Source organism: uncultured Butyricimonas sp. (assembly GCF_959596855.1).
Taxonomy (GTDB): Bacteria; Bacteroidota; Bacteroidia; order Bacteroidales; family Marinifilaceae; genus Butyricimonas; species Butyricimonas muris.
In genome coordinates, this window is the sequence record NZ_CAUFYA010000026.1 from 1 (window position 1) to 57,671 (window position 57,671).

The following is a 57,671-nucleotide window of genomic DNA, read 5'->3' on the forward strand; positions in this document are numbered from 1 at the left end:
TAATTCTGACATTGGTTTACTATGGTTTACAGTAAACTTTTTTCAGGGTAATACACAGTTCTTTCTAAAATAGAGCCAAATAAACAGGGAGAGATTTTTGAAGTTTTGTGTTTTTTCTCGAATGATACGATAAGCTTTACTGACGTGTGTTTTTACCGTGTTCAATGAAATCTCCAATTCCTCTGCAATTTGCTTGTAGCTTTTTTTATCCATGAAACTCATTAAAAAAACGCTTTTGCATTGTGAAGGTAATTCGTCTATGGCCTGTTCAATTTTTTGCAATTTGGCAAGTTCGTCTTCAGAAAATTCGGATTTTTCCAAGTATTCTATAAACTCGGTCAAGCGAGGCATATGGCGTTGTTCTAGGACTTGTGTTCGTATGATTTTTAAAGCCCCGTTTCGCACGGATTGGTACAAGTAAGATTTTAATGATGTCGTGATATTGATTCTTTGCCGATTTTCCCACAGGTAGACAAAAGCATCTTGTACAACATCTTCCGCTTTTTCGGCATCTCCCAAAATGCCCATGCTATAATTGCACAATTCTTGATAATACTTGCGAAATAGTATCTCGAAAGAGTTTGAATCTCCTTCTACGATAGCTTTTAATATAGTATAATCAAGGTCTGTATTTCCGTGCATGAATCTTTTGAGGATTTTGTTATCAATCTATTTACAATGCAAATATATATAATGTCTTGAAATTTATAAATTGCATTTATAAATATAGGCGATAAAAATCCTTGTTGTTATTGAAAACCTGTTTAAGGTGTGGGTTTGGTAAAGGGAGGTGTGTCGAAACACACCTCCCTTATCTAGTCTTTTAGTACGCGTGGTGGTCCTCCTGCACGTCTTGGATATCAATTTGTTTCTTGTTAAGGGCTCTCCACGCGTAGAAGATGTACGCGATCACGATGGGAGAAACCAAAGAAACGTATGCCATGGTCTTTAACGTGTAGTAGGAGGACGAGGCGTTATAGATAGTCAGCGAAGAGTTCAGGTCGGTGTACGAGGGGTAGAATGCCGTGTTGTTGAATCCTGCCACGATGAACAGGGCGATAACGGCAAGCACGATACCGATTCCGGAAAACCATATCCCTTTTCTCCAGTGAGGAGTGATGACGGATTTGATGATACCGAATAATACTCCGACAACCCCGAGCAGCAACACGAGAGTATTCAAGGGCATTTCCAGTAAATTGTGGAAATACTTGTATTGAACCAATTGGATGCTTTTATCTTCCATGATGGCGTATCCTTTACCGGTCAGTATGATGCCGAGGAATACCAGTAATAGAATGACGAAAGGCACCGAGTTGTACAGGACTTGCTTTTTACTTCTTTCGTAGATGGCATCATGCTTGATGTTGTTCATGAAATAGAGGGATGCCAAAGTCCGGGCGAGAAAGAAAATAGCCAGTCCCAGGCAGATGTTGGCAAAATTGAATAATACCTCTATGCCTCGCCACGGGCTCATCCATGTAACGTCGTTCATCTCGCCTAATTTGAACGGGTTGCCCGTGAAGAAAGAGCCGACCACTGCACCGATACAAATAGTCCCAATCACACCATTGATAATCAGGAATACATTATAAGTACGTTCCCCGAGTAAGTTTCCGGCTTTCCGGCGGTACTCGTAGGAAACGGCTTGCATCACGAAACAGAACAATACGACCATCCATGCCAGATAAGCGCCACCGAAGCTCGTTGAATAGAACAGGGGGAAACTTGCAAAGAATGCCCCGCCGAACACGACTAATGTCGTGAATGTAAATTCCCATTTGCGCCCCAAGCTGTTGACAAGAACATTCCGTTCGTCTTCGGTCTTGGCAATGGTATATAGTAAGGTTTGTCCACCTTGCACGAAAAGCAAGAAAACCAGCAATCCGCCAAGTAATGATATCAAAATCCACCAGTAATGTTGAAGAAATTCCATATTCATTTACGATTTATGATTTACGATTTATGATTTAAACTTCCTCCCGGCTTCGCGGTGCTCTCTTGGTTCCTCTCCGTCTTCGGTTGGAATCACTGGAGGAGTTTACTTTCAATTTTACATTTTCAATTTTGCATTTTCAATTTTCAATTGTTTCGGGTCCTTTCTTGATCTGGTTGAACATGATCTTCAGTTCCGCGATGAGCAGGACGGTGAAGAGTACGGCGAACATCCAGAATGTGGTCATAACCCAAGTCGATGCAATTTTTGTCACGGCAACATTGGTAGGCATTAAATCTTGTACCACCCATGGTTGGCGTCCTACTTCAGCCACTATCCAGCCGCATTGCGATGCGACGTATGCCATCGGAACACAGAATAATGCCAAGTAGGGGATGAACTTGAATTTCTCGAATTTTCTTTTCTTGGCGTACCACAAAGAGAGGGCGAATAATAATACAAAAAGCATTCCCAGTCCTACCATGATACGGAAACTGAAAAATACCAAAGGTATATGAGGTATGGCGTCGTAGGGGGAATTAAGATAGCCATACCCGAAATCGGAGTAGTTAGCTTTAAATATCTGTAATGTACTGTCGGCCATCGTGTGGTTATTCTCTTTTATGGCTTGCTTGTAAGTCTTTAATGCATCAATCGCGGTGCGACCGTTTGCCATGCGTTGTTCTAAAGAAGGATAGGTTACGCCGGATTGAGACGTGTAGCCGTCCAGAATATTCTGAATGCCCGGGATGTAGGCGTCAAAATCATGATAGCCGAGGAACGAGAGTACTTTGGGTACATGGATGGCGTATTCCATTTTCTTCATTCTATCTGTCGGCAAGGACGGGTCGTTTACCGGGAGTCCGATAACGGTGAACGCGGCACCTCTGCCACCTTCATTCAAGCCTTCCATGGCGGCGAATTTCATGGGTTGAGTCTTGGTTACGTCTTGCGCGCTGCTGTCACCCGTGTAAATGGTTAAAATGATACTGATTAACCCGAACACCGAGGCAAGCATGATACTCTTGCGGGCAAATTCGAGGTGCCTTTTCTTGAGGATAAACCATGAACTGACACCTACCACGAAACAGGCGGAAAGCGTGTACGCGGAGGTTACCGTGTGAGTGAATTTGCTGATTGCCGTGGGCGAGAACAGTATTGCCCAAAAATCGTCCATTTCGTTACGGGCGGTAATCGGGTTGAATTCCATGCCGACGGGGTTTTGCATCCAAGCGTTGGCGACAAGAATCCATAGGGCTGAGATGTTCGCGCCGACGAATACCATCCACGTGGATACGAGATGGAAGCGTTTGCCGACTTTGTTCCAACCGAAGAACATCACTGCCACGAACGTGGATTCGAGGAAGAACGCGATAATACCCTCGATGGCCAACGGAGCCCCGAAGATATCGCCCACGAACCAAGAGTAATTCGACCAGTTCGTCCCGAACTGGAATTCGAGGATTAGTCCGGTGGCGACCCCGATAGCGAAGTTAATACCGAATAATTTCATCCAGAACTTGGTGGCTTTCAGCCAACTGTCGTCACCTGTCTTTACCCACATGGTTTCCATGACGGCGAGCATCAAGGCTAATCCCAGCGTGAGGGGAACAAACATGTAGTGGTAGATTGCTGTCATGGCGAATTGCCATCGTGACCACTCCACTAGAGTGGTGGTTGTCAGATCAAGAAGCATAATGTTAAGGTTTTGTTGTTAATTCTTTGAAAACGTGCTCACTTTTTGCCTCGGCACTGTCATAGTGGGAGTTGAGGTAGTTTGGCATCAACCAGAGTTTAAATACCAAAAACATGATACTCAGTTTAATAATGATGATAAGCCAAAGAGTACGTCCCCAGCGGGGCATATTCTTAAATCCGTCATAGTAAAGATACCAAGCCTTTTTTAACATACACGGCAGTTTTTATTGTTTATCTATGTAAGAACGTTACCAAAGGTATAAATGTTTTTTCTAAGTTCGATTTTTTTTGCATAAATAATACTTATGCGTATATAGGATAAATTTATTTATCTAATTTTGTTTCTACACGTGGGGGTAGTTTTAACCCGGTAATGTAAAATTGAATTATGAATAATGCAGGAAAATATTGTTTGGGGGGATTGGCGCTGTTGGCGGTTGGATTTTTATGTTGGTACTTTTCTTCGATTATCGCTTATATACTGGTGGCGGTCGTGCTCTCGTTTTTCGGGCATCCGATTATCAATCTTCTGGGGAAGATTGAAATAAGAGGCAAGCGCATGCCGAACGGGTTGAGGGCGGGGATTGCTTTAGTTTGTATATGGTTTGTCTGTATTCTTTTCTTTTACACGGTGATACCGTTGGTTAGTCAGGAATTTCAGTCGTTAAGCGATATCAGTATCACGAATATCGTGAACAAGCTGGAAGACCCTTTGGCCGATTTGGAAGAGGGGTTGAAGCATTTCGGGATTATAGATGCCAATCAGGATGTAAAAGAGTATATCGTGAAGAATCTGAAATCCGTGGTGGACGTTACACAGATTAGAAATTTGTTCGGCTCTTTGGCGGGGACTATCAGCAGTATTTTTATCGCCCTTTTTTCGGTGACGTTTATGGCGTTCTTCTTTTTGAAGGACAGCAATCTTTTTTATAAGATGTTGTTGGCTGTTGTGCCAACACGTTATGGCGAGGGAGTGGGGAAAGCACTTGATTCTATACAGAAATTGCTGGTTCGTTACTTTATAGGGATTACTTTCGAGGTGTTGATTGTCATGGGTTTGAATATCATAGGTCTGACCATCATCGGGTTGCCGTTCAACAATGCCGTGCTGATAGGGTTGATGACCGGAATAACAAATGTAATCCCGTATATCGGACCGCTTATCGGTGCGGCCTTCGGGCTTTCAGTGGGAATTGCCACGAACGTGGACGTGGATTTCTACACGGTGGTATTTCCTTTACTGATTTATATGAGTATCGTGTTTATTATCACGCAATTGATTGATAATGTAATTTTGCAGCCCTTGATTTACGGGAATAGCGTGCATGCTCACCCGATGGAAATTTTTCTGGTGATATTAATCGCGGGAAACTTGGCCGGGATTCCGGGAATGATTCTTGCCATTCCGGGTTATACCGTATTGAGGGTAATATTGAGGGAGTTTTTTAATAAATATAAACTCGTGAAGTCACTCACGAAGAGTCTGGAATGAGTTCATAAGGTTTATAAAGTTCATAAAGTTTATAAAGTTTATAAAGTTACAGGTATTCTTCGGACAGAATTTAACGGCAACGAAAGTTGCCGTTATGACTTTATGAACCTTATAAACCTTACAAACTTTATAAACTAATCCAGCACCCCACGCGTACGGTCTTCAAAAGCGGAAAGTGCGGCTTTCGCTCCTTCGCCCATAGCTATGATAATTTGTTTGTAAGGTACCGAAGATACATCTCCTGCCGCGTATATGCCCGGAATGTTCGTGCGGCAATGCGCGTCAATCACTATTTCTCCGGGACGGTTGGTATCCACTACTTCACGGAACGCTCCACTATTCGGAACCAATCCGATTTGAACGAATATTCCGTCCAGGGTGATTACTCTACTTTCTTCTGTCTTGCGGTCTTTCACTTGTATCCCGGTTACTTTTTCTCCATTCCCGATGATTCCCAAAGTTTGAGAGTTGGTGAATACTTCCACGTTCGACAGGCTCTTTACTTTTTCTTGTAGTACTTGGTCGGCTTTTAATTCCTCGAGGAATTCCAGAACTGTTACTTTAGAACAAATTCCCGCCAAATCAATTGCTGCTTCAATCCCCGAATTGCCCCCGCCGATAACGGCTACCTGTTTACCTTTATAGAAAGGTCCGTCGCAATGCGGGCAGAAGGCAACGCCTCTACCTGTATATTCTGCCTCACCCGTCACGTTTAATTTTCTCCAACTTGCTCCCGTGGCAATAATGACAGCCGGAGCAATGAATTTCTCCCCTTTTGCCGTGGATAATATTTTCTGATTCTTCTCGATTTCAACTTTCTCTATTCGGCGATGTTCCAACAGGTCTATCGGGTAGCGCTGAATATGTGTTCTAATGTTTTCGGCCAATAGGCTACCGGTTGTTTCGGGTACGGATATCAGGTTCTCGATACCCACGGTTTCTTTTACCTGCCCGCCTACGCGTTCAGCCACGATAGCTACATTCAACCCCTTGCGTGCCGAATAAATGGCTGCGGCTGCCCCCGCGGGTCCTCCGCCGACGACAATCACGTCATAGTGTTTTTCGGTGGTATCAATCGTGTCCTCGTTGCTACCGTATTGGTTTTCCAGTTTACTCAATAATTCCCCGAATTCTCCCCGTCCGACATGAATCAATTTCCCGTCGGCAAACACGGAAGGTACACCTTGTATATTTAAAGCCTCTACTTCAGCCTGATTGATTGCTCCGTCCACCATCTCGTGCGTGATTTGGTCATTCAACGTGGTCATGGCATTCAGAGCTTGAATGACATCCGGGCAGTTCGTGCAAGTCAGTGAAACGTAGGTTGTCAAGTGAATGGGGCCTTTCAAGGCTTTTACCCTGTTACAGGTGGTTTCATCCGGGAAGTTTTTGCCTTTGCCGTCCAGATTCATGATGGCGAGCAACAAAGAGGTGAACTCGTGTCCATTGGGAACACCCCGGAATTTTATACCTGTTTTTTCTTCGTTCTTTAAGATCGTGAACGCTAGCCCGTCTCCTTCCGTGAGTTTGCACGATATTTTATCGGAGCATTCGCTAACGTCGTTTAATATTTCCAAGAGTTCTTGGCGATTCTCGTGTTGAGGTGCAACAATGACATCAAACGTGTATGTTGCTTCCAATCCCTCGAAAATAGTTTTTAGCTGGTTCTTTAGTGTCGTATCTAGCATGTGATTCATTGTTAAAAAAAGCCGACGATGTGGTTTCGTCGGCTTTCGCGTGATTCTGTTAAATTTTACCGACTAAATCGATGCTTGGTTTTAGCGTGGTCGCACCTTTTTTCCATTTCGCGGGACATACTTCATTCGGGTGTTCTGCCACGAATAAAGCTGCTTCCACTTTTCGTAGTAATTCGTCCGCGTTGCGTCCGATATTGTTGTCGTGGATTTCAGCAATTTTGATTTTCCCTTCTGGGTTTACCACGAAAGTTCCGCGGTATGCCATTCCCTCTTCCTCAATCATTACGCCGAATGCGCGACTCAATACCCCGGTCGGGTCTGCAAGCATCGGGTAGTTGATTTTACGAATACTTTCAGAAGCATCGTGCCATGCTTTGTGTACGAAGTGTGAGTCTGTGCTCACGGAATAAACTTCTACTCCCATTTTCTGGAATTGCTCGTATTTCTCTGCCACGTCTACCAGTTCGGTCGGGCATACAAAAGTGAAGTCAGCGGGATAGAAGAAGAAAATAGCCCATTTCCCTTTTACGTCGTCGCTGCTTACAGTTTTGAAATTACCATTGTGAAAAGCTTGAACTTTGAATTCCGGAATTTGTGAATTGATAATTGGTTCCATTGTTTAGTGTGTTTATGATTGTTATTAATTTGTTTTCTCGATACAAAGATATATAGTTTTTCTTGATATGTATGATAAATCTAATTGAATTATTCTATGCGTGTATAGAAAAAACTAATAATGTGTTGATTATTCATAACTTTATATTGACTTTGAAATTTTACAGTGGTAAATTTTGCGGCTGTAAAATTTGGCAATTTTGTTTGATTAAACTGATTGGAGGACAAATATGAAATTTTATAATAGAGAAAAAGAGTTAGTTGCGTTGGATGTGGTGGCAAGGGAAGGGTAGTAAGGAACAAGATAAAATTGATATCGTGGGATTGTATGCGGAAGAAAGTGTTGTTCAAGTATGAAATAGAAAAACGTTTGTTTCCGATGGAAGATATGTGATGAGGGCGGCTTTCCTCTTCCATCACCCCTTGCTCGAACGAAAATTTTTGGCTATCGTCGAGTAAGTAGGACCCCACTTATTCTGACGGCAATGGGAATATATACACGGAGCTTTATAGTGACCTTTACAAATTCGATGTTTCCGAACCGAACTGTCACTATAGAACAATACCTCCCGTGTGAGCAATGTCTAGGCTCTGGGAATTCCTGTGCGGAAATTATTATTAGATTTGTATCGAGGGAAGGTATGTTTGTTGCAAAGAATTGTTGATTGATTAATTGAACGCAAGAGATGACAACGTTACAAAATGTATTGGAGAATGTGCATAACCTCACGGAGAGTAATGCTAACGAGATTTTCGAGGATATTGCGAAACAGCTTTTTCGTGGGTTTTGTATCAAACAAGGTTGTGTGGAATATCGTTTCCTCGAGGTAGAGTTTTATTATTTCAGTCTAGAGCATAAAGATGTTTTAGAGTTTGGTAATCGTCCTTTTGTTTATGCTCGTAATTGCAAAGTCCCGGGTACATTTTTTGACGACAATATTGCCAATATTCAAATCAAGCGATTCGAACTAGTCAGTCATGTGGGTTTACGTCTGAGTGTTTCAGACGTAAACCCCAGTTATTTTTAAATCAATGCGATTTCCAGTACTTCCCGGATGTGGTTGACGAAATGGAAGGTGATACCCGAAACGTATTCCTTTTTGATTTCGTCGATGTCTTTTTTGTTCTCGCAGCAGAGGATAATCTCTTTGATTCCGGCTCGCTTGGCGGCGAGGATTTTTTCACGGATGCCGCCTACCGGAAGGACTTTGCCGCGCAGGGTGATCTCTCCGGTCATGGCAAGAGCTTTTTTCACTTTTCGTCCGGTCAGTGATGATGCCAAGGAGGTCACCATGGTGATACCTGCCGAAGGACCGTCTTTGGGTACGGCGCCTGCCGGAACGTGAATGTGAATGTTATGTTCCTCTATTGCCGCGGGGTTGATGTCCAATTCTTCGGCGTGTGATTTAATATATTCCAATGCCAGCGTGGCTGATTCTTTCATTACGTCACCGAGGCTTCCGGTCATGGTTAATTGTCCTTTGCCTTTGCTGATACTCGATTCCACGTATAGAATTTCTCCGCCCACGGCAGTCCAAGCCAAGCCTGTCACAACACCCGGTAGTTCATTTCCTTGGTATTCTTCTCTGGTAAAGATAGGCGTTCCGAGGTATTCTTCCACGGTATCTTTTGTCGGTTGCACCGTGAAGCTGGGGTCTAAGGCCACGTTTTTAGCCACTTGGCGCATAATCTTAGCCAAGGTTTTGTCTAAACCGCGCACGCCGGATTCACGGGTGTATTTGTCGATAATATAGTTCAATATATCATCCGAGAATGTGATCTGTTCTGCTTTTAGCCCGTGATTTGCCAGTTGCTTCGGGATCAGGTGACGTTTGGCAATTTCGATCTTTTCTTCCATAAGATAGCCGCTGACCTCTATCATTTCCATACGATCTCTCAACGGGGGAGCGATCGTGGAGATGTCATTCGCCGTGGCGATGAACATGACTTTTGATAAATCATAATCGATATCCAAATAATTGTCATGAAAAGCCGTGTTCTGTTCGGGGTCAAGTACTTCCAATAATGCAGACTGCGGATCTCCTCTGAAATCCTGTCCTACCTTGTCGATTTCGTCCAGAATAAACACGGGGTTCGAGGTCCCTGCTTTTTTGATACTTTGTATAATCCTACCCGGCATGGCACCGATGTATGTACGGCGGTGTCCCCGGATTTCGGATTCGTCATGCAAGCCGCCTAATGACATGCGAACGAATTCCCGGTTCAAGGCACGTGCAACCGATTTGCCGAGAGAGGTTTTACCCACACCCGGGGGACCGTACAGGCAGAGAATCGGGGATTTCATATCTCCTTTCAGTTTTAACACGGCAAGGTATTCCAGAATGCGCTCTTTCACCTTATCCAGCCCGTAGTGGTCGGCATCCAGTATTTCGGATGCTTTTTTCAAATCGAAATTGTCTTCCGAATAGTGCTCCCACGGCAACTCGGTCAATTCCTTCACGTAATTGAATTGCACTGAATAGTCCGGGGTTGACGGGTTCTGGCGTTTCAGTTTTTGGAGTTCCTTGCGGAATATTTCTTCCACGTTATTGGGCCATTTTTTCTTTGATGCGGCCTCTTCCAGTTCTTGCAGGTCTTCGTCCACGGGATTCGCGCCCAACTCGTTCTGGATAGTCTTCATCTGTTGATGAAGCAGGTATTCTCTTTGTTGTTTATCAAGGTCGACCTTGACCTTTTGTTGAATATCCTCTTTTAATTCCAGAACTTTGACTTGTTTGCCCAGTAGTTCCAGTAATTTGTTTGCCCGTTCTTTCAATCTGTCGATTTCGAGCAATTCTTGTTTATCCCTGTAATCAATCTCTGTGTTTGAAGATATGAAATTGACAAGGAATAGCATGCTCTCGATATTTTTCAAGGCGAAGCCTGCCTCGTTGGGAATATTGCTGGAAAATCTCACGATTTTCATTGCCATATCCTTTAGGGCTTCGGAAATGGCATTGTATTCCTGATCTTCCGTGTGTATTTTTTCCTCTTCTTTCACGATGATTTTACCCACGTGATAGGGTTCATCATACAAGATGTCATCCAAATGGAAGCGTCTTTTCCCTTGGATAATAGCTGTGGTCGTTCCGTCGGGCATCTCTAGCAATCTTAGCACGGAAGCGACCGTACCTGTCGTGTACAGATCGGTTTGCTGCGGGTTTTCCGTGAGGATATCCTTTTGTGCGATGACACCGATTAATGCGCTTTGCTTGTAAGCGAAACGTACCAGTTTTAGCGATTTTTCCCTACCGATATTGATTGGGATAATTACCCCCGGAAACAACACGGTGTTCCGTAGTGGTAAAATTGGCAGAGTGTCAGGTATATTACTGTGATCGTTCAGCATCTCTTTCTCGTCACCCAGTATAGATAAATAATCCTGATTTTCCTCTGATAAATTATCTTGTAAAAAATCTTTTAAATCTATATTGCTCATTATAATCTCCTTATCTATTTGTAGTTGTTTCTTCGTGTGATTTGGTTTCTTTCGGGAGTCCCTTGATTAGCCTTGAATCGGAGGACTGCCATTTTGGCAAAAAAATCCTGAAAAATAAACCATTACTTAATAGGACAATTCCTATGCCAAAGATTTTTTGGTCGAAATAGGGTAAAAAAAGATGCAATTGTTACTTTTGCACATAAATATAAAACACAAATGAAAATAATTTTATTCGACGATAAAAGTTGGAGAACGTTGAGACCTCTTACTTTGACTCGTCCGGTATCTGAACTAAGGGTAGGGATTCTCACGATTCGAGAGAAGTGGGAAAAACGGTTAGGTGACAAGGTTGCATACCTGACCAAGGACTACCTGCAAGAAAAATACCCGTTGTCTGTGGAAGATGATAATTTGCTGATCAACGCGTCCGTGTGTCCGAACCCACGTTTATTGGGTGAGATCGGTGGTCTGCAGCCGGGGGAAATGTTATTACAGGGCGATTGTGTAATCGCTTTGCGTGTGGATAAACGGGAGGTCGCAGCCTTTGATCCTGCCGTGTTACCGGGTTTAGTACGAAAGGAGTTCACGGGTGAATTTAATCGTGTGGAATATCCTTATCACGTGTTTTCACTGAACGGGCAAGAGTTGGAGATTGACTTCAAGTTATTGACCGAGGGACGGAAGAGTGCGCCGTTGGATAGTGGCGTGCGGGTATACGGGAAGTATCCTGTCTTCGTGGAGGAAGGTGCCGTTGTTCGCGGTGCCGTGATCAACACGGAAGGCGGTCCCGTGTATATCGGGAAGGACGCGGAAATCATGGAAGGAGTCCTCGTGAGAGGTCCTTTGGCCATGTGCGAACATGCGGTATTGACGATGGCGGCGAAAGTGTACGGTCCCACGACTTTAGGACCTTATTGCAAGTGCGGGGGTGAGGTAAATAACGTGGTTTTGCTCGCGTACTCCAACAAGGCTCATGATGGGTTCTTGGGTAATTCCGTGCTGGGGGAATGGTGTAATATCGGGGCGGGAACAAACAACTCGAACTTGAAGAATACCTACGTGGAGGTGAAGTTATGGGATTACGAAACGAGACGTTTCCGGAAAACCGGACTTCAGTTTTGTGGTCTGATTATGGGTGACCATGCCAAGTTGGGAATTTCTACAATGATTAATACCGGAACGGTGATCGGCGTGGGAGCTAACGTGTACGGGGCAGAATTTCCCCGTAATTTTATTCCCTCTTTTGCTTGGGGCGGTGCCTGTGGATTTACCGAACATATGATGCCTCAGTTTATCGCGACTGCCGAAGCCGTGATGAAACGTCGGAATAAAGTATTCGATGACGTGGATCGTCGGATTATCGAGCATGTGTTTGCTGATCCGGACAGATAAAATAAAAAAAGGAGATTCACAGAATCTCCTTTTTTTATTTCTATTTCAGAAAGATTATTTCTTTCTGTTTTCCATGTGCGATTTGTAACGGTTCATGAACTTGTCAACACGTCCTGCAGTATCGATCAATTTGATCTTACCGGTATAGAACGGGTGAGAAGAGTTAGAAATTTCCATTTTTATCAATGGATATTCAACTCCGTCGATTTCGATAGTCTCCCTCGTTGCGGCGGTAGACTTGGTGATAGTAGTCATGCCATTAGACATATCTTTAAATACTACTAATCTGTAATTTTCAGGATGTATGCCCTTTTTCATCTCGTATATAATTTTTAAAATTGTTTCTACATTAACGGGCAGCAAAGATAGTCGATTCATTATAAATCACAAAGAAATTCAAGGACTTTTTTCGAGATGAGGTATTAAAACGTCATTTTTCCGTGAAGAGTACCGTTTGTTTGTATTTTTGGAAATAAAATGACGCCGGGGTTTACGCTTGTCAGCACGTACCTTCCGGCGTCGGGGAATGGATTATATCATTTTTGCGGGACCACTTCCTTCCTTAAGTTTTTCAGCAATTCTTCCCCCACGAAGCGCTCGAAGACTTCCGGTGTCGGGTTGTCTTTCTGCATCTTTAGAGCCGCGAGGTATTTTGCCTTGTCCTCGCCCGGAATGATAATCAAGGGTTCAAGGAACATCATCTGTATGTAGTTCATGAATAATAAAGCAACAGTGATGTTTGCCGCCCCGAAAGGCTTGATATGGGAAAAATAATAATGAAAGTCTGCTCCCAATTTTACGGTAAGTATATCATGAACGTTATTCAGTTTCTCGTTTGTTTCTTTACACAGGCTGTCCAGTTTGTCCGGTATTTGATCATAGTTTGCCGTGACGCCTTCTTCGTAGTATTCTTCACCTAAGCGGAAATCTCCCAAAGAGGTATCGTAACTGCCCACGGGAGTCGTTTCTTCTTTCCCGGTATGGTGCATTACTTTGGCACTGACCTCCCGAACGAAATCGGACGAAAGCCGCTTGCGCTGTTGGGCACATTTCATGAGGAAGAGAAAAGCGTTGCTCAAGTCTTTTATCCGTAGTACGGTTTCCCGCTCTACCTTGGGTGAAATCTCGATGTCATTCAAGATATTGAAAAAATCTTGTTTCTTTATATCCATCCCGTCCAGACGGGCAATCTCGTAAAGCAAGGTTTCCACTCTTCTTGGGGAATAACCTTTTGTTGCCAGTTTGGCTCTTCCGAGATATTCTTCTCTTGTTCTACATAGTTCTTGCCACATAATCGTTCATTTTTTCTATTTGGTACGTGGTATTTGTCGGTTTAGTTTTGTTTTTATATTTATTTGATAGATGAGATTATCTGTTGACAATACAGGGGTGGATATTGACAATAATATCGTATTTTTGTATGCTTGATTATGATTCACCAAGCGTATGCTGCTTAAAGAATAAAGTATGTTGAAGGATTTTACGGCAATAGATTTTGAAACGGCTAACCACCACCCGACGAGTGCTTGCTCTATCGGGATAGTCGTGGTGCGTGACGGTGTTATCGCGGATGAGTTTTCGCATTTGATAAAACCGGAACCGTTTTATTTTTACCGGAAATTTATCGGGATTCACGGCATTACCCCCGCGATGGTGGAAGACGCTCCTTCATTTTACGATTTGTGGGGAAAGATGGGGCGGTATTTTGACACGGAGGCGTTGGTTGCTCACAACGCCGGGTTTGATATGAGTGTTTTGAAGGCTTGTCTGGAGCGGTCGGACATCTATATCCCGATGCCCCAATCGTATTGCACGTGCCGACTCTCCCGAAAATTGGTAAAAGGTTTACCTAATTATAAACTGAACACGTTGTGCGAGCATTTCGGGATAGAACTGAATCACCACGAGGCATTGAGTGATGCCCGTGGTGCAGCTAAAATCATGATAGAACTCGGCCGTTTATAATCGGCTGATAATTTCCTTGAATATGGCTCCCATGCGTGGTTGGGCGTGGTTACCCACGTCTTGTACTTCCGCGTGATTGGTGTCGAGTAAATCCGGAGTGGCGGTACTGTTCGTGATGACGGACATGCCGAAACATTCCATCCCCATGTGGCGTGCCACGATGATTTCCGGTACGGTAGACATTCCCACGGCATCCCCGCCTATAACGCGAATCCAATTGTACTCCGCCGGGGTTTCGAACGAGGGACCTTGCAGTCCGGCGTAGACGCCTTTCCATAATTTGATATCCAGTTTTTTCCCGGCTTCCTCGGCGAGCTCGATCAGGCGGGTACTGTATGCTTCCGCCATGCTTGGAAACCGGGGACCCAATTCGTCGATATTCTTACCCCTGAGCGGGTGTTCGGGAAAGAGGTTGATATGATCCCGGATGATCATAAGGTCGCCCGCGAGATAACTCGTGTTCACGCCCCCGGCAGCATTCGACACGAACAATGTCTTTACACCCAAGGCGTGCATGACTCTCACGGGGAAGGTTACTTCTTGCATGGAATAGCCCTCGTAATAATGGAAACGTCCTTGCATGGCGATCACTTTCTTGCCCCCGAATGTTCCGATAAGCAATTGTCCCCGGTGTCCCTGTACCGTGGATACGGGGAAATGAGGGATGGCCATGTAAGGAATGGCGTGTTCTATTTCGATGGATTTCCCGAGTTCTCCCAATCCGGTACCCAAGATAATCCCGATCGTGTGTTCTCCTTTGATATAAGGTGCCAAGTATCGGCTACTTTCTTTTATCTTGTCTAACATAGTTGTATATATTTTTAATGAGTTGGTCTTGTGATGTCAGAAATTCCGGTTCGATGGGAACATAGAATATCCGTTGTCTGATTTCATCCGGGATATTACTCAAGGCTAATCGCACGGCATCTTTTTCTGTCGTGAAGATGTATTTGTTCGGGTTGCTGATTTTGTCGTATTCCTGAATGATACGGTGAATATCCCCGTCCCGGTAATTGTGGTGGTCGGGGAAAGCGATTTGGTGTATTTGTTTGGTTAATTTTTCAAGATACTCGATGTAAGGGGCCGGTTGGGCGATTCCCGTTACACACAGGATAGCGCTGTCCGGGGTAACGGAGCAACGGCTGGTTTTATCCAGCGGGGTGATGTCCCCGTATTTCATCGTGGTGAACAGCAATTGCTGGTAAGCCATCAAGTTCAAGTGTTTTAAAATAATCCGCTTCTCGATGGGAGAAATGTTAGGCGGACATTTTGTCACGATCACGTAGTTTGCCCTGTCTTTGGCGCTTGCTTTCTCTCTGAGGCGTCCCAAGGGCAGGAGGTGGTCTTCGTATATCGGGCGGTTGTAGTCGATCAACAAAATATTGATATCCGCTTTCACGTACCGGTGTTGAAAACCGTCATCCAGAACGATAACATCCGGCTTCTCCGGCAATTGCATTAGTTTCTTGATGCCTCTCACCCGGTTGGCATCAACGGCGACCGTGATATCCGGGAATTTGTTTTTTATTTGCATGGGCTCGTCACCGATTTCGCTGGCAGTCGATGTCTCCGTTGCCAGCACGAAACCGGACGTTTTACGTTTATAGCCCCGGCTCAGGCAAGCTACCCGGTAGTCGTTTTTCAGCACGTTGATTAAGGCTTCCGTGTGGGGAGTCTTGCCTGTACCGCCCACGGTGATATTTCCAACGCAGATGATGGGAATATCAAATTCGTGAGATTCCAGTATACCTAGGTTAAATAGTCTGTTTCTGACGCTGACACCTAGACCGTACAGGACGCTTAATGGCCATAAAGTAAGATATTTGAGCACCATGTTCTACATTCGCTTTAGTTAAAAGTGAGATCGTAAGGTATTTTGGCTACCATACCGTTTATTTTTAGTAATTCTTTTTGACTCCGGTATACATCATAGAAATCGCCCAACTCTTCTTTGACAATCTTTGCTTTTACCGTTTCGGTAAGGTTGGACAGGATATCTTCAAGCGGGTTGCGCTCCGTCGGGAGTTCCGTGATCTGGTATTCCGTCAGACCGGCTTTCGCGGCGGCAATCCGAATGGCGTCGTTCAAACCGCCTAGCACGTCAACCAACCCGATTTTTAAGGCGTCCTCTCCGGTCCATACGCGCCCTTGAGCGATCTCGTTCACTTCCTCTTTCGTCATGTGGCGTCCTTGGCTAACCCGGTCGAGGAATGTATCATATCCCCGGTTGATGTAGTTTTGCATCACGTTTCTCTCGTAGGCGGTCATCGGTCTGTCGCTGATTGGTATAGGTAACGGGTAACCACCGCCGAAATCGCTGTGGTCGTTGGTTTTTACCACGTCGGAATTGATACCTAATTTGTCCTTTATCAATTTCTCCCCGCTAAACAGCAACCCGAATATCCCGATGGAACCGGTTAATGTTGTGGGATCGGCAACGATCGTATCGGCAGCACAGGAGATGTAATACCCGCCGGAAGCGGCAACATTTCCCATCGACGCGATGAGCGGTTTCTCTTGGGCGGCAAGCTGAACTTCTTTCCAGATGATATCGGATGTCAAGGCGCTTCCCCCCGGTGAGTTTACACGTAGTACGATAGCCTTTATATTTTTATCCTCCCGGGCCTTGCGTATGGTTTGCGCTAATTCCGGTCCAATGCTTGTAGCTGACTGTTGGAAACCGATATCCCCTTGCGCGTAGATAACGGCAATCTTGTCTTTGGCAAGGTTAATGGTCGGGAGCACGGCTCTTTGATATTTATCGAGCGTGATCATGGATAATTGGGTAGAGTCCGGAATGCCACAAGCCGCGTTCAATTTGCGGAGCATTTCGTATTCGTAGAGAGTACCGTCGAAGAAGCCTTCTTTCACGAATTCCCCGGCAGGATATACTTGAAACTCGTTCGTCAGTCGAGTGATTTTCTCTACCGGTATATTACGGGTTACTGAGATTCCCTTGATGATATTTCCCCAGAGAGAATTTAAGTAGGTTTGCACTTGTTCACGGTTGGCGTCGCTCATGTGATCTTGCAGGAAAGGCTCTACTGCCGATTTGAATTTCCCCACACGGATAACTTCCGGCTCTACGCCGATTTTCTTCAACAGATCCTTGTAGAACGATACGTTGGCGGACATTCCCGTGAGTAATAACGGGGTTTCCGGGTTCACGAATATACTGTCGGCAACGGTTGCCAGATAGTAACTTTTCTGGTCGTATCCCAAGTTCGAGTAGCTATAAATAAATTTTCCGCTTTCTTTGAATTTCAATAGTGCGTCCCGAATCTCATCAATCGTGGCGAGTGCCCCGAAGTTGGATTTTATTTCCGTCAAGTCAAGATAGATTCCCTTGATCCGGTCGTCTTTCCCGGCTTGTTCGATGTATTTCAGTATTTTATTTAACCCGGTTTGTTTGTTCATGGATAAAGACATGATATTCAGATTTTCTAACGGGTTATCGGAAGCTCTGTCCGGTATTGGATCGCTGAAGGATAATTTCAGAATAGAATTATCCGTGACAGTAACACTCTTGCTGCCGGCAAAACTGATGAGGCTGACAGAACTGATGAACATTACCATGCAGATAATGAGCATGAATATGTTCACGATAAATACGCCGATGACGGTCGCTAATAGATACTTTAGAAAGCTTTTCATAATGTAATTTTAGTCGTTAATTATTTATTATACAATAAACGAGTTAGCTTTTTATATTGGGTACGTGAGAATCATTTTTCAATAAAAAATGATTTTCACAAATGTATGCAATAATTTTGGTCATGCAAATTTAAAATTGGTGTTGTTTTGTTTCTCGTCTATTTTTTGATAGTTTTACGTCGGAACAAAATAGATACGGAATGAGTAAGTTTGAAGTTATAGGAGGGAAGCGGTTAAAGGGCGAACTGGTCCCTCAAGGAGCGAAGAATGAAGCGTTGCAGGTGATATGTGCCTGCCTGTTGACGAAAGAAGAAGTAGTGATTAGCAATATACCGGAGATACTGGACGTGATCAAGTTGATCGAGTTGCTGAAAGGTATCGGTGTGCAGGTGGAGCGATTGCAAAAAGGGGAATACTCCTTCAAGGCTTGCAATGTCGATTTGAAGTACTTGGAAACGGAAGATTTCTACCATAAGGCATCCAGTTTGCGCGGTTCCATCATGATTCTCGGACCTTTGTTGGCGCTCCACGGTTTCGGGTTGGTGCCGAAGCCGGGTGGGGACAAGATTGGGCGTCGTCGTCTGGATACCCATTTTTTGGGCTTCGAGAAGTTGGGGGCTACTTTCGAGTATGACGGGGTGTCCGGGTGTTTTAAGGCGTCGGCACAAAAGCTCAAGGGGGCTTACATGTTGCTGGACGAGGCATCTGTGACCGGAACCGCGAATATCGTGATGGCGGCAGTCCTCGCCGAAGGGGTTACGACTATATATAATGCGGCTTGTGAACCTTACGTGCAACAACTTTGCAAGATGTTGAATGCCATGGGAGCCCGTATTTCGGGGATTGCTTCCAATCTGTTGACTATCGAGGGTGTCGAGAGTCTTCACGGTTGCCGTCACCGTTGTTTGCCGGATATGATTGAAATCGGTAGTTACATCGGGTTGGCCGCTTTGACGCGTTCGGAGATCACGATCAAGGGATGCGCCATTCCCCAGTTGGGAATTATCCCGAATGCTTTCCGCAAGTTAGGAATCCGCATCGAGGAACGGGACGATGATTTATACATCCCCCGTCAAGAGCATTACATGATAGAGGACTTTATCGACGGGTCCATTCTCACGGTTGCCGATGCCCCGTGGCCGGGTTTGACACCCGACTTGTTGAGTGTCTTTTTGGTTGTGGCAACGCAGGCTAGGGGTAGCGTGCTGATTCACCAGAAGATGTTCGAGAGCCGTTTGTTTTTCGTGGATAAGTTAATCGACATGGGAGCAAAGATTATTCTTTGTGACCCGCACCGCGCCACGGTTATCGGTCAGAATCACGAGTCACAACTGCGTCCCACGAAAATGACCTCTCCGGATATCCGTGCCGGAATCGCCTTGTTGATCGCTGCCCTCTCCGCACCGGGAAAGAGCGTGATTGACAATATCGACCAGATCGACAGGGGGTATGAAAATATCGACGAGAAACTGAACGCTATCGGAGCGGAGATCAAGAGGAGTAAATGATTTCGGATTTAACAGAAACAGACAATGAATAATATGCAGGTTGTCACTCAAGACTCTTTGGTACTCTACAAAAGTGAAGATGGCAATATACAGTTGAATGTAAAATTAGAAAAAGATACGGTATGGCTGACACAACCTCAAATGGCTAATTTGTTTGGGGTAGATAGAACGGTAATAGTCAGACATATTCGAAATATTTATAATGCCAAAGAGTTATATGAGGAGGCAACTTGTGCAAAAAATGCACAGGTTCAAGAAGAGGGTGGAAGAATCGTTAGGCGAGTTATACCTTACTATAATTTGGATATGATTATTTCCGTAGGCTATAGGGTAAATTCAAAAAACGCAACTCAATTCAGAATTTGGGCAACCTCTGTACTGAAACAATTTCTTATCAAAGGCTACGCCATCAACGATCAACGCCTGCAACAGCTTGGAGAAGTGATACGCATTGTGAAACGTACCCAAAATGAACTTGATGCCAAACAAGTGCTTGGCGTGATCGAGAACTACAACACGGCCCTTACTTTGCTTGATGATTATGATCACCAGAGTATGAAACGCCCGAAGGGAAATCAGGCAACATATATTCTAAATTATGAAGAATGTCGCCATCTGATAGACCAAATGCGTTTTAGTGCTGATTCCAACTTGTTCGGGCATGAAAAGGACGATTCCTTCAAAGGCAGTATAGGTAATATTTATCAAAGTTTTGGCGGGGAGGACGTTTACCCCACTCTTGAAGAGAAAGCGGCAAATCTCCTTTACTTCATCACTAAAAATCATAGTTTCAGTGATGGAAACAAGCGTATTGCCGCCACGCTATTTCTCTATTTTCTTGACAAGAATGGCATTCTCTATAATGAAGATGGCAGCAAGCGTATTGTCGATCATACTCTCGTGGCGCTTACCATTATGATTGCCGAATCACGGACGGAGGAGAAGGAAATGATGATAAGTATCATCATGAATTGTATTTAGATTGAAGGATACTCTATGAAGATTTTTGTAATCTAAAATCATAAATCTAAAATCGTAAATTACAAAATTATTTCGGCTTTTAAAGTATCCGGACTTTCTTGCAGGAGTTCGGATATTTTTTTACGGAGAACGGGATGCATGAAGTCCGGCATGATTTCATTTAACGGGCACAGGACAAAATTGCGTTGTGCCATTCTGGGATGAGGTACTGTCAGACGGGGGCTGTCAATGATCCGTGAGTCACAGAACAGGATGTCGATATCCATGGTACGGGAACAGAATTGTACTCCCGCGCGTACCCTTCCCAGTTTTTGTTCGGTTTGCTGGCATTTGTCGAGAACTTCTTCCGGGGATAATTCCGTGTTGTAGGTCACGATTTGATTGTAAAAGGTATTCTCCGATTCAAATCCCCAAGGGGCGGTTTCGTAGAGGGAAGAACGAGTTTCGATCTTCCCGAGCTCCGACATTTCTTTTACCGCTTCATCAATGAGTGCTTTCCGGTCACCTTGATTTCCCCCGAAAATAAGAGTTACCAGCATGTACTAATTTTAGATTTTAGATTTTAGATTTTAGATTGAGTAACCTCAGTCTGAAATCTAAAATAAATTAGTGTTTCTTGTAATTGAACTTTCTATTCTTTTGTTGCCTGTTATTATTATTGTTGTTGGAAGGTTTTTTATTCGTCTTCTGCAACAAGTCTTTAGAATGAGATAATGTCATTCCTTCCGGCATTTCGATATTACCACCGTATAACGTGTTTATATCACAATAGATTTGTTCGTCTTCCACGGAGTCTTTGTTCCACGTGAGGAACGATTTTTTCATGTGGTTTGCCGTCAGTACGGTAAGAACTCTCTTTATTTCAGGGTCTTCTGTTTCTTTGATTTTCTCGATTAGTTTTTCGGTGAGCAACCCGTAATGTTTATATTTGATACGGTGTTTGCTGTACGGCAGCCTTTCCGGCTTTTCTTCCAGAATGGCTTTATCGGGAAGCGGGTAGGGGGAGTCGATATCCAACGTGAAATTCGACATGATCATCAAGTGATCCCACAGTTTATGCCTGAAATCCGGCACGTCGCGTAAATGCGGGTACAAGTTTCCCATCACGCTGATAATCGTTCTGGCTGCACGGGTGCGTTCGTCTCTATCTTCTATTGTTGCCAGATGGTCAATCATTATTTGAATATTTCTCCCATATTCCGGAAGAATCAGTTTTTTTCTTTGGCTATTATAGTCCATTACAGGATATGTTTTGTATTTAAATTAGTTATTTATGGGGAAACGCCGGAAAAATCATTTCGCTATACCGGAATAAAACTCCCTCGCATGTAATTATAGATATTTAGAATATGCCGCAAATATAATACTTTTTATTTATAAGTCGTTAATTTGTATCCCCTTGCACGTATAGTTTTGCAAACTTTAACAAAAGTACTTTCTGGCCATGCTTGGCAAATAGCACTTTAGCTTTTTTGTTTACCCCCAATCCGTCGAGCGTGATGACCTTTCCCGCCCCGAAATTCGGGTGATAGATAATCATTCCGGGTACTACCGTGTCGCCGCTGATCGCTTGCAATCTGGAGGTGTCCACATCCGGTATTTCCACGTTCGGCTGAGGGGATAAAGTCGGTTTTGCCATCCTCGTCACGCGTCCCGGCACTTGCAATTGCCGGTCTTCCCGTGAGCGGGTGGGGGTGAAAAAACCTTCCAGATAAACGGGGTCGATTTCCGCGATAAATCGTGACGGTTGCGGGTACACCACGTTCCCGTTCTTGTAGCGGGTGGTGGCGTATGTCATGACCACTTTTTTCTCCGCGCGGGTCAGTGCCACGTAAAACAGGCGTCTTTCTTCTTCCAGAGCTGCGGGGGTATAAGCGCTTTGTTGAGCGGGGAAGAGGTCTTCTTCCATGCCCACGATAAAGACATTCTCGAATTCCAATCCTTTCGCCGAGTGAATGGTCATCAGCGTCACCTTGTTGTTGTCTTCCGGTTTTTCGCTATCCTGATCCGTCAACAAGGCAACTCCCTCGAGGAACGACGGGAGTTTATCATCCCGTCCCTCGTTGTAAGCCGTTTCGCTGAAGTCTTTCACCGCGTTTAGCAACTCCTGTATATTTTCCTTTCGGGATACACCTTCCGGGGTATCGTCAGCGGATAGATCGTCGATGATACCGGATGTTTTGGCAATACGGTAAGTCGTGTCGTACGCGTTTTCTTCTTTTGCCAACTCGGTAAAGCCCTCGATCAATTGCCTGAAATGCGTCAGTTTGGCAGCCGTCGCGGCAGAAACCACGCCGGGTACTTTGTTCAAGTTGCAGAGTACCGTCCAGATGCTCGCGTTGTATTTCAGGGCGACTTCCTTGAGTTTGTCCACGGTCGTGTCGCCGATACCTCTTTTGGGATAATTGATGATTCGCTTCAAGGCCTCCTCGTCATTCTGGTTGACGGTCAGGCGAAGGTATGCCAACAGGTCTTTGATCTCCTTTCTTTGATAGAAAGAGAGTCCCCCGTATATTTTGTAAGGAATATTTCTTTTGCGCAAGGCCTCTTCCATGATACGGGATTGCGCGTTTGTCCGGTAAAGGATGGCAAAGTCATTAAATTCCGCTTGCTCGTTCTGGGAGATGCGGAATATCTCTTGGGCGACTTGGAAACCTTCTTCTTTGTCCGACATGGCTTTCATTACCCGTATTTTGTCGCCTTCCTCGTTTTCCGAGAAAGTCTTTTTGGGTATCTGCTCCTTGTTCCGGCTGATGATACTGTTCGCCGCGTCCACGATGGTGGTCGTGGAGCGATAGTTCTGTTCCAGTTTGCAGAGCTTGTAGCCGGGGTAGTCGTTTCGGAAATTCAGAATGTTCTCGATACGGGCGCCCCGGAAAGAATAAATACTTTGCGCGTCGTCCCCGACCACGCATATATTCTTGTGTTGTTCCGCGAGTTTCTTGATAATAAGGTATTGCGAGTAATTGGTATCCTGATACTCGTCGACCAGAATGTAATCGAATTTCTTCTGGTATTTTTCAAGTATTTCCGGGAAGTCACGGAACAATATATTGGTTTGCAACAACAGATCGTCAAAATCCATGACATCGCTTTGGCGGCATCGTAACTGGTAATACTTGTATATTTCCGTGATCATCGGTTTTTTCGCCGCTTGATCGGCAGCCACGATTTTTGCCGATTGGGCGTACGCCTGCGCTACGACCAGATTGTTTTTAGCCATGGAGATTCGTCCCAGCACGTCGTTTGGTTTATATACCTTATCATCCAGTCTTAAATCTTTAACGATCGATTTGATCAGGTTCTTGGAATCCTGCGAATCGTATATCGTGAAATTGGACGTGTACCCGAGATGTTCGGCTTCCACCCGTAAGATTTTCGAGAAGATGGAGTGAAATGTCCCCATCCACAAGTTGGAGGCATTTCCTTGTCCGACGAGCGTGGCAATACGTTTTTGCATCTCGCGTGCCGCTTTGTTCGTGAAGGTTAGCGCCAAAATACGGTAGGCGGGTACGCCTTTGCTCAGCAAGTTAGCGATGCGATATGTCAATACCCTTGTCTTTCCCGATCCTGCACCGGCAATCACAAGCGTGGGGCCTTCCGTGTTTACAACAGCCTCTCTCTGGTTCTCGTTCAATTCGTTAATAAAGTCCACGATTTTTGAGTTTTCTGGAATCTTGAATTAGTCGTGCAAAAATATAAAATCATTTCCATATCGACGGGTGTATCGCGTGAAAATTTGCAATTTGTTCCGAAGGTGCATTTATGCGGGGAATATTTATCTCACTTTCTTTGGCTTGAGTAGGGGATGCATAACGGTTATGCTAGGGTTAAGCTCCGAGGTGGGGTGAAATTTGCTGAAATTTTGGTCGTGTATTGCAACGGAACGAGGATTTTTCACCCAAGTTAAAAAAGCATATTTTTTACTAAAACGTGGGCGAAGAGTGGGCTATAAGTAGGCGAAGAGTGGGCGATCCCGCCCAATAGTCTGCCAATTGTCGCCTTTTAACCGCCTAATGGGGTAGTATATCCCTAATTTGCGGGTAGGAAAAGTTATAGCCAAGTAAGGGAAGATGCCGTTTGTCAGTCGTGTTTTACTCGGGTTTCCTGTATGAAATTGATGCTGTGGCAAGCCACGATGCCTGCGGTTTCCGTGCGCAGGCGACTTTCGCCCAGTGTCAGGGGGATAAAGCCGTTGTTTTTGGCAAGTTCTATTTCCCGGCTGGAAAAGTCGCCCTCGGGACCGATTAGTATGGTGATCGGCTGGTCGGGGAGATAGGCTTCGTCCAGTCGTTTTTTGTTGTCCTCGTCACAGTGGGCGATACATTTTACGCCTTCCCGCCGTGCCTGCACGAAATCGTCGAAGGGTGTCATCGGGTGAAGCTCGGGAAGGTAGGCTTTCAGCGATTGTTTCATGGCGGAAACGATTACTTTTTCCAGTCTGTCCGGTTTGATGATCTTTCGCTCCGAGTGTTCGCAGAGTAGCGGGGTGATCTCGTCGATTCCTATTTCCGTGCATTTCTCGAGGAACCATTCGATGCGCTCGATGTTTTTGGTCGGGGCAATGGCGATATGTATGCGGAACTCCCGTTGCCCGTAATGTTCTATTTTCTCGATGCACTTGACTTCACAGCGCTTGGCATTCGGCTGGATGATCTCGCAGGTGTAGAATCCCCCTTTACCGTCGATTAGCGATACTCGGTCACCCGCTTCGAGGCGAAGTACTTTGATGCAGTGTTTTGATTCTTCTTCCGGTAGCGTGTATTCATTGCCCGTGATGTCCGGCGTGTAAAATAGGTGCATAGTTCCGTGTTTTAATGACGGGGCAAAGGTATAAAAAGGCTTGATAAGACACAATTGCAGTCGATAATAATATTTTTAAGCGTACGTTCTTTTCTTGTTTAGTGTTGTGATTATATATTGTAATTATTTTACTAATGTGATATATTTATGTTGAGTTATTCATTGAGATTTAATATATTTGCAAATATGATTATTAATCTAAAACAAATTAGTATGAAAAAAATTAAATTGTTAGCGTTTATTGTCGTTTTAAGTTGTGGTGTTTTTTATACCGCACGTGCTATTATTTTCGATGAAGTGCCCGGTACTCCTAGTTTTATATATTGGAACGTGGATGGTCAACACGAGGGGGACCCTTTGATTTTAAAATTGGGAAGTTCGCTAGAAATGTATATTTGTGCGGAAGCTCCATTTGATGTATATCGTCTTGGAATCGAGGCAAGAATCACAATGTTAGGAGTGACGTTTAATATTCCTATGCCGGAAAATGATTATTCGGCTCATATTGTAAATGCGGAATTGCCTTTAAAAATGGGAAGAGATTTGATATGTCGATTTACGTTTTTTATGCCGGATTATACTTTTATGGACGGATTGCCGGGGAGTATGGAGATTTTGTTTTATGATGGCTCAAAAGTAATTGCGGCGGGTAAAACAAAAGTGAAAATAAGTAAATGATATGGATTGAAAAATGATTATACATTAGAATTGTTGGAATATTTGTTTTTACGGTATCTAATGTATAATCACGTTTTGTCAGTGTTATTTCGTGTTTTTATATACCCATTTGATGGCGTCCGCAATGAGAATTTGCTCCTCGTCACCTTCATCGTAAAGAAATATTTTATGCTCTCCGGGTGTGCAATAAAATGAACCTAAAGAGTGCCAGCCTTGATTTTGATTCATATTAATGTACGAGAGTTCTTCCTGCTTGTCATGGAAAAAAATTCCATATTTTTGTATATAGGATTTTAAACGATTATTAGCTGGAATATAGTTTTCCGGTATATAGACCAGAATCTCGAACATTCCTTCCCTGTCGAGATTGGTTTTCCATTCTGCTGCAGATTTGTTGCTGGATTTCACTTTTTTGTACATGTAACTTCGAATCGGGAAACCATAGGCTTCTTGATGGATATATTGTTTCCATGTATCGGGGGAAGTTGTTATCCATTGAGATTTGAAGTTCTCGTACTTTTCCCATGTATGGATATCATTTTTCAGATGAGCTCGTAATTTACCGGAGTATTGTGTCGTTTTGAATCCGGGATCGGTGTTATCCACGATAGTTTCGTCAGGTGTTGTTAGAAAATGTTCTTTAGTAAGATCACGTGTATATTGTGTCGTATCGGATGAGAAGGCATTAGGGGTGCTGTTAATTTGAATCCGGTTCGGGATATTTCCTGAAATGTTCGTGTTTAGACTTATTGCGCGTAAGTTGTCCACCATGAAAGAGAATTCTTTTCCCGTGTTGGCTTTGATTTCAATCGCTTGATATTTAATGAGGTGTGCTCTTTTCTTTTCGTCAAGAGCCTGTCGCAATGCGGTCAATCCACCGGGTGGTAAGGTTTTACTTTCGATATTTATGATGCCGTCTACGTTGCTATTGTTGAAAATGCTGAATTTGACGTTACTCCGGTGGCGTCCGTCTGTTGTTTTGATAATAGTGTAATAGGTGTTTTGAATAAAATAGGTTGGAATTTGATTGCAATTGTACCATATAGGGATAATTTCTTCCCAATCGATGTGGTGTTTTGCTTTGAATTCTTCGTTGAGCAGCTGGAAATTCACTTTTTGAAATTGATACCGGGTGATAAAAGTGTTCAAAAATGATATGAGGCTATCTTGGTGTATGCCTCGTGTGTTGAGAATATCCACCAATTCCCGATTTTTTAATACTAGAATGGCATCAAGAACAGGTGATTCGATGTGCTCGTCTTGCAAAGCTTCTTTCAGACTCTTGCCGGAAAGATATTCTATGGCTTGAAACTCTGTTCTCGGTAATATATGTTTGCGTCCGTCTGTGCTTGTCGCGTTGTTGTCAATTAAAGTGATGTTGACGATGGTATTGATGCAGGGGTATTCGCTTGAATACAGGTATGTCATTTGATTGATAAAAAGCGGGAAAATCAAATGCAGGTTTTTCGAATACTCGAAAGAATCAGGATAAAGTAGCTTTTTTTTTCTTGAATATAGTGCCAGAATATTTTCCCATGAAAACGAGTGTTGAATGTTGTTTTCTTTTAATAGGAAATTTTGAATACTTGAACCTTGTTCGTCGGTTGTTTTTTTGCTTGGAGAAATTGGTGTGCCGAATCCTCGCTCCGGGTAGAATACCAGTTCCGGTTGAACGAATTCACTTCCCCCTTGCGCGTTACGAAAGTAAGAGGTGAAACTGACAGGGGTTTCGGTGAGGATAAATCGTTTGTAGGGATAGTTTTTTCCTGTGGTAACTTCTGCTACATGTTTCACTTGTCGTATTAAGTCCACGAGAGAGAAATCTTTGTGTTTCCCGAAATTTTTGAATAAGTGGGCGTGTTTGTTAAAGATATTAAGTTCGTATGTGATTGAGTCAACTGTGATTCTACGAGTTATGTAATCCCCGATACAGAGTGAAATACCGGTGAGTGGATATTCATTTTTAAAAACGGTGTATTTGCTGTTAAATGATTTTTTCCCTTGTGAGATTGCTTTGTTTTTTCCGGTGGGTGATACTTGTAATGTATAATTCGTGAAATTTTTAGGTGTTTCGTGTGGTGAATGTGGATTTACGGGAGGTTCCGTTGTTGGATACCATGAAACTTCCGGGGTTAGTAAAGTGAAGTTTTTTTCTTGGTATGCGTAATGTTTCCCGTGGCGACTCGCTAAATACATTTTATCACTTGTATTCGTGATTGCTTTGTCCGGGATATCCAAATAGCATAAATTTTCATCGACTCGTCCTTCGTATGATATTTGAAACTCTATTGAATCATTGACAAGGAGCTGGTTTTTAATAATAATGACTTGCTGCTTGCGTTCATAAGGTAGGGGTATTCCGTTAGAAGTCAGCGAAGTGATTTTTAAACCGGGATTAAGATAGAGGATAATTTCATCAAGTATTTTTCCCGATAGGTTTTGTACGAGTAATTCGGAATTTACTGACATTTTTTTATGCGTTTGCTCGTATTTTATGTTTTGCGATAATAATGTTGCTTTGGGGGCGGATGTAAATTTGTTATAGATGTCAGAATAAGTATGACGGAGTGAGAGTGAACATTGGTTTGAAATGAAAAAGGTGATACCGGAGAGAAGTCCGATTGTGATGAGAGTTACTGTGATGTAGAGCCTCTGTTTTTTTGAGGGATGATTGGGAAGCCGGGGAAAGTTAAGCACGGTCAATTGAATTAATCCTAAGCCAAGGAAAAGCCAGCAACCGCGTTGGAGAAGATAATTTGTTATATTCGGGTGTCCCGTGATGTCAGAGAATGTATTGGGAAGCGTGATCCCGAACGGGTCAAGAAGGCCGGATTGATAATCTGTAATGTAAAATACGGTGAAAAACACGTATCCCAAAAGAATAATAATACTTAGTATGTGGCTTTTTATCCAAGTAACCATGAAAAACGAGAGTCCCAATATGAATACAATGGTGGGGACAAGTAGCGTGAGCAGATAAAATAAATAATGTAATATATTGAAAGGTGCAGAACTGGTAAATACATGCGTGAACATGGTTAATAACAGAAGTAATGTGGCAACTCCACCAAAGACACAAATAAATGCAAAACAGATTCCCCGTATATATTTCGTGTTACTTATCGGGCGATAGTATATTGTTTCTAATGTGTCGATTTTGCGTTCTTTGTACAAAAAGTATGATCCGAAGACAATTAACGGGAGTGTTAGAAAAATAGAGAAGAGGAAAGTATTCATGTATGGAATAAACGAGGAGAAGTTTAATTCATCCAAGCTGGAAGAATAGAAAATATTACTTTGGTTTCGTATTTGTGCATATATAATGATCCCATATGTGAAAAGAAAATAGATGATCAAGAACTTGCTTCTTAGCAAGAGTTTTATGTTATAATGAATGACATGTAAATTAAAAATTTTGTTTTTAGACAATTCTTCTGTTTGTTTCTCGGGTGTCATAGATTAATGTATTGTTTGCAAGTTTTGAGCGTGTGATGATACAAATATATACAAATGTATTTGTTTTTGTATTATTAATATGTAAAATTGATGTATTGCTCCGGGAATAATGAAATTTAGCGGCTGTTATTCCGTGTAATTAGTATTGTTCCACTTGTTCGCGAGTAAAGAAACTCCAACTATTTTGAATACAATCAAAATAGTTGGAGTCGTATAAGTTGAATTTATGTATCTGTAATTAATCTTCGTCTTCCTTCTCTTCTTGGTAAGTTTTCAGCAGCTCATCCTGAACTTCTGACGGCACTTTTTCATAGCTGGCGAAACTCATCGTGAAGGAGGCGCGTCCACCGGTGATGGAGCTTAATGCCGTGGAGTAGCGTTGCATTTCTTTTAACGGTACTTTCGCCATTAGTTTCTGGAACCCGGAGTCGGCTTCCATTCCCATGATGATGGCTCTACGGGTTTGGAGGTCGCCCATCACGTCGCCCATGTATTCGTCCGGAACAAGGACTTCCACGTCGTAGATAGGTTCAAGGATTTTCGGGCCGGCTTGTTTGAACGCGGCGCTGAAGGCATTGCGTCCGGCAAGTTTGAACGAGATTTCGTTTGAGTCCACGGGGTGCATCTTGCCGTCGTACACGCTGACACGGATGTCGCGGGCGTATGAGCCGGTAAGCGGGCCTTCTTCCATTTTCTCCATGATACCCTTCAAGATTGCCGGCATGAAGCGGGCGTCGATAACACCACCCACGATACAATTGTAGAATACCAGTTTCCCACCCCACGGCAATTCAACGACTTCGGTGTCTTTCACTGAAATTTTGCTGTCGACACCGTTGATTTTGTACATGGTCGGGGCGGGCATACCCTCGGAATAAGGTTCTATCACGAGATGTACTTCTCCGAATTGTCCGGCACCTCCCGATTGTTTCTTGTGGCGGTAGTCGGCGTAAGAGTATTTGGTGATGGTTTCGCGATACGGTATTCTTGGCGGGTAAAATTCGATTTCCAACTTGTCGTTGTGCTCGATGCGCCATTTCATCGTGTTCAGGTGGAATTCTCCCTGACCGGAGATAATCATTTGTTTCAATTCCTTGGAATATTCCACGAGGAACGTGGGGTCTTCCTGATGAATACGTTGCAGTACTTCGGCGAGTTTTTCTTCGTCGCTCGTGTTAGCGGCACGTACGGCTGTTCTGAAACGGGGATTCGGGTATTGGATTTGACCGAATTTGTAATGAACGTCTTTCTCGTTCAGCGTGTCGCCGTTGTTCGTGTTTTTCAGTTTAACGGTGGCGCCGATATCTCCTGCCATCATTTCAGGTACTTTCGCACGGTTTTTCCCGGCTACCGCGTATAGCGTGGAGATGCGTTCTTTGCTGTCGTTGGTGGCATTGTATAAATCATCGCCTTCATGTATGGTGCCGGAAGCGACTTTGAAATAAATCACTTCTCCCAAATGAGGCTCTACCGTGGTGTTGAACATGTACAGGGAGGTCGGGCCTTTTTCGTCGTAAGGAACTTCTTGACCGTCTTCGGTGATGGACGGGGGCATGCTGCCGGCACTCGGTGCCACGTTGATAACAAATTCCATGAAACGACGCACGCACATGTCTTTCTCTGCCGACACGCAGAACACGGGGAACATGTCCCGTGCGATGAGTCCTTTGCGGATTCCCGTGCGCATCTCGTCTTCTGTTAGCGAGCCTTTCTCGAAGAATAATTCCATGAGTTGCTCGTCGTTCTCGGCGGCAGCCTCGATCAATGCGTTATGCAGTTCGTGCGCTTTCTCTTCTTCTTCTTTGGGGATGGGGAGTACTTCCGGTTTGCCGCCCTCGGGTTTCCATTGGTACATTTCCATCTTTAAAACGTCAATTACCCGGTTGAATCCGAGTCCCGGGTTCACGGGGTATTGTACTTGCACGACTTTTGAACCGAAAGCGGCTTTCGCTTGTTCCATCGTGTGATCGAAATTTGCTTTCTCGTGATCTACTTGGTTGATAACGAAAATCAACGGTTTGTTGAGTCTTTTCGCGTGACGCGCGATGATTTCGGTTCCTACCTCGACACCTCTAACGGCATTAATGACCATTACTCCGGTATCGACAACGTTCAGCGCAGAGATAACTCCTCCGACAAAATCGTCTGCACCCGGGGTGTCAATAAAATTGAGCTTGTGCTCTTTCCACTCCGTGTATAGTACAGCCGGGAATACTGATGATCCGTATTCCTGTTCTACCGGACGGTAGTCGGATGAAGTGTTTTTTGCACTAATGCTACCTCTGCGCGGGATGACCCCGCCCTCGTACATCATGGATTCCGCTAACGTGGTTTTGCCGGACCCGGCACTACCCACCAGCGCGATGTTTTTAATTTCGTTAGGTTTATAGGTCTTCATTATAATACAGTTTAGTTAATAACGTATATAACTGTTCAAATAATTCGAGGGTTACAAATTAGTGAAGATTTTATTAAAAAGCAATAGTTTATGTCATTCTTGCTAAAAATATTTATCAACGGGGGGAATGGTCTGTTTTTTGTATATATTTGAAATGAATTTTAATTTGATTGATTTATGACAGGAATGAGTTTGATTTGGATAATATTTATTGGATTTGCGATCTTGAGTTGGTTGGTAAGCCACCAGTTACAAGTTCGTTTTAAGAAGTACTCTAAAATACCCACCGCTAACGGGATGACCGGGAAAGACGTGGTGGAGAAAATGTTGAGGGATAATGGTGTACAAGGGGTGAAGATCGGTAGTGTACAGGGGCAACTGACCGACCATTATAATCCGACGAACAAGACGATTAATTTGAGTCAGGAAGTATATTATGGTGCCAATGTGGCAGCCGCGGCTGTGGCAGCACACGAGTGCGGTCATGCTTTGCAACATGCGCAGGCTTACGGTATGTTGAAATTGCGTTCGGCTTTGGTGCCGATGGTAAGTTTTGCTTCCCGGTGGGTACAATGGATACTGTTGGCGGGAATCTTGACATTACAGGCATTCCCTCAAGTAATGTTGGCTGGGATTATTCTTTTTGGAGCAATGACTTTATTTAGTTTTATCACGTTACCCGTGGAAATTGATGCCAGTCATCGGGCATTGGCATGGTTGCGGAATTCCGGTATAACGACTTACGAATCGCAAGAAAGTGCTAAGGATGCCTTGAAATGGGCTGCTTACACGTACGTGATTGCCGCGCTTGGTTCTTTAGCTACCTTATTATATTATGTCATGATCTTTATGGGGCGGAGGGACTAATAAGTTTGTAAGGTTTATAAAGTTTATAAAGTTGAACCTTCGGTTCTCAAAGTCCTTATACCTTACGAACCTTATAAACTTTATGAACTTTATAAACTTTACGAACTAAAAAAACGAGAGGGAACACCTCTCGTTTTTTTATAAAAAGGCTTCTTTGATTTTTTCGACGTAATCGAGTTTTTCCCACGTGAAAAGTTCGACTTTTACTTCTTTAGTCGGCCAATAGTTCGAGGTGAATACTTTTTTCACGGTTCTGGGAGTTCTTCCCATGTGGCCGTAACTTGCCGTTTCCTGATAGATCGGGTTACGGAGTTTCAAGCGTTGCTCGATGGCTTTCGGGCGAAGGTCGAAAAGTTGTTCGATTTTCCCGGCAATAGCGGAATCGCTCAGGTTTACTTTTGCCGTGCCGTAAGTGTTCACGAATATTCCCACGGGACGGGCGATACCGATGGCGTAGGAGATTTGAATTAATATTTCGTCGGCGATGCCTGCCGCAACCATGTTTTTAGCGATATGACGGGCGGCGTAAGCGGCTGAACGGTCTACTTTGGAAGGGTCTTTGCCGGAGAACGCGCCGCCGCCGTGTGCGCCTTTGCCGCCGTAAGTGTCAACGATAATTTTTCTTCCGGTAAGCCCGGTATCCCCGTGAGGACCGCCGATTACGAATTTGCCCGTGGGGTTGACGTGGAGAATCAGGTTCTCGTCAAACAGGGCTTGCACGCGTTCCGGCAATTGTTGTTTTACCCGCGGAAGCAGAATGTTGATGATGTCCCAACGGATTTGATCCACCATTTGGGCGTCAGCTTCAAGCCGGGCTTCCGGTGATGTTTCTTTGGCACGGACAAATTCATCATGCTGGGTGGAGATCACTATCGTGTGAACACGGGCGGGTTTGTTGTCGTCGCCGTATTCAATGGTTACCTGTGATTTCGAGTCCGGGCGCAGGTAGGTCATTTCTTGTCCTTCCTTGCGGATTCGGGCGAGCTCGAATAACAGCAGGTGTGATAACTCGAGAGCTAGCGGCATGTAGTTATCCGTTTCGCTGCAAGCGTAACCGAACATCATGCCTTGGTCGCCGGCTCCTTGTTCCATCGGGTCTTCGCGTACCACTCCCCGGTTGATGTCGGGAGATTGTTCGTGAATGGCGCTGAGGACTCCGCAGCTGTTCCCGTCGAACATGTATTCGCTTTTGGTGTAACCGATGCGGTTGATCACGTCACGGGCGATTTGTTGCACGTCCACGTAAGTTTTCGTTTTGATTTCTCCCGCGATGACGGTTTGTCCCGTGGTTACCAGTGTTTCGCAGGCAACTTTGGCGTCTGCGTCGAACGCGATGATTTTGTCTAGCACGGCATCCGAAATCTGGTCTGCCACTTTGTCCGGATGTCCTTCCGATACGGATTCAGATGTAAATAAGTATCCCATAAATTAATTTTAGATTTAAGGATTTTAGATTTTAGATTGAATCATAAATCGTAAATTAAACTATAGGAAAGTACATGGATGGTTGAATTCAGAATTATTCTGCGTTTTAGCACTTTTTTTCCGTGGTTGCAATCAGCCAAATCTTTCCACTTTTATCGGGTGCAAAGGTAATTATTTTCTCGATGAAATGAAACCATTCATGGAAGAATTGAGTATTTTTACAAAAAATAAGTAGCCATGAAGAACGAACATTCGCACGAGGGACATTCACATGCAGGTCACAATCATTCTCACGGGGATAGTACGAAGAATTTGGGTATCGCTTTTTTCTTGAATTTAGGTTTCGCTGTTATCGAGATTATCGGGGGCGTGTGGACGAATTCGGTAGCGATTATATCGGATGCCGTCCATGATTTCGGGGATGCTTTTTCGATAGGGGTGTCTTTTTTCTTGGAACGATACTCGAAGAAACGGAGAACCCGGACATTTACTTACGGGTACAAGCGGTTTTCAACCTTGGGAGCTTTGATTAATTCTATCGTGTTGCTCGTCGGGTCTGTTTTTGTCTTTATGGAGACGATACCCCGTCTTTTTCATCCTGCCGAGGTGAATTATTCGGGGATGATGTGGTTGGCTATCGCGGGGTTGGCGGTGAACGGTTTTGCGGCGTTGCGTCTGATGAAGGGAAATTCCATCAGCCAGCGTGCCGTGATGCTGCATTTACTGGAAGATGTGCTGGGGTGGTTGGCGGTACTGGTCGGCAGCTTGGTTATCCGTTACACGGGATGGTATTTCATAGACCCGCTTCTGTCCGTGTGTATCGGTATTTTTATCCTGACAAACGTGTGTCGCAACCTGTACGCTATTTTCCGGATTCTTCTGCAAGCGACGCCGGAACATATACCGGAAGATAAGGTGAAGCTTGTTCTGGAGGGGGTGCCGGGGGTGAAGGAAGTGCATGACCTGCACGTGTGGACGTTGGACGGGGAGAAGAATATCGCTTCCGCTCATTTGATTGTCCCGGACGTTGCCTCGCGGGAAGATGTTATCAAGGTAAAGCACGAGGCTGTCGATAAGTTGAAAGAGATGGGAATCGACCACTTGACCGTCGAGATAGAGTACGAATCGGAAGGTTGTTACAGTTGCCCGGATGAATAGTATGTTTTGAATAGCGGGTAAAAGTTATGTGGTAAGAAAAATATTTTTCATTTTGAGTGATACTTTCGTAAATATTTTAGAAAGTATTTTATATATTTGTGGTGTGATAATGATGAATTCTTCGGATAGATGAAATTATGAACGACTCGAACACCATAAATAAAGGGTTTTTACCGGGCTTGAAGGAGAAGCGGTACTTGCAGAAGAAGGCGATTATCGGCTTCCTTTACAGGATGGGCGAGTTGTCGAAGCCTGAAATCTGTCGGTTGACAAACGTGACTACCCCCACGGTCGGTAAGATGATTGATGAGTTGATGGAGGAGGGTTGGGTTGTTGACCGGGGATGCGGAAATTCTATCGGGGGGAAACGTCCTCATGTTTTTTCATTGAATCCCGATGCTGCCTATATACTGGGCGTGGATATAGGGCGCGAGTATTTGCGAATAGCTATTTTTAACCTGCAAAACGAGCCGATAGAGGGGATTCTGGAATACCCGTCCATACTGGAAGGACAGGATGATGATGTCACGCTGAAATATATCAAGGAGAGAATTGACGAGGTTATCGAGAAATTGGGTGTTGACCGCACGAAGATTAAAATGTGCGGGGTTGCGCTTCCGGGATTGATAGACCGGGAAGGGAATACCTATACTTATCTGACGTACGAACGTCCCGGTTTGAAGGACATTCTGGAAGAAATGTTGGGGATGCCCGTGTTTATCGATAATGACTCGAACGTGATGGCGATGGCGGAACACACGTTCGGGATAGCGAAAAATATAAACAATGTTCTTTGTATTAGCGTAAACGAGTGTATCGGTTTGGGAATGATTTTGAACTCCAAGTTGTATCGCGGGGGAATCGGGATGGCCGGAGAGTTCGGGCATATCCGTATTTCGGGACTGGATGCGCCTTGCCATTGCGGGAAAATCGGATGCTTGGAAACGGTGTCTTCCGGTCGGGCAATCGAGAAAGTGGCGGGGAGGTCGTTGCAAGTCGTTATAGATGCCGCCGGAAAAGACGATATTTCGGCAATCGAGGTGTTGCATCAGGCGGGCGAGAAGTTGGGCGAAGGGATTGCCGCGATGATACACCTGTTTAACCCGGATATGGTCGTGATCGGGGGAGAAGTCACGGAGGCGGGGGATTTGCTGATCGTTCCGGTGCGACAGGCGGTGAATAAATATGCTTTGGCCCGGATGCGCAATCATTGCGAGCTGGTGATGAGTAACTTGGGAGGCTATTCGGCGATACTGGGAACGTTGATGATTGTGATGGAACATTTGTATGATGATTCGGAGAGTGTTTATTCACTCTATTAACCGGTATATAAAAGGAGGAACAATATGGTAATAACAAAAAACTACATCGCGAAGGGAGAGGGAGCTGACAGGTTCGAGAAGATACCCGTTCAGATCTATGAAACGGCGGACGAGGCGGTGAAAGCCGTTGCCCGGGAAATCGCAGATTTGGTGCAAACCAAAGCTGCCAGCAGTGAAAAGTGTGTTCTGGGATTGGCGACGGGAGTTTCCCCGATCAAATTGTACCAAGAACTCGTGAGGATGCACAGGGAGGAAGGCTTGTCTTTCCGCAACGTGGTGACGTTCAACTTGGACGAGTATCTGCCGATGCCGAAAGAGTCGGAGCAGAGTTACCATTATTTCATGCATCATCATTTATTTGATCATATAGATATTGATCCTAAAAATATTCATATACCCGACGGTACTTTACAGACGGAAGAAGAGATAGAGAAATTCTGCGAGGATTACGAGAAAGCGATTGACGCGGAGGGCGGAATTGATCTTCAAGTACTGGGTATCGGTCGGACGGGACATATCGGTTTCAACGAGCCGGGGTCTTTTATCACGTCTACCACGAGAAAGGTTTACTTGAATGACTTGACGATTAAAGACGCGATTAAGGATTTCGGGAGCCGGAATCTGGTACCCACGAAAGCGATTACCATGGGGGTGGGGACGATCATGAAAGCAAGACGGGTTGTTTTGCTCGCATGGGGAGAGAAGAAAGCCCCGATCATCAAGGCTACCGTGGAAGGACGGGTGTCGGACACGGTGCCTGCCACTTTCTTGCAGATGCATTCAAACGTGCAGTTCGTGATTGACGAGAGCGCGGCGGGTGAATTGACGAGAGCGGATTACCCGTGGTTGGTGAGCAAGGTGGATTGGGACAAGAAACTGATTCGTAAGGCGGTTTTGCGTTTGTGCCAGAAATTGAAGAAGCCTATATTGAAGGTCGAGGATAAAGATTATCAGGAGAACGGTCTGAGTGATCTGATCGAGTTGTTCGGTTCGGCAAATAAAGTGAATATCGAGGTGTTCAACGATATGCAACACACGATTTCCGGTTGGCCGGGAGGGAAACCGAACGCCGATGATTCAACCCGTCCGGAAAGGGCGAATCCTTACCCGAAACGCGTGTTGATTTTCAGCCCGCACCCGGATGATGACGTGATTTCCATGGGAGGTACCGAGGCGCGTCTGGTGGAACAGGGGCATGAGGTGCACGTGGCGTACCAGACATCGGGGAATATCGCCGTGTTTGACGATTATTTGTACCAGATGATGGATGTTGCCGATATGTTCTCTCGTAACTTGGGAATGGAGAACGAGAGTTTTAAAAGCTTGAAAGACAAGATACATAACCGGAAACCGGAGGAAAACGAATCGCCGGAGTTGTTACCGTACAAGGCGGCACTGCGTTCGGCAGAGGCGTTGTCAGCCTGTCGGTTTATGGGAATACCGAAAGAGAGAGTGCATTTCTTGAATATGCCTTTCTACGAAACGGGTTCGGTGAAGAAGAAGCCGTTAGGAGATGGGGATGTTGATATTATCGTGAAATTGTTGCGGGAGATCAGGCCTCACCAGATATACGCGGCGGGGGATCTTGCCGACCCGCACGGGACACATGCCGTTTGTCTAGAGGCAATCATGCGGGCGTTTGATGTCGTGAGTGGGGATGAATGGTTCCGGGATTGTTACACGTGGTTGTACCGCGGGGCATGGTTGGAATGGGAAATGGAGAAAGTCGATATGGCTGTACCGGTGAGCCCGTCGGAATTGACAATCAAACGGGAAGCTATTTACAGGCACGGTTCCCAGAATAACGGTCCGGCATACCCGGGAGATGATCCGCGGGAGTTCTGGCAGCGGGCGGAAGATCGCAATCGTAACACGGCCGATTTGTATAACAGGATTGGGATGGCGGAATACGAGGCGATGGAGGTCTTCGTCCGTTACGAGCATGAAAAATAATATGTTGTGTTTTATATTTTTTTTGCGGGAGCGGGATTCTACGGGATCCCGTTTCTTTTTTTTCGCCGGTGGAAGCTCATTAAATGGTTGCATATGGAGAGAGGGGTGAAAGAAAATGGTTTTGTTTTTGCAAAATGTCGATGAAATTGTATTAATTTGTCTTTAGGATTTATATTTGATATTTATGTTGGGGCGTCGAAATTTGGAGCGAGAGTTCGAGAATATGTTTAAGGAGAACTATTCTCGTTTGTGTCAGTATGCTTATACTTACTTGAATGATAAGGATGCGAGTGAGGATGTGGTGAGTGAAGCTTTCGAGTATGCATGGAAGAAGTATAAGGAACTTAAAAAAGATGAATTGTTTGCAGTTCTTGTTTTGCGGGTGAAACATGGAAGCATGAATTATTTGCGTCATCGCAAGGCGGTCGATAAATATGCAGCAATGCTTATGAAAGCGGATAGAGAGGGGGAGGATTTGCCAGGAGAGGATGAGGATAGAATAATGCGTGTGGAAAAGGTGATCTCTACTTTGCCTGTTCAAACCCGGAGAGTATTGGAAGAATGTTGTTTTAATAGGAAGACGTATTTGGAAACGGCGGATTTGTTGGGAATTAGTAGAAATACGGTGAAGAAGCACATGATGAGGGTTTTGGAGTTGTTGAGAGAAGAGTTTTTTGGAAAAAATGAATGAAGGGGGTACCCTAAACAAGATGATAGGTGTATTTATTAAAGATTAGAAGATGGATAATATAAAGCAAGATATGGATAAAACAGATAGGTTGTTGGATGCTTTGGATGATCCCCAAATCAAGGATGAGGAGTTGGAAAGAATGTTATCGGATCCGGACTGCGCACGTGATATGCGTTTGTTGGAAGATTGCAGAAGTTATTTCGTCCGTGAGTTGCTGGAAACGGATTCGGATAAGGCATGGGGTAAGTTTGCACGAAAACAGCGGGTGAAGAGGCATAGACGCCTGTTGGTCGGTTTCGTGAGCGGGGCGGCAAGTATTTTGTTGTTGTTGTGGGTATTTAGGTTTACTTTCCAGCCTTCTGTTCAACGAGAGTTTGTTACATTTTTGCCGGACACTTCTTTCTCGAACGTGGTGTTGTGCACGGGGGACGGACGAAAGGTGGTTCTTTCGAACTCGAAAACGGATAGTTTGCCGGGTAATATCATGGTGGTTTCCGATAGTGGCAAGATGTTGGTTTATGAACCTGTAGAACCGGACAGTGAGATGGAAATGCACACGCTTTCGACATCCAGCGGGTGTTTTTATCAATTGTGTTTGTCGGATGGAACCCGGGTGTGGTTGAATGCGGAGAGTAGGTTAAGGTACCCTAGTGTTTTCCCGGAAGGAGAGAGAGTTGTCGAGTTGCAGGGAGAAGGTTTTTTTAAGGTGGCACATGATGCGTCACGTCCTTTTAAAGTGAAGGTCGGGGATCTGGTGACGGAGGTGTTGGGAACGGAGTTTAACGTGCGTGCTTATTCCATAGAGGATACTCACGTGACGTTGTTGCAGGGGAGCGTCCGGGTGACGGATAAGGTTTCTGCCGCGGAAGCGGTTATTCGTCCGGGAGAGGATGCGTTTTTAAGGGAAGATGGTTCTTTCGAGATTAAAAATGTGGACACGGATAGTTTTTATTTATGGATTGAAGGGTATTTTTATTTTGATAACGAGTCTTTGGCGGAGATTATGCGGGAGTTGTGCAGGTGGTATGGTGTGCGTGTCGTGTTCCGGGATGAAACATTTATGCATTTGCGTTTGCATTTCTTGGCGGAAAGGGATTTGCCCGTGGATAATGCCTTGAAATTATTGAATATGATGGGAGATATGAAAATTACTCGTGAGGGAAATACGATATTTGTAGATTAACAGGTTAGTATATTGTGTTTGTGTTGTTTAACAGCCGTGTTTGCGGCTGTTATTTTTTTGTCTAATTTTTTTAAAAAGGGGGGTACCCTATTTTTGATTATGCGTGTTCTTGTATATGAATTATAAAATTAACAAGACAAATTTATGGGACATCAAAGTATTTTTTGCACGCGAGGGCAAATTAGGCTGTTCGGGGTTTCTCGGATTGTATTGTTCGCGTGTTTCTTGCTTTTAACGTCTTTTGTTCAGGCTCAAGAACGGAAGAATATTACGGTAGATTTTAAAGAGGAGGCTTTAGGGGAGGTGTTGAAAAAGTTGGAAAAACTTTCCCCGTATAAGATTTTGTTCACGTATGATCACGTGCAGGGGTATAAGGTGACGGCATCATTGAAGAATGTCACGATACTTGATGCGTTGAAAAAGGTGTTGGAAGGGAAGCCGTTCACTTACTCGGAAATTACCGATGGCAAGTATATTACGGTGAAATACCAATCCGATAAGAAGAACTTGGACGGGAAGGGCGTTACAGTCAAAGGAGTGGTGCTTGATAAAAATAAGGAGCCTCTTCCGGGAGTGACAGTGATAATCAAGGGTACTTCCACGGGGGTGGCAACTAACGCGGATGGTATGTACGAGATTGTTGTCCCTACTTCGTCGGAAACGGTGTTGCAATTCTCTTGTATCGGGATGAAGAGTGAAGAGGTTAAGGTCGGGAAAGAGAAGACGATTAACGTCACGATGAGCGAGGAGGTGAACGAGGTGGATGAAGTGGTGGTAAACGGTATATACACGGCATCAAAGAATAGTTACACGGGAGCGGTATCCACGGTTCGTTCCGAAGATATTCTTGCAGTTTCTCAGACGAATTTGTTCAAGGCGTTGACCGTGCTTGTGCCGGGAATGAGAATCGTGGATAATAACGAGCAGGGTTCGAATCCTAATTATATCCCGGAGATTATTATCCGGGGTACGACTTCGATAAAGACTTCCGATGACCAGTATGGTTTGAACTCTCCATTGATTATCGTGGATGGAGTGGAAACAACTTTGGAAGGATTGTATGATATGGATGTGTTTGATATTGAGCGTGTCGATGTGTTGAAGGATGCTTCGGCAACGGCTATCTACGGTGATAAAGCGGCTAACGGGGTTATCGTGGTGACTCGTAAACGAGTTGCGGATAGTAAATTGCGGATGCGTTACAATTTTGTGCCTGATATCCAATTCCCTGATGTGAGTTCCTATAGTTTGTGTAATCCAAGGCAGAAATTGGAATTGGAAAGACGTTGGGGAATATATGAGGGAATGAATGGAGAGAAGGAAATGGAGTATAACAGGAAATTGAAGTTGGTTAACTCGGGTGTTTATACCGATTGGGCAGCAATACCCGTGCGAATTGCTTGGTCGCATAGCCACTCGCTTTCTGTTACCGGTAGAGGAGGTGGTTTGGATTATAGTGTGACTGCCCGTTACGGGGATGCACATGGTGTGATGAAAGGGGATTTTCGGCGGAATTATGGTATCGGTTTTTATTTCTCGTATATTTTTAGAAATAAATTGACGGTTACGTTCCGTTCGGATATTCGAAAGACGGATTCGAAAAATTCTCCTTACGGATCGTATTCTCAATGGGTGGTGCTGAATCCATATGATTGTCCGTACGATGAGTATGGAGAATTAATACCTAAACTTTCTTTTGGTGCAGTTAATCCTATGTATAATGCGTCAACGGGAAGTTTCTCGAAGAGCAAGTCGAAGAATATAAGTAACAATTTGACGTTTCGTTGGGATGTGATGAAGGGTATGATTGTAAATTTAAGTGCGAATTTATCTTTAAGTGATAATCGAAGTGATGATTATATATCCAGTTTGCATACATCATCTATGGAGGGGAATGAATCTGCCAATACCAAAGGTCGATACGTTTTGTCGGGGGCAGAGGGGACAAGTTGGAGTATGACCGGGTCGGTAAGTTATTCGTTGCCTTTTGATGACAAGGGAAGTATTTTGACAACGAATGTCGGTTCAACAATAACTCAAAGTAATTCATCATCATTCGGTATGGAGGGAAGAGGTTTTCTTAAACCTGTAATGAATGATATTAATTTTGCCCGAACTTATCCTTCGGGAGGAAAGCCTAGAGGTAGTAACGATTATTCGGCAAGCGTGGGGGTATTTGCGAATTTGAATTTTATTTTTAGAAATCGATATTTCCTTGATGGAAGTTATAGAAGTTCCGGTAGTTCGGTTTTGGGAGGAAATAATCAATGGGCTCCTTATTGGTCTTTCGGAATAGGTTGGAACGCTCATAACGAGAGTTTTATCAAAGCACTTTCTTGGATAAGTACTTTCCGATTCCGCGGTAGTATAGGTTTTGTCGGTAGTGGTAATTTTGGTGGTAATATGGCGCAGACAATCTATACTTACGGGGACGCATATCTGTTAGGATTAGGAGCAATTCCATCGCAATTAGGGAATCCCGACTTGAAGGCACAACGCACCTTGAATATGAATGGTGGTGTCGTGTTGGATATTCTTGAAGGGCGGTTTCAGGTGAATCTTGATTTTTACAGACAACGCACGAAAGATGCCTTGTTGCCGATCGGGCTTCCTCTTTCTACCGGGGCTGCCACGGTTCAAGCCAATCTCGGTGAGAGTTTGAACTGGGGAATGGAGATATCTGTTTCTTCTTTGCTGGTGAGGACAACGGATTGGTTGTTGCGTTTGACCGTGAATACGCATCACACGGAAAATAAATTGATGAAAATTAGTAATGCACTAGCCAGACAGAACGAAGCGAATATGCGGGACAAGGGGGTTGCACCCAAGTTGCAACTTCGCGAAGGGGAGTCAATGGATGCTATTTATGCCGTGGATTCGTGGGGGATTAATCCGGCTAACGGGTTGGAAGTGTTTTTAAAAAAAGATACGAAAGAACCCACGTATACTTATAATGTGGAAGATATGGTCGCATTAGGGGATACAAAACCTTGGTTCGAGGGAAGTTCGTCCCTCTCGGCAGCTTGGCGGGATATAAGCGTGGGTATGGCATTCAGTTACACGTTCGGGGGGTATATTTATAATTCGACACGGGCTGCAAAGGTGGAAAATATAGATATAACCAAAAACGTGGATGTGCGGGCGTACACGGATCGTTGGGTAAAACCGGGTGATGTGGTGGCGTATCCTAAAGGAGAGTATGAGCAACAACGGTTTGTTAAATCGGCCCGGTTTGTGGAGAAGAAGAACGAGGTTTATTTGTCATCCGTGTCAATCTCGTATAATTTGCCTCAAACGTGGGTGAGAGGAATCGGCTTGAAGCGATTGACAGTGGGTGTTACATTCTCGGATGTGTTGCGGTTATCTACCGTGAAGTATGAAAGAGGTACTTCTTATCCGTTTATGCGCGGTTTCAATTTTATGATTAGTCCTACATTCTAATATAAATGAATTATGAATAGAGTTATTGTATTGGTATTTTTACTGGGAGTTTTTTTTTCTTCCTGTGAGGATTTTTTAACGGCACGCGATAAGTCTTCTATTTTGGAAGATGATTTGTTCACGGATCAAGAGGGGATAGAGGAGGCTATGTACGGGCTTTACGTGACGTTAGCAAAGGGGGATATGTATGGAGAAACTTTCCAACAGACGATTGATTTGTTGGGACAGTATTTCGCTATAGGGAAAGAGGCGGGTAGTGATGCTTCGGCGGGTGGTATATATGACAAGATTATAATGCATGATCACACGGACCAACGGGCGATAGACAGGTATAAAAAAATGTGGCAGACTTCTTACAAGTTTGTAAGTGACGTGAATAAAATATTAGAGAGGTTGGAAATTTGGGATGGAAAGAGGTTGAAACATGAAAAGATGTACAAAGGGGAAGCTTTAGGGGTTCGTGCGTATGTCTTGTTTGATTTGTTGAGGATGTACGGTTCGGCTTTGGAAGAAAACAGGGGGATTCCCTATGTTACACAATACGGGATGTACGTGACACCTTTTTCCACGACGGGAGAATGTTACGAGAAGATTATTGCAGACTTGAAGGCAGCGGAACAGTTATTGACAGAAGACGAGAAGCTTTTGGTTTATCCTCGTTTGCCGGAGAATATGTATGATTTGTTTACCAGTGAACGCGTATCTCATTTTAATCTTTACGCGGTGAAGGCAACTTTAGCCCGTGTCTATTGGACAAGGGGAAGGGCGGGTGATTTGGATAGTGCGGGAATGTATGCTCGTGAGGTAATCGAATCCGGCAGGTTTCCGTTACCGAGTGACGGAACAACGATTAGTTCCACGCATTTTATCCGCTGTATGGGAGGGACGGTAAATGCTGATGAAGCTATTTTCGGACTTTATGTTTCCAATATGTATGATAATTGGTCTGGGGAGCTTCTTTTGCAGAGCGGGGGGTGGTTGCCTGCGGAGCCGGAAATGTATAAAAGACGGGATGATAAGTTTGATTATCGTAATGAATGGATAGGAGTGCCTAATATATATAATATGTCGCTAGCGGATAGAATCCGTATCTATGGAGATCGTTATCTGAAAGTGTTGGATCGTGTGCTGATAAATCCGGGCGATAAAGATTTGGCGGGAATCGGTTTCAACGGAGCGAATATGATTCGTATTCCGGAAATGTATTTGATACTGGTTGAATCTTTGGTTGAATCTTCTCCAGAAGAAGCAAAAATTTTCTTTAATAAATATTATGCTTCGCGAGGAATGGGAAACTTCGATGGTGATTTGACAATTGAAATTATTGACGAGGAATTCAGAAAAGAGTTTGTACTGGAAGGACAATATTGGTTTCGTTTGAAAAAAAGACAGCCGGATAAGTTAAAATTGGTTCCTCAGATTGGAGGTGAACTTACCATGGATGAGGATAAATGGAATTTGAATATACCGGACGAGGAGTTTGAATACCGCGATGAATCGACATATTGATTAATTAAAGAGAGAAGAGTTATGAAGAAGAAATTTTACGTGATATGGAGTATTATTTTATTTTTCGCTTCGTGTGAAAAAGATCCGTGGGTATGGGATACAAGTAGAAAGACGGGTATTGTTTTAGATCGGAATGTCGTGGAAATACAGTTTTCAGAGTATACTGATACGACTTGGGCAGCGGGAGGTGCCTCGTATTCGATACTTGGAGTCCCGGTTGATTATGATAGGAAGATTCTTGTAGAAGTTGTTGATAGTTTGACGAATATGCCATCAACGGATTATAAGATTGAGGCAGTTTTAACGGCAGGGGCCGTGCGGGGAGCGATTCGAGTGTGGGCTCGTCGTCCGTCTTACAAGGAGTACGAGGACATGAAATTGTGGGTAGGATTGAGGATTTTGGAAAATGATGAATTTATGCCGATGATGCAGAGTCCGGAAGTGACTTTTGGCGTGAAGGTCGTGCATCCCCAGCAACCTAAATGGTGGGTGGAAGATTTGTTAGGGAAATTTTCGGAAGTTGCCTACAGAAAGTTATTTGAGATTTATAATGAATTATGGTATAAATGGCCAAGACCGGAGGAATATCGCGCAATGCTTGATCTGTTTGGGTATCGGTTGCAGATGCTTACGAATGAGGGAAAGTGGAGTGGGATATATTTGGCTTATCAACCCTTATTTAAGCAAGGAGTGTTGGTGCCGCTGTTTGATTATTTTACGGAACATCCTAATCCGGAGGTGGAAATTCCGGAGTGGTACAATAATAAATAAAAGTAGATGAGTATGAAAAAGGTAATATTAGTGGTGCTTGCGGTTTTTCTTGTCGGCTTGGTAAGTTGCGTCAAAGATAAGACGACCGGACCGCATATAGAGGTTTCCGATATATATATTTCCGATCAGGATACCGTGTTATATCCTAAACTTGGGGAAGAGTTCGTGTTTGATCCTTCTGATCGGATATCACAAACAGATCCGTCCTGTCCGCTGACTTATCAATGGCGTTATGGAAAGATTTATGTTAGTGCTAAAGGGGAGTATAGGGTTCATCCACAAGATTCATTGAAAATGTTATCGAATGATAAAGTGCTAAGATTCACTTTCGACAGGCAAGAGCCTTATTTTGCTCGTTTAAGGGTATCGAATGAATTTGGCAGTGCGTATCGTTATTTTATTGTAAAGCCGAGCAGTAATTTTGACGAGGGGTTGGTTATGTTGAGTCGCAATGATGAGGGTGATGCCATGTTTTCCGTGCAGAATACCGTGACGGATGAAATAGAACTCGTGCAAAAAGAGGCTTCCGATTTCTGGTATCGGACTTCAGAGGATGTACCTGTTCTAAAAGATGATATCGTGGATTTTGCGTTTGTTTGCGGGGGGGGCGATATTTGGTTTCCTCGGGTAGGTTATCCTTATATTCTTTCCCGGAAAAATAAACAGGCATATTATTTGGACCACAATACATTGAGAGTGATTACCGGTTTCGAGTTTTCAGGAACGCCATTAAAGTTAGGAATGTGTGGGGTGGGCAAGTTTGATTTGTTTGCATTCTGTGATGATGGGGATATGCGGGTACAAACTTGGAATTGGCAAATGGAAGTAGAGAGGAAAGTTTTCAAAGATGTTCATCATTGGGATCGCTTTCAGCGGGTTAAAATACGTTCGGGCATAGAGAGAAACAGCACTTTTCTAGATATTCTTTTTTTGCATGATGACGAGAATTCAAAGTTATATGGCATATGGGCTGATGGACTTTCCAATAGTGGGATAGGGCCGGAAGCTTATCCGGGAGAAAAAGTGATTTACGCGATACCGTTTGAAACGGCAAATATCGGTGTACATGATTTTTATATTGTGACGCAAAATATCGAGAATCCGTCGAAGATAACGATAAGGCAAGTTTCCGATGTCGGATACACGGGGAGTATGTATCTTCTGTTTGGTTTATACAATGTGGTATCTTCGTATACGTATGATTTACCGGAGGGCGAAGAGTTGACTTTAACACCGGAAGCGCAGGTTTTGAACGTGTATCAACATCGTTCGATTTTGTATAATACAGACCGTAAGATTTACATGTGGAAACCCGGTGCTTCGACGGAACCTAAGTTGCCGACAGAAGAATCCGAGCTTTGTTTTGACGTGACCAGTGTGAATCCCAATGCCGTGATTACTTGTATGACACAGGATATTACGAATAAATATGTCTTTGTCGGGGTGTATGACCCCACGGCAGAGGGAGAGCGTAAAGGTAGCGTGTACGTGTTGGATTCGTTTGATTTGTCTTTGCTCAAAAAGTGGGAACACGTGGCATACAAGCCAATGAATATGTATTATAAACTTCATTTGTTGCGTACGGATTACTGATTTATACAGGTATGAATAGATATGTTATTAATTTAGTGGGATTGCTGTTCGCGGTGTTGTTGGGCTGTACTTTTCAGGTATATGCACAGAAAAAGAAAGGGACGTGTGAGTATGCCATTCTGGTGAGCAAGGCTGTGCGAGAGGATTTAGCGTGGAAAAAATTGACCGAGACATTGAAGATGAATCACGGGGGAGTGGAGTTTGATTATAATCAATATCCCGGGGAGGTTTTCGATAAGTTGAAACAGGCACAGCCCCGTTACGTGACTGTCGTGGAGAAAGCGGAGAAGATAACCCCGTTGTTCGTGAGAATGATGCATGCCATGAGTCGTAATATGAGTGATACCCCGTACGAGGATTTTGTCTGGGGAATAATAACCGGAGAGCAAGCTGTTGATGCGATGCGGATGGTGACAGATGCACAGACTCCGAAAAAGGTGGATATGGGATGGTTGGAAGCGTGTGAGTTGGAGAAGTTATCAGGTTATAATGGGGTGAATTGGAGTACCGGGGCTTGGAAAGATAGCTGGAAGGAACGAATGAAGACTCCGGCTAAGCACACGGTAGCCGAGGCTGTGTTTTTGCAGCAGCAGTGTATTTTGGAACGTTTGGCGGCGTGGGACCCTAAGTCGCTTGATTTGGTTTTGCCGGAGAATGAAGAGGGATGCGTGGTTGACGATGAGGCGATAAGAATCTTGGTAAAAAAAGAATTGGGAAAAGAGTGCACGGGAGAACAGATCGAGTTGCTGAAAAACCGGGATGTGTTGGTGTATTACGGGGATCCGAAGTGGAATATCAGGTTGAAAGAGGTGTCATCTCCTTTTAAGATGACGTGTAAGAAGCAACGTTTGCTTTGTACGGTGACTTTCGAATCGAACGGGAAGGCGTGTGATATTGACGAGTATATCTTCTTTTTCCCGAAGCGTCTGGAGGAACCGAGTTTGTTGGCGGAATTGCGTGAAGGAGAAGAGCTTTTGTTTGATGATACGTTTATGATTATTCGTAATGTGCATCTTGAAGCGGGAGAGAAGTATTCAATCAAGTTTTCGGTAGAAGGTGCGGATTCCATGGGAATAAAAGTGATGAAAATATTACAATCAAAAAGTGTAGAATTTTAGAAATATGTTTTTAATAGGCATAATTATATTTATTAACAATCAAAAGACAAATATTATGAAAAATTGGTTTTTGTATTTATGTTTGGCTATGTTTTCTGTTTTTTTTGCGTGTAGTGATGACAAGGAAGAAGGGGAAGATGAAAAGTTTATGTTGACGGTAGACAAGGAAAAGTTGGAATTTGAAGCGGGAACAACTGAAGGCATGATGGAGCGTATCCGTGTCACGACAAACGCAGAGGATTGGACCGTTGATGTGGAGATGGAAGGGGATAAAAAATGGTTCTCTGTGACCAAGTTGGATCAGCAATGGTTGGAAGTTGTGGCCGAAGTGAATAATTCTGTAGAAAAGAGAGAAGGTAAATTATTGATTAAGTCGGTAGGGAATCCGGATAAAGTGATTCCTGTGCTTCAATCGGCGGCGGCAGAAGCTACTTTGGAGTTGTCGAAAAATGTAATCATATTTGATAAAGCAGGAGGTAGCGAAGCTATCACGATTACAAGTAATCAAGCTGCCATCCGCTTGGAAAATGTGGAGAAGGAGGATTGGTTTAGCGTGACTCTTGTTGAAGATAATAAGTTGTTTACGGTGGAGGTGAAGGAAAATGCAGATGGAGAACCGAATGAAACAAAGTTTAATGTGGTGGCAGGGATTGATGAAGAGAATCAAAAAGTAATTGAAGTTACCGTGAAGCAAGTTGATGCTGTGGTGTTAAATGCCAGCGGCTATCGCATTGTTTTAGATGCTCCTGCTGGGGCAACAACCGCGGAATCAAGCGAGGATTGGTGTACGGCAGAGTTGAAAGACGGTAAGTTGGTGGTAAGTGCATCCGGTAATGTCGGGGGAGATGCAAGGAGCGCAACTGTAACTATGGGTGAAACGATTGTTCTTGTGGAGCAAGAAGGTGGAGTGTTTAATCCCGGAGATGTTTTCAAACATAATGGAGTGGCTGTTGGTATTGTCGTTAGTCATGATGAAGAAGGACTTTTGGTGATTGCCTTGGAAGAAAAAGAAAATGTAATGTTTTGTGCTAATGGCGCAGTGATAACAGGGGGAGGGTATGAGCCTATTTATAGTAAAGTCAAAGAGATGTATCCGAATGATTGGAAAGATGCATTTCCTGCATTTGCTTATTGTGCGGAAATGGAAGAGAAAACCGGAATGGAAGGATGGGTTTTGCCAAGTTTTTGGCGTTTAAAGGGGGATTTCGTTACACTGGAAGGTAATCTAAAATCTGAATGGCCTAAATTGAAAGCTAATTGTGAGAAAGTAAATAATGCATTGAAAGCGTTGAACGTGCCGGAATATACCACGGGATGGTATTGGTGTGATGCTCATATGGATATGTATGGATGGGGATGGGCTTGGAATTTGGAAAATAATCCAACTATGGGTGGAAGATGTATAAGTAAAGTCTCTACTAATATGTTCATTGCTCGTTGCTTCTGGTGGAAACGTGATTTAGCGAAGTAAAAGCTTTTGATTCTTGTTTGACAAAAGAGTTGCAATGAATCTATTAGATGTTTTATTGCAACTCTTTTTGTGTTCTAAAGAAATTAATTTGTAATATGAAAATTATTATTGTCAATTTATTTTTGTTGATATCGAGTTTATCTCTTTTTGGACAAGGAGTAAATTTTGAAGCTCTTACGTTTAATGAAGCTTTGGCGAAAGCAAAGCAAGAAAATAAACTCGTGTTTGTAGATTGTTATACGGCATGGTGTGTTCCGTGTCGTGTTATGGCAGAAAATGTATTTCCGCAAAAGGAAGCCGGTGATTTTTTTAACCCTAAATTTGTCTGTGTGAAATTTGACATGGAGAAAGGGGAGGGACTGGAATTGAGTAAGACGTTGAAAATTAAAGCTTACCCGACGTTTTTTATAATTCGTCCGGATGGAGCCATACAACATATGATTGTAGGGGGAGGTGAGTTGGAACCTTTTATTAATAAAGTAGAGCGAGGGTTAGACAAGAAAACTTCTTTTACTTATTTGAACAAGCTGTACGAGAAAGGAGAAATGACGAAAGAGCAGTTGATGATTTACATGGTCGTGCTGCAAGATGCGGGTGAAAGGGCGAAGAGCAAGGAGATTGGAAAGAAGTTGGACTCCGTGTTGACGGAAAAGGATAAAATGAAAAAAGAATATTGGCCTATTCTTGAAAAAAGTGTTTATGGTTCAGATGATTTTAGCTTAGTATTGAATAATATCGCTATTTTCAAAAAAAACGTGGGAGGAGAAAACGTGGAGTCGTATTTGTATCAAAATTATAGCTCGACTTTAAATCAACTTGTTTCTGAACGCCCGAAAGATTTTTCCACTCGTTTTACTCAAATTCGCGAGGAATTGGAGAAATCGTATTTTGAAAAACGGGAAAAATTGGAAGTTTCCCTTGACTTTTGTGAAGCTATTGCAAATGAGGATATTGAAAAGATTATAAATTTGATTTCACGAGGGAACGTGGAATTATGGAGTCATACGGGGAAACGAGCTAGCGAATTGCTCGTGCATAGGGCGTCAATAGATCAGTTGAAGAATGTGGCAGCTTTAGAGTGTCAATATATCACCGGTAACGAGTCGGAAGCAAAAAGGAAATTTTTGAAAGAGATGTTTGTCGATTTTAATATAGCTGCCCGCACGATGACTTTTGAGGAGGCATTTGAAGTGGCTAAACAAAGACGGGGACATGTTTTTATAGATTGTTATGATTCAGATAGCCCGGTTTGTCGATATATGTCAGATACGGTATTTCGGGATGAAGAGCTCAAACGTGTTATGAACGAAAATTTTATATACGTGAAATGCGATATAAAAAAACAAGAAGGTCGGGAGGTTTGCAAAAAATTTGATGTACATGTTTACCCGACTTTTGTTGTGGTGAATTGGAAAGGAGGTGTTCGTCATAAATTCACTGGAATAGGGGATGCGGAATATTTTCGCACAAAACTTGAAGATGTGTTTAATGGGTATACGGCGTTGGAGTGTCTAGAAGAATTTTATAATATGGGAAGACGGGATAAGAAATTGTTGACTTCGTACGCGGAAGCATTGGCCTCTGTCAAGGATTCCCGTGCTCCGGGGGTTGTGAAGGAATTATTTCGAGTACTAAGTGACGAGGAGAGAGTTTCATCTCGTTATTGGTATATTTTTGCTGAAAAAGAATACAGTCCCAACGGTTCGGATGCGGAGAAATTTTTATTGAAGAATCGAACAAAATTTGTAGAGGTACAAGGGCTGGAAACCGTTGAGCAACGATTGAGGGATTGTCAATAACGTGTGGGGGATATTATTGTAGCGAATATTATTGTAATATTCGCTACAATAATTAATGTTATTATCCCTTTCGCTCGATCTCTTTCAAGTTCTCCATTTTCTTTTTCCGGAGGAAGCCTTGGATGTCTTCGAGGTGCTCGGTGACTTTCTTGTTGCCGAACTCATAGACTTTTTCTGCCAGTCCGGTGAGAAAATCACGGTCGTGCGACACGACGATGAGGGTGCCGTCGAAGTTTTTCAAGGCACTTTTCAAAATGTCCTTGGTACGTAAGTCCAAATGGTTGGTCGGCTCGTCGAGAATCAACAGGTTCACGGGGGATAGTAATAGTTTAATCATTGCCAGACGGGTACGTTCTCCCCCGGAAAGGACTTTTACTTTTTTGTCCACGTCGTCGCCGCTGAACATGAAGGCTCCAAGCATATCCTTGATTTTGTGTTTTAGTTCCAAGGGGGTCACGTCATCGATGGTCTGGAAAACGGTGAGGTTTTCGTCCATGAGCGAGGCTTGGTTCTGGGCGAAATACCCGATCTGGACGTTGTAGCCCAAAGTCAGCTTTCCGGTGTAGGGGATTTCTCCCATGATACATTTCACGAGAGTGGATTTTCCTTCCCCGTTGCGTCCGACGAATGCTACTTTCTCGCCTTTCTCTATCGTGAAGCTGGCGTTTTGAAAAACAACATGACCGTCATAGTCCTTCGTGAGTTCCTCGGCGATGACGGGATATTTACCCGAATTGGGGGAAGGCGGGAATTTCAGTCGTAAGGCGGAAGTATCTACTTCATCCACTTCCAGTATTTCGAGTTTCTCGAGCATTCTTACCCGGGATTGCACTTGCAGCGTTTTGGAGTAGGTTCCCTTGAAGCGTTCGATAAATTCCTTGGTTTCGGCAATCATTTTTTGTTGCTCGTCATAAGCCTTTTGCTGTTGGATACGGCGTTCTTGGCGCAACACGAGGTATTGCGAGTAATTAACTTTGTAGTCGTAGATACGCCCCATGGTAACCTCTATCGTGCGGGTGGTGATGTTATCCACGAAAGCCCGGTCGTGGGAGATCACGACAACCGCTTTCCCGTTGTTCACGAGGAAGTCTTCCAGCCATTGGATAGAGTCGATATCCAAGTGGTTGGTAGGCTCGTCGAGCAGTAATACATCGGGATTTTTAAGCAGCATTTTTGCCAACTCGATGCGCATACGCCATCCCCCGCTGAAGTCGGAGGTCGGGCGGTTGAAGTCTTCCCGTTGGAATCCCAAGCCTAAAAGAATCTTTTCAACATCCGCCTCGTAATGCGTGGAGTCGATGCTGTAAAATTTCTCGCTCAGGGTGGAAACGTCCTCAATCAGTTTGTAATACTCGGGAGAATCATAATCGGTTCTCTCGGTCAGTTGTTGGTTCAGACGTTCAATCTCTTTCTCCATCTCGAAAAGATGGGCGAAAGCCTGTGAGGTTTCATCGAAGACGGTACGCTCGTTTTGAGTCATCAGATGCTGGGGCAGATAGGCTATCACCGTGTCTTTCGGGCAGGAAACGTTACCCCGGTTGGGTTGTCTTTCCCCGGCAAGGACTTTCAACAAGGTGGACTTGCCCGCCCCGTTTTTACCCATGAGGGCGATACGGTCTTTGTCGTTAATCACGAATGATATGTCTTTAAAAAGTGCTCTGTCTCCAAATTCTACTGTTAATCCGTCTACTGAAATCATATAAATTGAAAATTGAAAGTTGAAAATTGAAAATGGATTCACCATTTCCAAATGGCGGTGCGAAGATAAAATAATTTGTTTATATTTGTGCATGAACGGCGAAAAGAGAAAACTTGCTTTTGTAAAAGGCATGAAAAATGAAGGAAAAAATATGAGCAAATCTATTAGTATATTAGACAAGGACTATTGTGTAACGTACCGTGGGGATGCCATATTGTATAAACAGCGAAAAGCAAGTAATTTCGCGATTGTAATGATTGGAAAGGATGGATGTCGTAACGTATAAATTTTTGATGGGAACCTCGGCTTTCGTGATCGCGATACTCGGGGTTATGCTGGCGGCTACGGCAATACAGCCGGAAAACGGGTTAGAGAAGTTGCGTAAGGCTCGTAATATCCTTGTACCTTCGTATTTCGTGTTGGCGCTTCTCAGTATGGTGTGCTGTTTCACGGGGTATGACCGTCGTGTCGAACCTGCCAGCACGCTTTTTGTCGCCTCGTTTCAAGCTCTGCTCTTCACCATGTCCATGTTGGTTTTCATACGTCCGAATGTAGTCCGGTGGGGAATCGTGCTCCGGCAGGCAGGAGGAATCATGGTAGCGGGCGTAATCTTGTTTGTTGCCCTGTTCTGTTTTGCCGACTATTATTGGGGGCTTTTTTACGCGGGCATTGTTGCTTATATTATCCAGCTGGTGATATACACGCGGCTATTCATGTTGGCGTACCGTCGGACGGTGCGCGAGGTGGAGGATTATTATGACAATGACGAGGAGTACCGTCTGTCGTGGATAAAAACGGGGTTTTATAGCGCGTTGGTTGTCGGCGTCATGGCAATACCCGTGTTATTTTTTACCGCCTTGTACAAATACTTCGTTCCGTTGTACGTGCTTTACTATAGTTTCATGGTGATGTGGTTTGTCAATTACTATCGCAGAATGAAATTCGCGATGCCTGTCATCACGGTTGTCCCGTCGGCAGCGGCAGAAAGTGCGAGAAAGCCCGATGGCGAGGTCGCCGTGGCGGATGCTGCCGGAAAGGAACGGTTGTTAAAGGAAAAATTACAAAAATACATAGACGAGAAAGAATACTGCCTGAAAGATATTTCTTCCGATCGCGTGGCGGATTCTTTCGGGGTGAGTCTGTCATTCTTCCGGCAATACATGAAAACGTGCCACGGGATGGATTTCCGTTCGTGGCGCAAGGAACTGCGTTTACGCGAGGCAACCCGGTTGTTTGACGAACACGCGGAATACGGCATAGATGAAGTCTGTGAAAAAGTAGGTTACAACAATTGCAGCAATTTCAACAGGGACTTTAAACAGATGACGGGGATAACACCTAAATGTTACCGGGAGAGAGTTAATGGGGAAGCCCGCTAATTATCTTTCGTGCAAACAAACGAAAGATAATTCATTTTTTTTGCCTCGGCGGCTTTTACCTTGTATTTTTGTAGATATATCTCCACGGTGAATTATCATTCAATCAATATACAAGCATATGAAAAATAATCTATTTTCACTTGCGCTGGCAATGCTGTTGCTTGCCTCGTGCGGTAAAGACAAAGGTCATCACCCGGAAGAAGACAACAATGTCGTGCAAATCACCGCCTCTATCGACGGCACTGCCGATGGCGGAACGGTATCCGCGGGGCGTGCGACTGTCGATAACGACGGGAAAGGTACATTCGACCCCGGCGACACGTGGGGACTTTACACTTACACGGCTAAAGGCGATTACATGAGCGCCAACACGGAATACAAGTACGGGGAAACCACTCTGCATTGGGATGAACTGAGCGAAACGGAGCCGGTTACTTTCTCCGCCAATTACCCGCGCATCACGGCAGACATTACCAATCCTGCGGCATACCTGTATACGCCCGAAGCGTGGAACAACACGGACGACCTGCTCCACGCCACTACCACGGCAAGCAAGGGCGGGACGGTTGCGCTGACATTCAAGCATCTGATGCACCGGCTCGTCGTCAAGCTGACCGCGGGAGATGGCATGGAGGGGGCGGACTTATCTTCCGCCCTGATAAACTCCGCGGCAAAGAATGATGCGCCAACGATGTTTGCCAGCGTGGAGGTGAACCTGCTGACCGGCGTGGTGAACTATGACCGGGTAGCTAGCGGTGTAATCCTCACCAACGGAGGTGGTGCCAATGCCGATTGGAAAGTAGCACCGCAAGACCTCACCGCAGGTGCGGAATGGCTCAGGATAACCGTAGGCGAGGATGTGTGGTACTATCATGTACCTGCCGACCTGAACACTGCCGAACCCGGCAACCAAACCCGCCTCGAAAGCGGAAAGCGGCTCACCCTCACCCTCACGCTGAAGAAGAACCCCGACACGGGAAACACCGAGGTGGAACTGACCGGCAGCGACATCTCCGGCTGGGGCACGCAGCCCCCGATTACGGATGAAGTGGTGATAGGCGGTGTCACTACCTACGACGCCCTGCTCGAAGCCCTCAAGACGGGCGGCGCCTCGGCCGACGCCCCTACGCTCATTACGCTGGGCGGCGACATCACGATACCCGCAGGAGGTAGTAGCAGCGGCACATTCATAAACGGCAGCGGCTACTTCAAGATGGACGGCGGCGGACACACCCTCGCTTGGGAACAGGGCAGCTATTACTTCCTCGGAAATAACAATGCCGACGCCGATGCCGTTTATATCGAACTCACCAATATCAAGCTGGTTCAAGCTCCGAACGCATTTTCTGCCGTGGTAGGTGCTTTCAACGGCAGGATTACGCTGGGTGGGAACGTGACATTGGACGGGGGTCTTGCTATGTCTGTGATTACGGTTTACGGCGAGAAAGCAGCATTGGAACTGGGTGACGGCTGCGAATTGTCTTACGTGGCAGGCAGTTCGAACTGTGCATACGTCGGGGATGGCGCCACCCTCGTGCTGAACGGGGGAAAGACCGCCGACGGGGCTTACATCGCTCTACAGCGCACTGAGACCGTTTCCCATCCCCTTATCTCCGTTCCGAAAGCCCTCACGGGTGATGTGCACCTCAAGCTCAGCCTGCTCGGCATAACCTCCATCGCCCAGGGAACCGACGGTAACCAACTGACGCAGGCGGACTGCAAGCATTTGAAAGTGAATACGGAGTCAATAGTCAGCCTCTATGGAGAGCAGCCGAAGAAATACGGCGACAACTTCGAGCTTTACCTCGACCCGACGGATTATCAAATCAAGCTACGCCCGAAAAATTTCACACCCCCCACCTCCGGCGACATCGACATGACCTCCATGACCGCCGACGAAGCACAGCTAAACATCCTTGCAGCCATCGCCGCAGGCCACACCGAAATCAAGCTGACGGGCCAACTTTCCAAGATAGGAATGGGCGATCAGTGGGGTACATTTTTCTATAATACAAAAATCACGAAATGCGACCTCACCGGAGTGACGGGCTGGGATGCAACGCCAACACTGCCCGGCAGCGCCTTTCAGGGTTGCACCGCCTTGCAGGAGGTGACGCTGCCCGATAACGTGCAGGTAATCGGAGGATATGCTTTTTATGGCTGCACTGCGCTGACTACGGTGAATCTTTCGCAGGTTACCCAGATTGATCAATACGCATTTCGGGAATGCACTTCATTGACCGCGCTCACTTTGAATCATGTGACAGCAATAGACCTGTGTGCTTTCTTCAGATGCACGGGTCTCAAAACGCTCGAAATACCGATGTGTACCCGGTTCGGCAATTATATCGTAACGGGATGCAGCAGCCTCACCCGGATAAAAGCCACCGCAGACGGAGATTTCGTTAATATAAATAATGGCAGCAGTATAGAGAACAACGCTGTTTTTCAGAACAAAACCAGCTCCGGTCATACCGGAGAGAACACATTCAATCCCACCAAGTGCGACCTCGAGCTGAACGCCGACAAGAAGCAGGATGGCAGTGCCGTCCCCAAAGTCTCCAACGGCAACGAATG

Annotated in this window: 42 protein-coding genes and 1 pseudogene (1 of these 43 running past the window's edge); 22 read left to right on the top strand and 21 right to left on the bottom strand. The window is 44.5% G+C overall.

Features of this window, described 5'->3' with window-relative positions; all coding sequences use genetic code 11:
• Positions 1-42 precede the first annotated feature (42 nt).
• The 4 genes from Q5866_RS11920 to Q5866_RS11935 form a co-directional block, all read right to left on the bottom strand.
• Positions 43-642, bottom strand: a complete 600-nt coding sequence (locus Q5866_RS11920; protein WP_303180435.1) for an RNA polymerase sigma-70 factor — start codon at positions 640-642, stop codon at positions 43-45.
• Positions 643-823: 181 nt separating this feature from the next.
• Positions 824-1,942: a cytochrome d ubiquinol oxidase subunit II gene (gene cydB / locus Q5866_RS11925; RefSeq protein WP_303180436.1), complete on the bottom strand. Its 1,119-nt coding sequence runs from the start codon at positions 1,940-1,942 to the stop codon at positions 824-826.
• A gap of 133 nt (positions 1,943-2,075) precedes the next feature.
• Complete coding sequence (locus Q5866_RS11930) at positions 2,076-3,632, bottom strand: cytochrome ubiquinol oxidase subunit I (protein WP_099290629.1); 1,557 nt, start codon at positions 3,630-3,632, stop codon at positions 2,076-2,078.
• Between the two features lie 4 nt (positions 3,633-3,636).
• Positions 3,637-3,846, bottom strand: coding sequence for a DUF4492 domain-containing protein (locus tag Q5866_RS11935; RefSeq protein WP_099290628.1), 210 nt, complete (start codon positions 3,844-3,846; stop codon positions 3,637-3,639).
• Positions 3,847-4,022: 176 nt separating this feature from the next.
• Here Q5866_RS11935 and Q5866_RS11940 point away from each other — a divergent pair, with 176 nt between their 5' ends.
• Positions 4,023-5,126: an AI-2E family transporter gene (locus tag Q5866_RS11940; RefSeq protein ID WP_303180438.1), complete on the top strand. Its 1,104-nt coding sequence runs from the start codon at positions 4,023-4,025 to the stop codon at positions 5,124-5,126.
• 134 nt (positions 5,127-5,260) lie between these two features.
• Here the strand turns inward: Q5866_RS11940 and ahpF are convergent, their stop codons facing one another.
• Positions 5,261-6,814: an alkyl hydroperoxide reductase subunit F gene (gene ahpF, locus Q5866_RS11945; RefSeq protein ID WP_303180440.1), complete on the bottom strand. Its 1,554-nt coding sequence runs from the start codon at positions 6,812-6,814 to the stop codon at positions 5,261-5,263.
• A 58-nt stretch (positions 6,815-6,872) separates the two neighbouring features.
• Entirely contained in the window at positions 6,873-7,439 is a 567-nt protein-coding gene (ahpC, locus tag Q5866_RS11950; protein ID WP_099290625.1) for an alkyl hydroperoxide reductase subunit C, read from the bottom strand.
• Between the two features lie 685 nt (positions 7,440-8,124).
• On the opposite strand from ahpC, the gene Q5866_RS11955 reads away from it, so the two are divergent.
• Complete coding sequence (locus tag Q5866_RS11955; protein WP_303180442.1) at positions 8,125-8,466, top strand: hypothetical protein; 342 nt, start codon at positions 8,125-8,127, stop codon at positions 8,464-8,466.
• Here Q5866_RS11955 and lon read toward each other — a convergent pair.
• Entirely contained in the window at positions 8,463-10,877 is a 2,415-nt protein-coding gene (gene lon / locus Q5866_RS11960) for an endopeptidase La (protein ID WP_303180443.1), read from the bottom strand. The two genes, Q5866_RS11955 and lon, sit on opposite strands and share 4 nt — an antisense overlap.
• A 219-nt stretch (positions 10,878-11,096) precedes the next feature.
• Between lon and Q5866_RS11965 the strand changes: the two genes are divergently transcribed.
• The gene (locus tag Q5866_RS11965; RefSeq protein WP_303180444.1) at positions 11,097-12,272 is read left to right on the top strand and encodes a GlmU family protein; all 1,176 of its coding nucleotides are present in this window, start codon (positions 11,097-11,099) and stop codon (positions 12,270-12,272) included.
• Positions 12,273-12,326: 54 nt separating this feature from the next.
• On the opposite strand, the gene Q5866_RS11970 is transcribed toward Q5866_RS11965, so the two are convergent.
• Positions 12,327-12,590 carry a type B 50S ribosomal protein L31 gene (locus Q5866_RS11970; protein WP_099290812.1) on the bottom strand — a complete coding sequence of 88 codons (264 nt, stop codon included), beginning with the start codon at positions 12,588-12,590 and terminating at the stop codon, positions 12,327-12,329.
• Positions 12,591-12,808: 218 nt separating this feature from the next.
• Positions 12,809-13,564 (bottom strand): Fic family protein, encoded by a 756-nt coding sequence (locus Q5866_RS11975; protein WP_099290621.1) that lies wholly within the window; start codon positions 13,562-13,564, stop codon positions 12,809-12,811.
• Positions 13,565-13,739: 175 nt separating this feature from the next.
• Between Q5866_RS11975 and Q5866_RS11980 the strand changes: the two genes are divergently transcribed.
• Complete coding sequence (locus Q5866_RS11980; protein WP_099290620.1) at positions 13,740-14,237, top strand: 3'-5' exonuclease; 498 nt, start codon at positions 13,740-13,742, stop codon at positions 14,235-14,237.
• Here the strand turns inward: Q5866_RS11980 and Q5866_RS11985 are convergent.
• From Q5866_RS11985 to sppA, 3 genes are read right to left on the bottom strand one after another with little or no spacing between them, the layout of a single operon-like run.
• Positions 14,232-15,044, bottom strand: coding sequence for a purine-nucleoside phosphorylase (locus Q5866_RS11985; RefSeq protein ID WP_099290619.1), 813 nt, complete (start codon positions 15,042-15,044; stop codon positions 14,232-14,234). The two genes, Q5866_RS11980 and Q5866_RS11985, sit on opposite strands and share 6 nt — an antisense overlap.
• Positions 15,019-16,071, bottom strand: coding sequence for a tetraacyldisaccharide 4'-kinase (gene lpxK / locus Q5866_RS11990; RefSeq protein ID WP_186976862.1), 1,053 nt, complete (start codon positions 16,069-16,071; stop codon positions 15,019-15,021). The genes Q5866_RS11985 and lpxK overlap by 26 nt, the downstream gene beginning before the upstream one ends.
• A 14-nt stretch (positions 16,072-16,085) precedes the next feature.
• Entirely contained in the window at positions 16,086-17,891 is a 1,806-nt protein-coding gene (sppA, locus tag Q5866_RS11995; protein WP_303180445.1) for a signal peptide peptidase SppA, read from the bottom strand.
• Between the two features lie 200 nt (positions 17,892-18,091).
• Here sppA and murA point away from each other — a divergent pair, with 200 nt between their 5' ends.
• Both murA and rhuM read left to right on the top strand, forming a co-directional pair.
• The gene (gene murA / locus Q5866_RS12000) at positions 18,092-19,399 is read left to right on the top strand and encodes a UDP-N-acetylglucosamine 1-carboxyvinyltransferase (protein WP_099290616.1); all 1,308 of its coding nucleotides are present in this window, start codon (positions 18,092-18,094) and stop codon (positions 19,397-19,399) included.
• A gap of 24 nt (positions 19,400-19,423) precedes the next feature.
• On the top strand, positions 19,424-20,380 hold the full coding sequence (rhuM, locus tag Q5866_RS12005) for a virulence protein RhuM/Fic/DOC family protein (protein ID WP_303180446.1): 957 nt from the start codon (positions 19,424-19,426) through the stop codon (positions 20,378-20,380).
• A gap of 59 nt (positions 20,381-20,439) precedes the next feature.
• Here rhuM and folK read toward each other — a convergent pair whose 3' ends face one another.
• From folK to Q5866_RS12025, 4 genes are all read right to left on the bottom strand, one after another.
• Positions 20,440-20,919 (bottom strand): 2-amino-4-hydroxy-6-hydroxymethyldihydropteridine diphosphokinase, encoded by a 480-nt coding sequence (gene folK / locus Q5866_RS12010; protein ID WP_303180447.1) that lies wholly within the window; start codon positions 20,917-20,919, stop codon positions 20,440-20,442.
• Positions 20,920-20,986: 67 nt separating this feature from the next.
• Positions 20,987-21,619 carry a DUF4290 domain-containing protein gene (locus Q5866_RS12015; RefSeq protein ID WP_099290613.1) on the bottom strand — a complete coding sequence of 211 codons (633 nt, stop codon included), beginning with the start codon at positions 21,617-21,619 and terminating at the stop codon, positions 20,987-20,989.
• Positions 21,620-21,764: 145 nt separating this feature from the next.
• Complete coding sequence (locus Q5866_RS12020) at positions 21,765-24,035, bottom strand: ATP-dependent helicase (protein WP_227216275.1); 2,271 nt, start codon at positions 24,033-24,035, stop codon at positions 21,765-21,767.
• Positions 24,036-24,463: 428 nt separating this feature from the next.
• Positions 24,464-25,183 (bottom strand): 16S rRNA (uracil(1498)-N(3))-methyltransferase, encoded by a 720-nt coding sequence (locus tag Q5866_RS12025; protein WP_303180449.1) that lies wholly within the window; start codon positions 25,181-25,183, stop codon positions 24,464-24,466.
• 213 nt (positions 25,184-25,396) lie between these two features.
• On the opposite strand from Q5866_RS12025, the gene Q5866_RS12030 reads away from it, so the two are divergent.
• Positions 25,397-25,861: a hypothetical protein gene (locus tag Q5866_RS12030; RefSeq protein WP_186976852.1), complete on the top strand. Its 465-nt coding sequence runs from the start codon at positions 25,397-25,399 to the stop codon at positions 25,859-25,861.
• 84 nt (positions 25,862-25,945) lie between these two features.
• On the opposite strand, the gene Q5866_RS12035 is transcribed toward Q5866_RS12030, so the two are convergent.
• The 3 genes and pseudogenes from Q5866_RS12035 to Q5866_RS12045 form a co-directional block, all read right to left on the bottom strand.
• The gene (locus Q5866_RS12035; RefSeq protein WP_303180451.1) at positions 25,946-27,655 is read right to left on the bottom strand and encodes a hypothetical protein; all 1,710 of its coding nucleotides are present in this window, start codon (positions 27,653-27,655) and stop codon (positions 25,946-25,948) included.
• 1,125 nt (positions 27,656-28,780) lie between these two features.
• A pseudogene (locus Q5866_RS21090) lies at positions 28,781-29,317 on the bottom strand (ABC transporter permease); the annotation flags it as partial.
• A 238-nt stretch (positions 29,318-29,555) separates the two neighbouring features.
• Complete coding sequence (locus Q5866_RS12045) at positions 29,556-31,715, bottom strand: translation factor GTPase family protein (RefSeq protein ID WP_303180455.1); 2,160 nt, start codon at positions 31,713-31,715, stop codon at positions 29,556-29,558.
• A gap of 186 nt (positions 31,716-31,901) precedes the next feature.
• Here Q5866_RS12045 and Q5866_RS12050 point away from each other — a divergent pair, with 186 nt between their 5' ends.
• The gene (locus Q5866_RS12050; RefSeq protein ID WP_099290811.1) at positions 31,902-32,582 is read left to right on the top strand and encodes a zinc metallopeptidase; all 681 of its coding nucleotides are present in this window, start codon (positions 31,902-31,904) and stop codon (positions 32,580-32,582) included.
• Between the two features lie 138 nt (positions 32,583-32,720).
• Here Q5866_RS12050 and metK read toward each other — a convergent pair whose 3' ends face one another.
• Positions 32,721-34,007: a methionine adenosyltransferase gene (metK, locus tag Q5866_RS12055; RefSeq protein ID WP_303180457.1), complete on the bottom strand. Its 1,287-nt coding sequence runs from the start codon at positions 34,005-34,007 to the stop codon at positions 32,721-32,723.
• A gap of 237 nt (positions 34,008-34,244) precedes the next feature.
• On the opposite strand from metK, the gene Q5866_RS12060 reads away from it, so the two are divergent.
• From Q5866_RS12060 to Q5866_RS12115, 12 genes are all read left to right on the top strand, one after another.
• On the top strand, positions 34,245-35,165 hold the full coding sequence (locus tag Q5866_RS12060; protein ID WP_303180459.1) for a cation diffusion facilitator family transporter: 921 nt from the start codon (positions 34,245-34,247) through the stop codon (positions 35,163-35,165).
• A 137-nt stretch (positions 35,166-35,302) separates the two neighbouring features.
• Positions 35,303-36,487, top strand: coding sequence for an ROK family transcriptional regulator (locus tag Q5866_RS12065; RefSeq protein WP_303180461.1), 1,185 nt, complete (start codon positions 35,303-35,305; stop codon positions 36,485-36,487).
• 24 nt (positions 36,488-36,511) lie between these two features.
• Positions 36,512-38,440: a glucosamine-6-phosphate deaminase gene (gene nagB / locus Q5866_RS12070; RefSeq protein WP_303180463.1), complete on the top strand. Its 1,929-nt coding sequence runs from the start codon at positions 36,512-36,514 to the stop codon at positions 38,438-38,440.
• A 184-nt stretch (positions 38,441-38,624) separates the two neighbouring features.
• A complete protein-coding gene (locus Q5866_RS12075; protein WP_292268389.1) occupies positions 38,625-39,131 on the top strand; it encodes a sigma-70 family RNA polymerase sigma factor in 507 nt (168 codons plus the stop codon).
• A 49-nt stretch (positions 39,132-39,180) separates the two neighbouring features.
• The gene (locus Q5866_RS12080; RefSeq protein WP_303180466.1) at positions 39,181-40,314 is read left to right on the top strand and encodes a FecR family protein; all 1,134 of its coding nucleotides are present in this window, start codon (positions 39,181-39,183) and stop codon (positions 40,312-40,314) included.
• Between the two features lie 144 nt (positions 40,315-40,458).
• A complete protein-coding gene (locus tag Q5866_RS12085) occupies positions 40,459-43,755 on the top strand; it encodes a SusC/RagA family TonB-linked outer membrane protein (protein ID WP_303180468.1) in 3,297 nt (1,098 codons plus the stop codon).
• Between the two features lie 12 nt (positions 43,756-43,767).
• On the top strand, positions 43,768-45,264 hold the full coding sequence (locus Q5866_RS12090) for a RagB/SusD family nutrient uptake outer membrane protein (protein ID WP_099290601.1): 1,497 nt from the start codon (positions 43,768-43,770) through the stop codon (positions 45,262-45,264).
• Positions 45,265-45,285: 21 nt separating this feature from the next.
• Entirely contained in the window at positions 45,286-46,035 is a 750-nt protein-coding gene (locus tag Q5866_RS12095) for a DUF4843 domain-containing protein (protein ID WP_303180471.1), read from the top strand.
• 12 nt (positions 46,036-46,047) lie between these two features.
• Positions 46,048-47,628: a hypothetical protein gene (locus Q5866_RS12100; RefSeq protein WP_303180473.1), complete on the top strand. Its 1,581-nt coding sequence runs from the start codon at positions 46,048-46,050 to the stop codon at positions 47,626-47,628.
• 11 nt (positions 47,629-47,639) lie between these two features.
• Positions 47,640-48,746 (top strand): hypothetical protein, encoded by a 1,107-nt coding sequence (locus Q5866_RS12105; protein WP_303180475.1) that lies wholly within the window; start codon positions 47,640-47,642, stop codon positions 48,744-48,746.
• 55 nt (positions 48,747-48,801) lie between these two features.
• Positions 48,802-50,217, top strand: a complete 1,416-nt coding sequence (locus Q5866_RS12110; RefSeq protein ID WP_303180476.1) for a BACON domain-containing carbohydrate-binding protein — start codon at positions 48,802-48,804, stop codon at positions 50,215-50,217.
• 95 nt (positions 50,218-50,312) lie between these two features.
• A complete protein-coding gene (locus Q5866_RS12115; protein ID WP_303180478.1) occupies positions 50,313-52,016 on the top strand; it encodes a thioredoxin family protein in 1,704 nt (567 codons plus the stop codon).
• A 61-nt stretch (positions 52,017-52,077) separates the two neighbouring features.
• On the opposite strand, the gene Q5866_RS12120 is transcribed toward Q5866_RS12115, so the two are convergent.
• On the bottom strand, positions 52,078-53,715 hold the full coding sequence (locus Q5866_RS12120; protein ID WP_303180480.1) for an ABC-F family ATP-binding cassette domain-containing protein: 1,638 nt from the start codon (positions 53,713-53,715) through the stop codon (positions 52,078-52,080).
• A gap of 266 nt (positions 53,716-53,981) precedes the next feature.
• Here Q5866_RS12120 and Q5866_RS12125 point away from each other — a divergent pair, with 266 nt between their 5' ends.
• Both Q5866_RS12125 and Q5866_RS12130 read left to right on the top strand, forming a co-directional pair.
• Positions 53,982-55,094, top strand: coding sequence for an AraC family transcriptional regulator (locus Q5866_RS12125; protein WP_303180482.1), 1,113 nt, complete (start codon positions 53,982-53,984; stop codon positions 55,092-55,094).
• Positions 55,095-55,245: 151 nt separating this feature from the next.
• Positions 55,246-57,671, top strand: partial view of a leucine-rich repeat protein gene (locus Q5866_RS12130; protein WP_303180494.1) — the 5' portion only. The gene runs 55 nt beyond the window's last position; only the first 2,426 of its 2,481 coding nucleotides appear in the window; its start codon is at positions 55,246-55,248; its stop codon lies beyond the right edge, outside the window.

Excerpts from the sequence above, each read along its gene's own strand:
- Q5866_RS11920 (WP_303180435.1), bottom strand. The coding sequence starts at position 642 with ATGCACGGAAATACAGACCTTGATTATACTATATTAAAAGCTATCGTA.
- cydB (WP_303180436.1), bottom strand. The coding sequence starts at position 1,942 with ATGAATATGGAATTTCTTCAACATTACTGGTGGATTTTGATATCATTA.
- Q5866_RS11930 (WP_099290629.1), bottom strand. The coding sequence starts at position 3,632 with ATGCTTCTTGATCTGACAACCACCACTCTAGTGGAGTGGTCACGATGG.
- Q5866_RS11935 (WP_099290628.1), bottom strand. The coding sequence starts at position 3,846 with ATGTTAAAAAAGGCTTGGTATCTTTACTATGACGGATTTAAGAATATG.
- Q5866_RS11940 (WP_303180438.1), top strand. The coding sequence starts at position 4,023 with ATGAATAATGCAGGAAAATATTGTTTGGGGGGATTGGCGCTGTTGGCG.
- ahpF (WP_303180440.1), bottom strand. The coding sequence starts at position 6,814 with ATGCTAGATACGACACTAAAGAACCAGCTAAAAACTATTTTCGAGGGA.
- ahpC (WP_099290625.1), bottom strand. The coding sequence starts at position 7,439 with ATGGAACCAATTATCAATTCACAAATTCCGGAATTCAAAGTTCAAGCT.
- Q5866_RS11955 (WP_303180442.1), top strand. The coding sequence starts at position 8,125 with ATGACAACGTTACAAAATGTATTGGAGAATGTGCATAACCTCACGGAG.
- lon (WP_303180443.1), bottom strand. The coding sequence starts at position 10,877 with ATGAGCAATATAGATTTAAAAGATTTTTTACAAGATAATTTATCAGAG.
- Q5866_RS11965 (WP_303180444.1), top strand. The coding sequence starts at position 11,097 with ATGAAAATAATTTTATTCGACGATAAAAGTTGGAGAACGTTGAGACCT.
- Q5866_RS11970 (WP_099290812.1), bottom strand. The coding sequence starts at position 12,590 with ATGAAAAAGGGCATACATCCTGAAAATTACAGATTAGTAGTATTTAAA.
- Q5866_RS11975 (WP_099290621.1), bottom strand. The coding sequence starts at position 13,564 with ATGTGGCAAGAACTATGTAGAACAAGAGAAGAATATCTCGGAAGAGCC.
- Q5866_RS11980 (WP_099290620.1), top strand. The coding sequence starts at position 13,740 with ATGTTGAAGGATTTTACGGCAATAGATTTTGAAACGGCTAACCACCAC.
- Q5866_RS11985 (WP_099290619.1), bottom strand. The coding sequence starts at position 15,044 with ATGTTAGACAAGATAAAAGAAAGTAGCCGATACTTGGCACCTTATATC.
- lpxK (WP_186976862.1), bottom strand. The coding sequence starts at position 16,071 with ATGGTGCTCAAATATCTTACTTTATGGCCATTAAGCGTCCTGTACGGT.
- sppA (WP_303180445.1), bottom strand. The coding sequence starts at position 17,891 with ATGAAAAGCTTTCTAAAGTATCTATTAGCGACCGTCATCGGCGTATTT.
- murA (WP_099290616.1), top strand. The coding sequence starts at position 18,092 with ATGAGTAAGTTTGAAGTTATAGGAGGGAAGCGGTTAAAGGGCGAACTG.
- rhuM (WP_303180446.1), top strand. The coding sequence starts at position 19,424 with ATGAATAATATGCAGGTTGTCACTCAAGACTCTTTGGTACTCTACAAA.
- folK (WP_303180447.1), bottom strand. The coding sequence starts at position 20,919 with ATGCTGGTAACTCTTATTTTCGGGGGAAATCAAGGTGACCGGAAAGCA.
- Q5866_RS12015 (WP_099290613.1), bottom strand. The coding sequence starts at position 21,619 with ATGGACTATAATAGCCAAAGAAAAAAACTGATTCTTCCGGAATATGGG.
- Q5866_RS12025 (WP_303180449.1), bottom strand. The coding sequence starts at position 25,183 with ATGCACCTATTTTACACGCCGGACATCACGGGCAATGAATACACGCTA.
- Q5866_RS12030 (WP_186976852.1), top strand. The coding sequence starts at position 25,397 with ATGAAAAAAATTAAATTGTTAGCGTTTATTGTCGTTTTAAGTTGTGGT.
- Q5866_RS12045 (WP_303180455.1), bottom strand. The coding sequence starts at position 31,715 with ATGAAGACCTATAAACCTAACGAAATTAAAAACATCGCGCTGGTGGGT.
- Q5866_RS12050 (WP_099290811.1), top strand. The coding sequence starts at position 31,902 with ATGAGTTTGATTTGGATAATATTTATTGGATTTGCGATCTTGAGTTGG.
- metK (WP_303180457.1), bottom strand. The coding sequence starts at position 34,007 with ATGGGATACTTATTTACATCTGAATCCGTATCGGAAGGACATCCGGAC.
- Q5866_RS12060 (WP_303180459.1), top strand. The coding sequence starts at position 34,245 with ATGAAGAACGAACATTCGCACGAGGGACATTCACATGCAGGTCACAAT.
- Q5866_RS12065 (WP_303180461.1), top strand. The coding sequence starts at position 35,303 with ATGAACGACTCGAACACCATAAATAAAGGGTTTTTACCGGGCTTGAAG.
- nagB (WP_303180463.1), top strand. The coding sequence starts at position 36,512 with ATGGTAATAACAAAAAACTACATCGCGAAGGGAGAGGGAGCTGACAGG.
- Q5866_RS12075 (WP_292268389.1), top strand. The coding sequence starts at position 38,625 with ATGTTGGGGCGTCGAAATTTGGAGCGAGAGTTCGAGAATATGTTTAAG.
- Q5866_RS12080 (WP_303180466.1), top strand. The coding sequence starts at position 39,181 with ATGGATAATATAAAGCAAGATATGGATAAAACAGATAGGTTGTTGGAT.
- Q5866_RS12085 (WP_303180468.1), top strand. The coding sequence starts at position 40,459 with ATGGGACATCAAAGTATTTTTTGCACGCGAGGGCAAATTAGGCTGTTC.
- Q5866_RS12090 (WP_099290601.1), top strand. The coding sequence starts at position 43,768 with ATGAATAGAGTTATTGTATTGGTATTTTTACTGGGAGTTTTTTTTTCT.
- Q5866_RS12095 (WP_303180471.1), top strand. The coding sequence starts at position 45,286 with ATGAAGAAGAAATTTTACGTGATATGGAGTATTATTTTATTTTTCGCT.
- Q5866_RS12100 (WP_303180473.1), top strand. The coding sequence starts at position 46,048 with ATGAAAAAGGTAATATTAGTGGTGCTTGCGGTTTTTCTTGTCGGCTTG.
- Q5866_RS12105 (WP_303180475.1), top strand. The coding sequence starts at position 47,640 with ATGAATAGATATGTTATTAATTTAGTGGGATTGCTGTTCGCGGTGTTG.
- Q5866_RS12110 (WP_303180476.1), top strand. The coding sequence starts at position 48,802 with ATGAAAAATTGGTTTTTGTATTTATGTTTGGCTATGTTTTCTGTTTTT.
- Q5866_RS12115 (WP_303180478.1), top strand. The coding sequence starts at position 50,313 with ATGAAAATTATTATTGTCAATTTATTTTTGTTGATATCGAGTTTATCT.
- Q5866_RS12120 (WP_303180480.1), bottom strand. The coding sequence starts at position 53,715 with ATGATTTCAGTAGACGGATTAACAGTAGAATTTGGAGACAGAGCACTT.
- Q5866_RS12125 (WP_303180482.1), top strand. The coding sequence starts at position 53,982 with ATGGATGTCGTAACGTATAAATTTTTGATGGGAACCTCGGCTTTCGTG.